We start from the raw sequence: 57,671 nt of genomic DNA, 5'->3' as shown, positions 1-57,671 counted from the left end.
TTTATTGAATATACAGAAGCATTTAAAAGATCAGAGAATTATGATGATTTTATTCATAATCTAAAAAATATCCGTTATACGCAAGATAATATCTCCTATGTGAATCGACGGCATTTTTTCACCGATTGGTTGTATCAAAACGACGGTATGGTGTTTGATATCACCCAAACCATCAGCCCTAACGCAGTTCAGGTGTATAAAAATCTTAATTTAAAAAGTAATGGGCAGCGCTTTATTCAAGGTCTACCGGTAACGAAACGCGTAGTCAGCTATATACCGACAGAGTATATCGATGAGGCTGTGTTGGATGCGCTACAGACAGGGGATTATATTGGGATTTATGCTAATCGGGCTGGGCTAGATGTAAGTCACGTTGGGATTGCTATTCGTCAGGGCGGTAAAATTTATTTTAGAAATGCTTCCTCATTAAAACTTAATTTGCAAGTTATGGATATAGAGTTAATGCGCTATTTGCGTGGTAAGGCTGGGATCATTGTCGTCAGATCCACAGTAGACTCATCGACCGGATATTAGGGGATTACTTCAAGTTCTGATATCGCCATTAGTTAAATTTACAGCTTTAAATATATCTTTATGGAGCTGACTGTATTCAATTTGAATTGGATTTAATTTAATATTTAATTCATAAATTATGATCTATCTCATATTATGGATTGTTGTTACTCATTTTTCAGGAATTCTAAATATTGTTTAAAGTGTCTAACTATTTCTAGAGTTATTTAAAGTGTAAATAGTTATTAAAATATTAAGTATAAATAATTAACTATAAAACTAATTGTAGGCGTGATAAAAATAAAAAAATGATTAAAAAGCAATGAATTGCTTTTTTAAAAAAGGAATAAATTCGTTTAATAAAATGAATGATAACTATTAACTATCAATATGTTAAATTTTGATTGCTGATAACTATTTTTAAAGAGGGGGGGAAATTCTATAATAGTTGGGCTAATAAAATAATATTATTTCCTTTTCTAGGAGAGGGATATGGCGATAAAAAAAAGAGAAGATGTGTATGCTTTATTAGGTCACCATTTGCGTCAAGCAAGAATGAAAAGAGGATTATCTGGTCACGAATTAGCAAATATTATTAATTTAAGTCAGCAACAAATCTCGCGTTATGAGCGTGGCGTAAATAAATTGAGTTTAGATAAACTTATTGAAATTATTGTATTTTTAGATATCGATGTTAAAGATATTGTGAGGATTATTACGACAGAAGTTGAACATGAGAAGCGAACTTTCTATACATCAATAGAATAGGAAATTTATTTGAGATTAGGAGGTCTGACGAGATTCTCTAATTTATTAGAGGAATTTTTAGGCTGTTCTGATAAAGACTAAAACTTTGTTAATAATTTTAATCTAATATAGTCAATGTGACTAGTTATCAACGCGTAATATGTGTTCGAGCACCTCTATGGGTAACTGGTATTAAATTATCGGTTACCCACTCAAACTGTAAAATATACTAATATAATTGGTAAATATATCACTCAAGGTATGCTTATTTACCTTAGTCATCCATGACTCTTTCGTTATACATCGGATAAATAATCGCGATTGAAGGTCAACTTATATCTGAACTATCAAGACTAGATAAATAAACATGTGGTTTATACTTAATAAAGTATTCCGATTGATTATTTTTTATCAGATTAATTATAAACTATTCTAAAATTAATCATCTATCATATCAATTTTTGATAATTTGATTTTAAAGAAACCAGACCGTTTTCGTATTTTTACCCTTTTATTAGGTTTTGGTTTTAACTATTAACCAAATAAAGGCTATATTTGATTAAAGTAAAATAGTAACTAGATTGATAATGGTAACCTAAACCAATGAATTAAACTTATGCTAAATTCTTTTGAAACAAATTAGAGATAAAATAATCAACCCATTTAAGGTAAGGATGCCGTGCAGGCTATAAAGCATTTTCCGTGTATATGATAGCCTGAATCGAACGGTTAAAATGCTCAAAATAACGGTTACGCATTTTGGCTTAAGCATGGGTAAAAAAGGTATTTCAATCGTTTTTTTTAATATGGATAATGCCCTATTTTTCTTGGCGATTTAGCTTAGATAATCGTCTATTTTTATTTTGTGTATTCTTTGTAAACAAATAAATAGGTAGAATGCCTGTCAATTTAACATAGGGGCTATAAGGACAGATTGAATGATCCGTTATTTATTAATTCTAATGGTTTTTATTATTTCAGGTTGTTCAACGCTGTCACCACGGCAGGGATACTATGTTGATAATCGCTATCCGTCACGCAATACGAGTGAAAGAGTCCAATATGTGGTTTTGCACTATACGGTGTCTGATGACAATCAATCAATCTATCTGCTCACTAAAGGTAATGTGAGCTCCCATTATCTGATCCCAAGTACTCCCTCACAGGAAAATAATAAGCCCGTGGTATTACAGCTAGTGCCGGAATCGCTAAAGGCATGGCATGCTGGTGATAGCCATTGGCTAAATAGCAGTAATTTGAATGATACTTCAATTGGTATTGAAATTGTGAATTCAGGTTTTTCCACGGATCAGAATGGCCGTAAAATATGGGCTCCTTTTAATCAGTCGCAAATTTTAGCTTTAATCCCGTTAGTGAAAGATATTATGCAGCGTTATAATATCCCTGCGCAAAATATCATCGGGCATAGTGATATTGCGCCATTACGCAAAGAGGACCCCGGTAGAGCCTTTCCATGGGAAGAATTGGCGAAACAAGGCATTGGCGCATGGCCTGATGCTGCGACAGTAAAAGGTTATTTGTCGAATAGAGGGAAAGACGAGCCGAGTAATGTGCTATTGTTGCAGAAGGCACTAAGGTTTTATGGCTATGCGGAAATTCCGCTATCAGGGGAGCTGGATGGGCAGACGCAACAGATCATTAGTGCATTCCAAATGCATTTCCGTCCACGGAACATTGATGGAAAAGCCGATGCTGAAACTGAGGCAATTGCGTTAGCGCTTATTGAAAAGTACCGTGATATGCCACGTTTCTTATCTACAAATTCATTTACGCATCCACAGGTTCAGCATATAACTAATTAATAACATTATTTTTATAGGTTAGCGGATCGCGCCATATTCACGACTGATCTCTTTGGCGGCTTTGATCACCATAGCGCCGAGTTCAGTCACCCGATCGTCGGTGATCCGTGAAAGTGGCCCTGAAATAGAGATGGCAGCAAACGCCTCTTTGTGTTCATCATAAATACATGCGCCAATGCACCTGAGTCCTAAAGCGTGCTCCTCATCATCATAAGAGAACCCTTGCTTTTTCGCTTGTTGCAGGTTTTCTTTAAGGGCAGATGGCGTCGTTAAAGTATAAGGTGTATAGGCGTGAAGCCCTTTTTTACTCAATAGTGGAATGAGTTGTTCTTCCGGTAAGTTGGCGATAAATGCTTTACCTGCACCGGAAGCATGCAGAGGAAGTTTCCCACCGATAGGGGCAGACATGCGCATTAAAGCATTACATTGCACTTGGTCGACAATGACTGCGTCGAATTCACTATGGTCAAGAATGGCAAGGTTGACGGTCTCACCGGACTCTTCCATTAAACGACGTAAAATAGGGTGAACTAAGGCCAGTAGGTTACGACTTTCAAGGAAGCTGCTCCCAATAATAAACGCATTAGAAGCAATCACCCATAAGCCGAGATCGCCAGTCTGACGGACAAAACCGTGTTGTTCGAGTGTCATGAGCAAACGGTGGGTTGTGGAGTTAGGTAGACCCGCTTGTAGAGCAAGGTCGGTCAACGCAATCCCTCCCGTTGATTCAGAAATATATTCCAAAAGGGTTAGCCCACGACTTAATGACTGGACTTGACCTGCCGCAGGTGCTCCACTTGCCGGCCCCTTTGCCTTTTTTATTTTTTTACTGATTGATGCAGTCGCCATTAAGTCTCTCCTGACTGGAATGAATTTTTGTTTCTATTATGGATGATTTCACCTCAAAATACTCATCGGATCAGTGAAAAATTAGATCTTATGCAACCTGAGAAACTCTCATCATGAGGTGGAATTCTCAACGTAAAAATTATGATAGGATGAATGTGGCACTAATTTAACTTATGACTTTGGTTGTTGTTTTTTAGGAGGCAGGGAAAGTGGTTTATAAAATCAGTATGTTAGAACAAGAATTACAAAAAAGGATCTTAGTACTGGATGGCGCAATGGGGACGATGATCCAGCGCCATAAGCTAACCGAAGAACAATTCCGTGGTGAACGCTTTGCGGATTGGCCTTGTGACCTCAAAGGAAACAACGACCTCCTTGTTTTGACTCAGCCTGAAATTATCCGCGATATTCATGATCAATACTTTGCGGCTGGGGCAGATATTGTTGAGACAAACACATTTAACTCAACAACGATTGCGATGGCAGACTACAAAATGGAATCGTTGTCTGCCGAAATAAATGAAGCCGCTGCACGTATCGCCCGTGAATGTGCCGATGAGTGGACACGTAAAACACCGGAACAGCCACGCTATGTTGCTGGTGTGTTGGGACCGACTAACCGCACAGCCTCGATCTCCCCTGATGTTAACGACCCCGCATTTCGGAATATCAATTTTGATCAATTAGTTGAAGCCTATCGTGAATCAACGCGCGCCTTGATCAAAGGGGGTGTCGATCTGATCATGATCGAAACAATTTTTGATACGTTAAATGCAAAAGCGGCGATCTTTGCGGTTGAAACAGAATTTGAAGCCTTGGGAGTGACTCTGCCGGTTATGATTTCGGGGACGATCACCGATGCGTCAGGGCGTACCCTATCGGGGCAAACTACCGAAGCTTTCTATAACTCATTGCGTCATGCTAGACCTTTATCCTTTGGTCTCAACTGTGCTTTAGGGCCAAATGAATTGCGCCAATATGTGTCTGAACTATCGCGTATTGCGGAGTGCTATGTCAGTGCACACCCTAACGCAGGCTTACCCAATGCTTTTGGCGAATATGATCTCGATGCACAAAATATGGCGGAACAAATTCGTGAATGGGCACAAGCAGGCTTTTTGAATATTGTCGGGGGATGTTGTGGTACGACACCTTTGCACATCAAAAAAATTGTTGAAGCCGTTAAAGGAATTGCGCCGCGCGCCTTACCAAAGTTACCTGTAGAGTGCCGTTTATCAGGGCTAGAACCACTTAATATTGGCAAAGACTCGTTATTTGTTAACGTCGGCGAACGTACGAATGTGACGGGATCGGCGAAGTTTAAACGTCTCATTAAGGAAGGAAACTACCAAGAGGCATTAGATATTGCTCGCCAGCAAGTGGAAAACGGCGCACAGATTATCGATATCAACATGGATGAAGGGATGTTGGATTCGGAAGCGGCGATGGTGCGTTTTCTTAATTTAATTGCTGGCGAACCTGATATTGCCCGTGTTCCCATTATGATCGACTCTTCAAAATGGGATGTTATCGAAAAAGGGCTGAAATGCATTCAAGGCAAAGGCATTGTGAACTCAATTTCGATGAAGGAGGGGGAAAGTGCCTTTATCGAACATGCCAAATTGGTGCGTAAATATGGTGCCGCAGTCATTGTGATGGCATTTGATGAGGTAGGCCAAGCCGACACCCGTGAACGAAAAATCGAAATTTGTCGTCGTGCCTATCACGTATTGACTGACACGGTTGGTTTCCCTCCAGAAGATATTATTTTTGATCCAAATATTTTTGCCGTCGCGACAGGTATTGAAGAACATAATAACTATGCTGTCGATTTTATTGAAGTTTGTCAGGATATTAAGCAGCAGCTTCCACATGCGATGATCTCTGGTGGTGTCTCTAACGTGTCGTTTTCATTCAGAGGCAATGATCCCGTTCGTGAAGCGATCCATGCTGTGTTCCTCTATTATGCTATCCGTAATGGCATGGATATGGGGATCGTCAATGCGGGGCAGTTAGCTATCTATGATGATCTGCCTAAAGAGTTAAAAGATGCGGTCGAAGATGTGATCTTAAACCGCCGTGAGGATAGCACTGAACGCCTGTTGGAATTAGCGGAAAAATATCGTGCATCAGGCAGTGAGGAGCAGCAAGTTCAACAGGCTGAATGGCGCTCTTGGGCTGTCGAAAAGCGTTTAGAATATGCGTTAGTTAAAGGGATCACCGAATTTATCATCCCAGATACGGAGGAGGCGCGCCAACTCGCAGCAAGCCCTATTGAAGTGATTGAAGGGCCATTGATGAATGGGATGAATGTCGTGGGTGACTTGTTTGGTGAAGGGAAAATGTTTTTACCACAGGTTGTTAAATCCGCTCGAGTGATGAAACAAGCAGTTGCCTACTTAGAACCTTATATTCAGGCACTTAAACAATCAGGTAGCAGCGCGGGTAAAATTTTATTAGCGACCGTTAAAGGTGATGTTCACGATATAGGTAAAAATATTGTCGGCGTCGTTTTACAGTGTAATAACTATGAGATTGTTGACTTGGGCGTGATGGTACCTTGTGAAACCATCTTAAAAACAGCCCGTGAGCAGAATGTTGATGTTATTGGCCTTTCTGGGTTAATTACGCCTTCGTTGGATGAGATGGTCCATGTGGCTAAAGAGATGGAGCGCCAAGGCTTTACAATCCCTTTGATGATTGGGGGAGCGACAACATCAAAAGCTCACACGGCAGTAAAAATAGAACCCAATTACAGCCACTCAGTGACATATGTACAAAATGCATCGCGCACTGTAGGCGTGGTTTCCGCGCTACTTTCCGCAACACAAAAAGCGGAGTTCGTTGCTCGAACTCGCCGTGAATATGAAATCGTTCGTGAGCAACATGGACGTAAAAAACCCAAAACCCCGCCAGTCTCCCTTGAAGTTGCTCGCGCTAACTCAGTGAAAATTGATTGGCAAAATTACCAGCCACCTGTGCCACGTTTCCTTGGTGTGAAAGAGGTCAAAGCATCGATTGAGACATTACGTCATTATATTGATTGGACGCCTTTCTTTATGACATGGTCGCTCGCGGGGAAATATCCACGCATCCTAGAAGATGAGGTGGTCGGTGAAGAGGCGCGTAAATTACTAAAAGACGCGAACAACATGCTAGATCAACTCGCGAAGGATAATGCCCTGACGCCAAGAGGCATATTTGGTCTATTTCCTGCAAACAGTGTAGGGGATGATATTGAAATATATCGTTCCTCGGCTCGTGATAGTGCAGATGTTATCGCTCTCAACCTACGTCAACAAACAGAGAAGAAAGAGTTTCCTAACTACTGTTTATCTGACTTTGTCGCCCCTAAAGCCAGTGGAAAAGCGGATTATATTGGTGCTTTTGCGGTTACGGGGGGGTTAGAAGAAGATGCCCTTGCAGATGGATATGAACAGCAACATGATGACTATAATAAAATTATGTTGAAGGCGTTAGCTGATAGGCTTGCGGAGGCATTTGCGGAATACTTGCACCAGCAGGTGAGAAAAGAGTATTGGGGTTATGCCCCTGACGAGGATTTGCCGAATGATGAGCTGATCCGTGAAAAATATCAGGGGATCCGACCGGCGCCGGGGTATCCAGCTTGCCCTGAACATACCGAAAAAGCCAAAATTTGGCAGTTATTAGATGTGGAAAATCAAATCGGTATGCAATTAACCAGTTCTTATGCAATGTGGCCTGGAGCGTCGGTTTCAGGTTGGTATTTCAGCCACCCTGAAAGTAAATATTTTGCCGTCGCTCAGGTGCAGCGGGATCAGGTCGAGGACTATGCTAAACGTAAGGGAATGTCAGTCAGTGAACTTGAAAGATGGCTCGCACCAAATTTAGGCTATGACCCAGAGGATTGAATTTCCGGAGGATCGGCACCATCTTATCAGTAAGACACTTAAAGAGGCTGAACGATGAGCTACGAATTTATTATTGAAGATAGGCTGCCGAACACGGCAGTTTATCCTTATAAAATCCAAAACAGTGCGGCACCTGAGACATTTTTCATGAGTGAAGATCTGGTGAGCGCCATGATGAGTATTTTGCAAATCATGGATAAGCTTGATACCGATGAGATGTTAGATGACCACTGTTTCAATCAAATTTGGCTAAAAAGTGAATTGACACCGGCTCGTGCGGAGGAGATTTATCTTTATTTAGAAGATGCACAAATGGTTGAGCCTGTTCCTTCACAAGAAGAAATTGACGCATTCCACCAAGCACAACGCGATGAAGATAAATTATTATCGAAAGAAAGCCCGAAAGAGGGAATGATCCCTGTGCATAAGTTTGCCACCAATGACGGTTGGTTGGTCACCATGAAAGAGTGTGGTTGGATAGCTGAAGTTTTCTCCCCTGAATTAATCGGGGAAAACCAATTTGTTGTGTCACAAATAGCGAACCTATGTAAGGTCAGCCATGAAATGCTGGAATCCATGCTAGTGGAATGGGGGAAATTTAATTTATTCGCAAGCAAACATGGCGGTTATCGAGTCAACTAATCCCCTTTAGGTGGTGAACGGTTTTTCACCACCTAAAATATGCCTAAATATTCTATTATTCGTTGCTGATTTTAGGAGCTGAACGCTTATGCTTTTCCATGAGGAGTGTTATGTTATAAGCATAATGCTGGCGAATGGATTGATTGAATGAATTTACGACCCTTAATATTTTTGCTTTGTTTAGGCAGTGCTGCTTTTGTGCAGGCTAATTCCAAGGAAACATTATCGGTACAAGGAAAACAGCAACCGCCAGCTTCTCTTGCCACACCCCCTGAAAACCTTCCTGTCGAGTTTACTCATAAATTAAAAGAAGCTGAGTCTGGTGATATTGATGCCATGCTCGGTATTGGCCTTGTTTATATGGATGGTACTGATTATTTATCTCCTGATGCAGATAAGGCTTTCATTTGGTTTAAAAAAGTCTCTGATCGCGGCAGTGCCGATGGTGACTATTATTTAGGGCTTTTAGCACAACAGCAGCAAAAATATGCAGAGGCAGTGCGCTGGTATCGGAAAGGGGCAGAAAAGGGTGACCCTGATTGCCAATATAGTTTAGGTTTTTTGTATGAGCGTGGCTTAGGCTTGGAGCAAGATTATAAACAAGCTAAAGCATGGTATACGAAGTCCGCCGAACAAGGGGGCGCGTATAGCCAATTGGCGTTAGGCATGTTTTATTACGATGGCTTAGACGGTGAGGTTGATTATCAAAAAGCCAAAATGTGGTATGAAAAGAGTGCACAGCAGGGAGTGGCTGCGGCAGTCAATAACTTAGCTGTCTTATATGAAAAGGGTGAAGGCGTTCAGCAGGACGAGGAAAAAGCCATTGATTTGTATCGACAAGCAGCAAATATGGGTTCAGCAATTGCCCAAATGAATATGGGGGATCTCTATTATGAAGGCCACCGTTTGATTGAAAAGAACCCGTATCAAGCGATGTATTGGTATAAGCGTGCTGCATCACAGGGGTATACAGATGCACTGTTTGTGATGGGGCGGGGCTATGAAGAGGGTGATGGTGTAGGCAAAGATCTTGGCAGTGCCTTTGAGTGGTATTTGCTAGGCGCCAATAATGGTTCTGTTCCTGCTGCAATGAAAGTCGCGGAGTTTTACGAAAAAGGGTTAGGCGGTGTCAAAGCCAATCATGGAAAAGCCATTGAATGGTATATGAGCATGGCCGAGGATGATATTGTCGAAGCACAAACAAAACTCGCTGAATTGTATATTGCAGGGCAACTCCCTGAGATAGATATTCAAAAAGTGGTGAGTTGGCTACAAGCCTCAGAGCAGGATGATATCCAATCAAAAAATCAATTGGCCATTTTTTACTTAACGGGAAATGGGGTAAAACAAGATGCGCGAAGAGCGCGGGAATTATGGCAACAATCCGCGTTTCAAGGCCTCAGCGATGCACAAAATAACCTTGCCGTCATGTATGCCAAGGGGCTTGGTGGCGATAAAAATATCTTTCGAGCCATCATGTGGTTTGAGCGGGCGAGTCAGCAGGATGATACAACAGCACAAAAAAATTTAAGGTTGTTAAAAGAGAATGCAGCGGTGACAGCAGCGATGTTGGAGTACACGGCAAATGTACAAAAGGCGATGGCTAAGATAAAGGGAGGTGATGAATGATAGCTGAATTGATGGTCGCATATGTACTCGCGGCAACATTGCTAACAATAACACCGGGTATTGATACCGCACTAATTTTAAGAACATCAACGGTTCAGGGAACACGAACGGCCTTTGCCGCCGCGGCAGGAATTGGGTTAGGGTGTTTGGCGTGGGGGGCTATGGTAGCCTTTGGTTTAGGCGCACTGATTGCCGCCTCTGAACTCGCTTACTCTATTTTAAAATGGTGTGGTGCTGCCTATTTGTGTTGGCTTGGTGTTCAAATGCTATTGAAACCGAGAAACCATTTTTCAGGTAATAACGCGACATCCACCAAGCAACAAAATTGGTTTATGCGAGGCTTTTTGGGCAATTTACTTAACCCAAAAGTAGGTATTTTCTATGTCTCATTTTTACCGCAATTTATCCCTGCCGGAAAAGATGTGGTGATGTGGACATTTTTGCTGGTGGGGATCCATGTCATTTTAGGGATTATTTGGAGTGGCTTGTTGATTGGTGCTACCCGCCCCCTATCGACATTATTTAAAAAACCGGCGGTAATTCGCTGGATGGACAGAACAACAGGGCTAATTTTTATTATGTTCGCGGCTAAATTAGCTTTCTCTCGCCGATAAAGTCAAAGGCGCCCTTTATCTAAGAGCGCCTGTCTTCTCAGTAAAGTGAGCCGTTATTCAAATAGATTTGAATGCAGAGTGCGCACTATCTCTTCCGCGTCATTACCTGGTACCAGTAGGCAGATATTATGGCTGCTGGCACCGTAGCTGATCATTCGGATATTGAAGGATTCTAGCGCCCCAAAAATTTGTTTGCCGAGGCCATTTACTTGCGACAGTTCGTTACCAATGATGGCCACTAGCGCTAAGTTTTCTTCTACTTCTACGCGGCATAGCGCTGATAGCTCTGTCATCAGTGCGTTGGTGAGTAAGCTACCATTTGTACCTGTAGAGCCAGTGGTGTCTAATGTGAGGGCTACGCTCACCTCGGATGTGGTGATCAAGTCAACGGAAATATTGTGACGTAATAAAATCGTGAATATTTCAGCCAAGAAGCCTCGAGCATGCAGCATTTTTAGGCTATGTAACGTGAGCAGTGTTTGTTTACGACGCAGTGCTAACGCTCTAAATTGAGGGGCATTCGCGGTTTTATCACACACTAAGGTTCCGCCAGCTTGTGGCTCTTTACTGGAGCCAACAAAAACAGGGATCCCAGCACGTACCGCAGGTAATAGCGTTGCTGGATGCAATATTTTAGCGCCAAACGTTGCCATTTCTGCGGCTTCGTCAAAAGCAATTTCATCGATACGCTGTGCTGCGGGTACGACGCGTGGATCTGTCGTGTAAATACCAGGAACGTCTGTCCAGATATCAACACGTGCTAAATTGAGAACTTCAGCCAATAATGCCGCGGTATAATCGCTACCGCCACGACCAAGTGTTGTCGTGCGTCCTTTGCTATCTTGCCCAATAAAACCTTGTGTAATGACTAAAGAACCCTGTAGGCGAGGGAGCAAGTGTTGTTGGGCCGACTCTTTTAATTGCAAAAGGTCGGGTTCAGCGCGACCAAAGTTTGCATTTGTTTTCATTACTTTGCGCACATCAAACCATTGTGAGTTAGCCCCACGCTGGCGGAGGACTTCAACAAACAGCAAAGTCGACATAAGTTCACCGTGACTCACCATTTCATCGGTGAGCGCATCGGAAGTTGCCAGAGAAGCGGAATCTGCCAAATGAGCAATATTATCTAATAAACGATTAATCTCTTCGCGAATTACTTCCGCATGTTGTAAATGATCAATAATCGCATATTGGATCTCTTTAACTTTTTGCAGTAGCTGATTACGTTTGTCGGCATCGCAACCTTCGGCAAGCTCTATCAACAAATTAGTGATACCCGCAGAAGCAGAAAGTACCACTACGCGGACATTATTGTTCGAAAGAACAACGTCTGCACTTTTGTTCATGGCTTCAAAATTAGCGACACTTGTCCCCCCAAATTTGGCGATAACGTACGGATTATTTTCTGGCAAAGAGGCTACTGCATTCATGGTATCAATCCCTTTTGGCAATCTATTTTTTATATAGAAATATCGGGTTAGGCCGATGCCGTCAATGAAGAATCGATGCAAATCAGTAATTCTAATGATGACTAATTTATTATCGCTTTTCCCGATGGCTGTAATAAGCTCTGGAAAAATTGCAAAAAATTGCCCAATATCATAAGGATTGCAAGAACGCAGGAAAGTGATAGGTCAAGATGACTCGGCGAGTTACAATTATTTTTATTTCAAATATTTTGGAGAGTGTTATCCATGAATAGTATTAATCCAAGCCAAACGGCAGCATGGCGGGCGCTAGAGCAACATTTTGCGCAAATGAAAGATACCCATATGCGCGACCTGTTCAAACAAGACAATGATCGCTTTACCAAATTTTCCGCGACATTTGACGACCAAATTTTGGTGGACTACTCCAAAAACCGAATTACTCAAGAAACATTGGATAAATTATTCGCATTAGCTGAAGAGACTCAGCTAAAAAGCGCAATGAATAGTATGTTCAGTGGTGAAAAAATTAACCGTACCGAAGATCGTGCTGTATTGCATATCGCACTACGTAACCGTGACAATACACCGATTTATGTTGATGGCAAAGATGTGATGCCAGATGTCAACGCGGTCTTAGAAAAGATGCATCAATTTAGTGAGCGCATTATTAATGGCGAGTGGAAAGGGTATACTGGCAAGGCTATCACGGATGTGGTGAATATCGGTATCGGTGGCTCAGATCTTGGTCCATTTATGGTCACCGAAGCGCTACGCCCTTATAAAAATCACTTAAATATGCACTTTGTTTCTAACGTTGATGGCACGCAGATAGCGGAAACGTTGAAAGTTTTAAATCCAGAAACAACTCTGTTTTTAATCGCATCAAAAACCTTCACGACGCAAGAAACCATGACGAATGCGCATTCAGCGCGTGATTGGTTGCTCGCACAAGCGAAAGATGAACAGCATATCGCAAAACATTTCGTGGCACTGTCAACCAATAGTGAGCAAGTCGCGAAGTTCGGTATTGATACGGCAAATATGTTTGAGTTTTGGGATTGGGTTGGTGGCCGTTATTCATTATGGTCAGCGATTGGCCTATCCATTATCTTGTCTGTGGGTTATGACAATTTTGTTCAGCTCCTCGAAGGGGCTCATGCAATGGATAAGCACTTTACCCAAACGGCTTTTGAAAAGAATATTCCTGTTCTCCTTGGCTTAATTGGCATTTGGTATAACAACTTTTTTGAGTCGGAAACTGAAGCGATTCTGCCATATGATCAATATATGCACCGTTTTGCCGCTTATTTCCAACAAGGAAATATGGAGTCAAATGGTAAGTATATTGACCGTAATGGCAACAAAGTTTCTTATCAAACGGGGCCAATTATTTGGGGTGAACCGGGCACAAACGGCCAACATGCCTTTTATCAATTGATCCATCAAGGAACTAAAATGATCCCTTGTGATTTTATTGCGCCAGCAGTAACGCATAATCCACTCGGTGATCATCACGATAAATTACTGTCGAATTTCTTTGCTCAAACGGAAGCGTTGGCATTTGGTAAGACGCGTGAAGTTGTTGATGCGGAATTTGCGGCTCAAGGTAAAAACCCTGCGGATATGGAGTATGTTGCTCCTTATAAAGTGTTTGAAGGTAACCGCCCAACAAACTCAATCTTGCTTAAAGAGATCACACCTTATTCATTAGGTGCACTCATTGCGATGTATGAACATAAGATCTTCACGCAAGGGGCAATTCTGAATATTTTCACCTTTGACCAATGGGGTGTAGAGCTTGGGAAGCAATTGGCGAGCCGAATTTTGCCTGAGTTAGAAAGTAAAGACGAAATCAGCAGCCATGATAGCTCAACTAATGGGCTAATTAATCGTTATAAAGCTTGGCGTTGATAAGCGTCATAGCTACCTTTCACAGCCTGCCATAATGGCAGGCTGTCGCTATTTAATCATTTCTACTTGATCATTTTGTGTGTATGACTCATTAGCGTTAAAAATTATTTTAAGAAAATTTTACAATTCATGTGGGATTTGTGATTTTTTAACTAATTTGTTAGCTAACTTTAACCTTATCGCAAGGCAACGTGATATCCTTCATGCTAAGAACCAATATGATACAAAACCACACAGTATAGTGGTGGAATGATGAGTAATGGATGAAACGCTTTTTATCTCTCACCCGATAACATGGCTATCAGAAGATGATGACCTTGTTCCTGAAAATGTTTTAGATTGGCTACATGAACTAGGGTCGATGACAAAACGCTTAGAGCAGCATTGCCAACGTGTCACGGTTGTTCCTTATACGCAACGTTATGTGACTCAAGAGGCATTGAGCGAAGAAGAAGCGGCGTGTTTACCTGTCAGTGAATATTATTGGTTACGTGAAGTCATTATGTATGGTGATAATATTCCATGGTTACTTGGACGAACGTTAATTCCACAGGAGACATTGACTGGTGAAGACCGGAAACTTATTGATATCGGTGCTGTACCGTTAGGGCGTTATCTCTTTAGCCATGATAATCTTTCCCGTGATTATATTCATATAGGGCAGCAAAATTTGCGATGGATCCGCCGCTCTCTATTAAGATTATCTGAAAAACCTTTATTATTAACCGAACTGTTTTTACCTGAATCACCTGCATATAAAAGATAAAAAATAAAAGGAGCACAACAAATGGAGGGAAGTATGGCGCTAAGTAAATGGCATGCCTACAGCCGTTTGATGCGTATTGATAGGCCGATAGGGTCGCTATTATTGTTATGGCCAACCTATTGGGCGTTGTGGATTGCCGCTCAAAGTATACCGAGTTTACATATTCTTATTGTCTTTACGGCGGGCGTTTTCTTGATGCGTGCAGCCGGATGCGTGATTAACGATTTCGCAGACCGTCACTTTGATGGCCATGTTGAGCGAACGAAACACCGCCCATTACCCAGTGGTGATGTGACAGAAAAAGAAGCAAAAATTTTATTCGCTAGCCTCGTTGGTCTCTCATTTTTATTAGTACTGACGCTAAATTCAATGACTATCTGGCTATCTGTTGCCGGATTAGCTTTGGCGTGGATTTATCCTTTTGTTAAGCGAGTCAGCCACTTACCTCAAGTTGTTTTAGGTGCCGCATTTGGTTGGTCTATCCCGATGGGCTTCTCTGCTGTCAGTGAATCGTTACCATTGGTGTGCTGGGTACTGTTTTTGGTCAATATCTTGTGGTCCGTGATTTATGATACCCAGTATGCGATGGTTGACCGCAATGATGATTTAAAAATCGGCGTTAAATCAACAGCGATACTGTTTGGCCAATATGACAAGCTGATTATTGGTATTTTACAGATCGTGATGATTGTTTTATTGGTGTTAGTGGGTTCATTGGCTGATTTAGGAGCGGTGTACTATATCGCACTATCACTATCGGCATTGCTGTTTATTTACCAACAAAAATTAATGGTAGATAGGGAACGAGCACCGTGTTTTAAAGCCTTTTTAAATAATAACTATGTTGGATTGATCTTATTTATTGGGATTTTCTTAAGTTACTTGTAAACCATTTGTGGAATAGTAAAGGGGTAATGTGAAGCACATTACCCCTTTTACGTACTGACGACCCTACGTTTTTAACGTGGGATTTTGTTTATAAGGGGGAACATGAATTGCATTCCCCCTTTTGGTTTCTTTAGACTTAAAAGTTAGTCTTCTTTTGATTTTTCTGTCTCAGTAGCGCGCTCCTCTGGTTGACTCACGCTCTCGATAGTCAAACGAATTTCTGGCGACATTAAACGCGAAATAACCGCATAGAGTTTTTTCGCATTGGCCGTGAAAATATCGTTTTCATCATTATCAATGTAGCCTTCTTCCCGTAGCGTTTCGACTAAGATTGAAAAAACTGCTTTATCGAAGAATTCAGGAGCGTTAATACCGTGCAGCACAGAAAGACGCTGAGCTAGCATGCGGCTCTCCTTTTCTAATGTATTACGGCTAATTTCTGGACTCGCATTGAGTAAAGAAAGCGTAATCGCATAGCGCTGTAAGGTTTCGCGAACACCTGCTGCGAGCAACTGTAATGGGCGTATACGACGTGGATTAAGAATGACAATATCGTCTTCTTTTAAGCACACTAATTTCTGGTTATTTAGCTCATCAATTAAGGTATCAACGACTTCAACCAAAGAGCCACTATCAAAACGCATAAACAATTCAGCTTTGAGGAAGGGGTAAATTTGCCCTACTTGATAGTGGATATCTTGGCGGCTAATACTTTCATGATGGAGCACAATGCTCGAGATCAGTGATGGCAACACCAATAAGTGATGAATGTTATTACGATAATAGGTCATGAGAACGGCATTCTCACGAGGAAGAATGATAATGTCTCCCATACTATCTTTTTCGACTTCAAACTTATCCATCTGCAAAGCATGTTCTAACAATTGCTCCGCTGTTTTATTTGGTGTTGTTGCATCAGCCGTATAAGGAACATTACGCAATAACTGTAGGTAACAATCGACTTGCTCAATAAGTTGCTCACGCGTTAATGAACGTTGGCGCGACGCAAGTAATGCCGTTGAGCACAGGTTAATAGCGTTAGCTGCCGCAGCATTATTAATATTGACCATAATGTGATCTGCTAGCCCACTGACGATTGGGTTTAACCAACTCGGGCGCTGAGGTTCGATAGGGTCAATCGAGTCGCGCCAATCAGGTACACGTTTTGTGAGATATTGAGAGAGTGAAATAGGCTGACCAAAATTCACATAGCCTTGGCCTAAGTTACGTAATTTACGTAGGCCGCGAACCATCGAAAAGAAGCCTTCTTTCTCTTTTTCAGCACCACGTAGCTCTTTGGCATAAGTTCCCACTTCCAGAACATTTTCATAGCCAATATAAACGGGCACGATCGTAATAGGACGAGAGTCGCCACGTAGCATCGCTTGTAGCGTCATCGACAAGGTACCTGTTTTTGGCTGAAGTAAACGGCCTGTACGGGAGCGGCCACCTTCAACAAAATATTCAATAGAGTAACCCCGCGCAAATAATTCACTGAGGTACTCACGGAATACGGTTGAATAGAGTTTATTACCTTTAAAGGTTCGACGAATAAAGAAAGCGCCGAGGTGACGGAAAATAGGCCCCGCTGGCCAGAAATTCAAGTTGATACCTGCCGCGATATGAGGAGGAACTAAGCCTTGATGATATAAAACGTATGACAGCAGCAAGTAATCCATGTGGCTGCGATGAGAAGGCACATAAACGATTTCATGACCATCTTGCGCCAATTGGCGAACCCGCTCGGCATGCTGAACGTTGATCCCTTGATATAAGCGGTTCCAAGTCCAACTTAACACTCGGTCAGTAAGACGTATCGCTTCATAAGAGAAGTTAGCGGCAATTTCTTCCATCATATTGACGGCATTTTGCTGAGCTTTCTTCAGTGGAATTTTTTTGCTACGGGCTTCGTCTTCAACCGCCTTTTCAATGGCTTTTGAGGTCAGCAGCTTATTGAATAGCTCTTGGCGAACAGGCAATTTAGGGCCAACAGCAGCAAGGCGTTGGCGTGAATAGTGAATACGCGCGACCCGTGCAAGTTTATTCGCAATAATAGTATCTGTGCCATGTTCTTGCGCCATCAAGCCCATCGACACTGGAGGGGAAAAGCGAACAAAGCTATCTCGCCCAAGCCAGATTATGGCAAAGAACTTTTGAATACCGTTAAGTAAACGCAATGGCGGCGCCGGTGTATGCCCTTCACGCCCAGGAGAGCGACCGAACATGACAGAAGCCGGTAGCATTTGGATATCAAGATTCGGATTACTACGATGCAAATCTAAGTAGGCATGGAATACCTTCACCGATTCTTTACGTGGATTAGGAGAATAATAACGAAATACTCTAGGGCCATCATCAATAAAGACGTAAGCCGGTAATTTAGTGCCATTAATGTCATTATCGACCAAAGGATCAGGTAGGCCGATAGATAAGCATTGGTGACGTAATGTTAAAAGGTCAGATTTAGAATGATATGGCAGCACATATAATGTGGGCCGACTGGTGTCCAATTCAAGTTCTGAAATAGGGTCCGTTGGAACGAGTTTGCTCTTTACCAGTAATTTAAGTGGTAAATTCAACGTGTTGTAATATATTTTACGCCATAGTGACATAAATGATTATAGCCTCTTGTTAACAATGCTTCGCAAGCATACCAGAAATCAACTGGCAAATCTGTTACTGACAATTAACTTTGACCGCAAAAAATGATTATTGTTTTGTAATTTTGAGGAATAAATATGGCAAACCAAACTAAGGGATTTACGCGTGTAATTAAGGCTGCGGGTTACTCCCTTAAAGGGTTGAAAGCAGCTTGGGTCAATGAGGCTGCATTTCGGCAAGAATCCGTTGCGGCAATACTTGCTGTCATTATCGCGTTATGGCTGGATGTTAGCTATATCGACCGATTATTATTGATTAGCTCTGTTGTACTGGTCGCTATCGTAGAATTAATTAACAGTGCAATAGAGGCGGTCGTGGATCGTGTAGGAAGTGAATATCATGAGTTGTCTGGACGAGCGAAAGATATTGGCTCAGCGGCTGTGTTTATCACGATTGGGTTAGCTTTAGTTATTTGGGCGACGATATTGTGGCAGCATTATTTCGTTGGCTAGTCAGAAATTATCGAAAACAGAGCGATTATCGGTGAGATTACTGGCAAATATGGCATTCGAGTGATTTAAGTGTTTCAAATCTTCATTTACCTGTATATACTCACAGTCTGACTGTATAAACAAACAGGGGAACGAAATGAAAGCACTGACCGCTAGACAACAGCAAGTTTATGATCTGGTGCGCGATCACATTTCTCAGACGGGTATGCCACCTACACGTGCTGAAATAGCAGCAAGCCTTGGTTTTCGTTCGCCTAATGCGGCAGAAGAGCATCTTAAGGCCTTAGCTCGTAAAGGGGTGATAGAGATTGTTTCAGGGGCTTCTCGTGGTATCCGTTTACTGCTTGAAGAAGAAAATGATCCTGAAATTCAGGGGCTACCTTTAATTGGGCGTGTCGCTGCCGGCGAACCTTTATTAGCGCAAGAGCATATTGAAAGTCATTATCAGGTTGATCCTGAGCTATTCAAACCACATGCTGACTTTTTATTGCGTGTTAATGGGATGTCGATGAAAGATATCGGGATTATGGATGGTGACCTGTTAGCCGTTCATAAAACACAAGATGTCCGTAATGGGCAAGTGGTTGTGGCGCGTATTGAAGATGAGGTTACGGTAAAACGCTTTAAGCAACAAGGTAACCGCGTTGAGTTAATCGCCGAAAACCCAGAGTTTGCACCTATTATTGTCGATTTACGTCAACAAAATTTCACTATTGAAGGATTAGCGGTAGGTGTGATTCGCAATGGTGATTGGTGTTAATATTGGTCTTATAACCACCCTTCAAAATATTGCTGGCAGATTTTACTGTTTTCTAATATCAACCTAGGTTTGTCACTAGGTTATTAAATTAGATAAAAAGTCTGCCACTCTATTTAAGTGCTCCCTCAGCAAGTACCTACTATCAGCAGTAATTCTACGCCACTTCTTATTTCTTCTTTGTGATAACGGGTTGCTCATGGTTGTGTTCACAATGTTCATGATCCTGGCAAGTGCTGAGTTCGTAACATTCATGACATAATCCATGATTTTCTACCACAGTGTGTCTCAGGTGAAATTGGTGGCTGTTTGCAAGAGACATAATTGCTGTTTCAATTGTTGTGCAATCACTCTCTGTGACGCTTCCGCAATGATCACAAATCAACATTACTGAGATATGACTCGGGTTATCGAAATGATGACAGATGACATAACTATTTGTTGATTCTATTTTATGAATAAACCCTTGCTCTATTAAGAACTCTAAGCCTCTATAAATCGTTGGTGGTTTTGCTTGAGGCTCTACCTCTCTTAATAAATCTAATAAGTCATAAGCACTGATTGCGCCATGTTGCTGTGCAATCAGGCGTAAAACAGTTTCTCTTTGCGGTGTGAGCCGAACGCCTCTTGATTGGCAAATTTTTTCGGCCATCACTAGCAGTTTATCTTCACTCATTTTTTTCATGGTAATTGACCTTACATCAAAACTGAAAATTGCTGTTGTAAACAAGTTTACCATAACTTCATTGCAGATAGAGATGGAAATAAGAAGAGAGCAAAAGGGCTAACATAGAGAAAAATAGTTATTTATCAAAAACAAGAATGAAAATTTTAATCCGCAATATCGGACAAAAATAGAGTCATATTACATTTTAAATGTATCGCTTGAGGTTAATTGTCATAACACAGTTTGGGCGCTTTTCTTAACCGTCAGTAATTGTAAGGCTTTAGGCTAGGCTTTTCTGTTAGACCGATGTTTATCGGTAAACGGCACAAAACTGCCGATTTTGGGATGCTATAACCGTCTACGGTCATTAACCTTATAAAATTAAGGTGTAAAATTTAAAATTATGCATTTTGTTTTTTGTATCTCAATAGTGGTTAAATATTCTATTTAAGATGTCTTATTTAATTAAAATAAAGCGATAATTTGTGACTTAAGGTACTTTGTAAGTATTTTTTCGTCAATAGAAGCAACAATCACTAGGCTATTATGGGGAGTGTCTTTTTATGAATAGTTAAAAGATCGTCTGCAATATCAATAAACTTCATTAGTGGATAATTAATTTGTAATAAAAAATTAGTAGAGGCATAAATAGAGTAGTATTTACTTAGTTATATATTCTAATGTATTTATTTAGCGAATATTGTTTCACTGCCCGTGACCCACATAATCAAAAATAAATCTTGAATTTCATATCACTTTATTTTTCTAGTTATAAACTCATACCGCGAGAAGTCTTTGAAATACTTCTATCTCTTCTTTATAGATGAATATCTTTATATTCTCTCACTTCACCCTTAGATAAAGGAATATCATCGTTCACTGCTAAGCGACTGCATATGAGGCATGTTTCCCCTATCTATATAGGAGAACAGCGTTGATATGTTTAGGATTATCATGGTTTTTTAAAGGTAACGATTAGAGATAGAACATTGCTATTGAAAAATTATTCTCTTGAGTGGAGATACATCTTTGTATCTAAGTAAAGTAATGCCGTAAGTTTAATTAAAAAATAGCCACTTGGTGAAATTCTAAATAAAACCAAAGGGTAATCATTACACTCAAAGCGGATGACATGAAAAGTAAAGAACTGTTACATTTGGGGTGAATGTCAATTAAGACTTATCTTACAACAATTCAACCACATAGATTTAATTATCTTCTTTTGTGTGTAAATTAGTGTTAAGTATTGTTAGATTATAAAATATAGAATTTTATTTCAGCATATTCCTTTTTTATAGTTTTATATGTAATGAAATTATTTCAAACAAATGGATACAAATGTAAATTTTTATAAATTATTTACCTTTTATAAATATAAATTAATCCAATTTTGATGGCTAAAAATATGGTTTTTTAGCTTTTGTGGTTGTTTGTGCTTTTGTCTTGGTGTTTGTAAATATTATATTTTGTTTGTAGTGCTTTTTTGTTGTGTTTTTGACAAAAGATATTGTTGCGGTAATATTGGAACCAGTTGATGAGGATGTTTGGAAATATTCTTCATATTGAAAAAGATAATTATGCTACTACGTTTTGCTTTTAGAGAAAACGCAATTAGATAAAGATTTTGATATCTTTCAAATATAAGAAAACTCCTAACATTAAATATGTTCCTGATGTTGGCTATTATCTTTGTCTAGTTAATAGTTAATGAAATGACTAATTAACTAGGTTGAAAATTTTATCCATATAGCTATTTCTATATTGGCCGTCACTTTCCTTTATAGGAATAGTATTTTTATTTTTTACTATAGGCGGTGCTCAGGAGTCTATTACTGGATAGCTGAAAGCTAACAATAAGTTAAATTCAAGAGTCACTAGAACCGTAAAAATACGACTACTTAATATGTGTTTTTGAGTATGTAAGTAGAAAGGGTAGTGCCTTTTTTAGAGTCAATTTTTTTGACTTGCCTTTAAAAAGGGGATTAAAAGGATTTTTTTAACCCTAATGGTGTTAGCTAAATAGGCTAATGCTGATTATTCAAGTTTATATTCAAAATTTTAGGACTGGATTTACAAGGATGTAACGAATTTAAATTTGAACATTAAATAACAATGTCTTTCACTACTACATGTTATAAATACAGAGGTATTTAAAATGTTATTCAACAAGAAACTAGTAACAATCGCAGTATTAGCAAGTTCAATGGTAGCTGGTTCAGCATTAGCTGCTGGTGAAGTAGGTAAAAAAAGCACTGAAGTACGTTTCAAAGCTCAATTACGTGCGGCTTCTTGTGATGTAGCTTCAACTGCGGAAGGTTCTGTAATTGATTGGGGTACTTTTACTCTTGACCAAACTAATGGTAAGAATGTTAAAGACCAATTAGGTTCAGATAAAAACTTCAACCTGATCCTGACTAACTGTTCTAAAGCAGCAGCAGAAGATGCAGCTATTTTCGTTCATGCAGAAGGTAAAGAATCTCCACTATTCCCAGAGTATTTTGCAAACACAGGTGCTAAATCTTTAGCAGTTGCATTATCTTCAGGTGGTAAAGATATCAAACCAAACGTAGACACAGAGCTGAAATTCTCTAACGCTGTAGATGTTAACGGTAGCACTACAATTCCTGTATTGGCTAAACTTTTACTGACTCAAGTAGGTGTTGCTCCTGATACATTAAACGTACCAGTTACTTTCTCTGTATCTTATAACTAATACTGATAAAGTTTAGATAATGGCATAAGAGGCTATTTACAGCCTCTTATTATTGAAGATGGAAAATGTAGGTTTAGATAATGCAAACAATAAAACTAAAACAAAGAAATTTGAATTTTTCGATAGATAATCTGCGATTGTTAATTTTACTGTTTGTTTTTATTTTACCATTTATTTCCGCGCAGTCATTTGCGAATGGTGGAGTAGGGTTAAATGCTACAAGATTAGTCTATTCTCAAGGAGAGGAAAGCATTTCTATTAGTGCAAGAAATAATACGAGTATTAACTATCTTGCTAAATTTGCTATAACCCAAGAGAACGGTGGTAAAAATGTTCCTTTCGCAATTTATCCACCTTTAGTTAAAGTTGATAGTAAAAAAAGCCAAGATATTAGAATATTTATACAGCCTCATAGCCTACCAGTAGATAGAGAAACAGTTTTTTACTTTACAGGCACTATGATCCCCTCAACTAATGGACCAGCAACAGGTGCGGGTATCAATATTGGCTATAATAATATTATAAAATTATTCTATCGTCCTAATAATTTACCTATATCAATAGAAGATGCATATAAGAAGTTAGTGATTAAATCCTCTCCATCAGGTGTAGTAGTTGAAAATAACTCTCCTTACTACATAAATCTAAATAGATTAGTGGTTGGTGGAAAAAAGGTTAGTTTAAGCCTACAGAAAAAGAATACCATGATTGCGCCATATAGTTCTTATAGCTATACAGTCGGTGGAGGTTTGAATAATAAGCAAGCTACATGGGTTGTAATTAATGATCTAGGTGGCGAGGAGAAATATGATGGCCAAATACTTTAAATACATCAAACTTGGTTGCCTAGCGTTACCGTTTTTATTGGGTTTTAATAGTGTTGCAAATGCAGTTAAATTTGAAGTTAAAGGTAATATCATTAAAGGCTCTTGTAAAGTTGTCTCTCCTACATTAGATGTTACTTTCAATTTACCGATACAGACCAATACAATAAAAGAAGCTGTTACAGATAAAACGCATGTGAAGCAATTTTTATTTGGTTATGAATGTGATAGCTTTGATTTTTCTAATGGAAATGCGGGTGTACCATATCTGATGAAAATAACTTCGGGCAGTGGTACTGAAGTTAATAGCATGAATAAGATCTATCCCACTAATAATATAACAAATGCAGCGTTTGTATTATGGTCTTGTAAAGACGATGAGTCCAGTTGCAAAATAGTTGAACTTTCAAAATCAGAACATGTACCTTTTACTATAAAAGGGAATGGTAAAGCAGAAAATTTATTCGAAGTTAGTGTGGTTAAATTAGATGGTGAAAGTTCTTTAAAACCTGGAGAGTTGCTTTCCTCTATAGATATTACGTTAGAGCAACCATAATAAGGAATTATTATAATGAATTTTAAGAGAAATAATCTTATATTTGCGGTTACTTTAGGCGTGTGTATGTTATTTGGAAATGCAAATGCAAATGCAAATGCAAATGCAAAGGATAAAGAAGGGGTAGACATAGAATTTAATGTGACTGTACCTAAAAATACATGTGATATCCTTGTTGAAGGTACTTCACAGAATGTCATTGATTTTGGTTCAATCGCTTTGGCAAGATTAAAGTCTGATTCCGCTGAGGGAAAAGTTAAATTACCTTTTTCGATTAAATTAGCGGAGTGTAAAAATAATGACTTTGCTAATAATTATATTACTTTAGATGGTAACTATGTTGTTGAAAATAATGGATTCTTAGATGATCCTGGTGAGAGAACTTTTGCTATAAGAATCAGTGATAAAGAAACAGCTACGCAAGCTGATGATGTCTTTTTTGATAAAAATAAAAACAAAATTTGGACCAATATTCAAGAAAATGTCATGGAAAAACAGTTTTATGCCTATTTAATGTGCAAGAATGGGGTTAAAGACTGTGCATCTGACGCAAACATTGGTCAATTCAAGTCAACGTTCACGTTAACTTATATGGTTGACTAACTAAATTGGTTTTTCTAATGTTTAAAAAAATACTGTTCTTGATAGCATTACTGATGACATCCAGCGTATTCGCGAATGGAATATCTCTAAATAAAAGTAGAATTATTTTTTCACATAAGGATGTGAGTCAAGATATTCAACTTATAAATGACTCGAATTATCCACTCATTGTTCAAACAACAATGTTGGGTGAGGATAAAAAATCTCAGAATAATAATTTTATTGTTTTACCTCCTTTATTTAGAGTCGAAGCTAATAGTGGATACTCAGTAAGAATTAGACCCAATGACTACTCTAATCTACCTAAAGATAGAGAGTCGCTCTTTTACTTTAAGGCAAGAGCTATACCGCCAACATCAAAAAATAATGAACAAGAAAATAAGCTGAGTGTTGTATTTGTAACGGCGATTGTTATCAAGGCTTTTTATCGGCCGGAAGGTATATCCGCCCCTAAAACCTCGGATTATGAAAAAATTACTATCAATAAAAGTAATGGTAAATGGGTTATTGATAATCCTACTCCATTTAATATGACTATTGTCGATTTTACTTACAATGGTAATGAGTTAAAAGAAACAATACTAATTCCACCCTTCAATAAATATGTTTTAGATAAAATAAAATTTAATGGCGAGAAAATGAGCGGTGGATGGCGTTTTATGAACGATTATGGTTCTGCTACTGATGTATATCACTATAAATACGGATCTGTTGATAATTAATAAATTTTAAAGGTGCTTTAGCTTTATATATCTAAGAGTTTCTAAATTATTAACGATTAACTTTGGGAATATAAAGGCAAATAAAGGTCAGTGAAATGGAAATGAAATTATTCAAAATAAGTATGTTATCGTCACTAATTTTTTTGTCTCTATATTCCTATGGTGACGATTATTTTGATCCAACAATGTTAGAAAGTCAGTTGGGGGTTGACGCATCTCAGATTGACTTATCTAAATTTACTGCAACGAATAGTGTGCCTCCTGGTGAGTATTTGATCACTGTTGAAGTAAACCGTAATATTCTGGGTAGTAAAAAAGTTAATTTTAAATTAAACCCTCAAGGTGAGGTTGTTCCCGAGTTTACTCCAAAACTTTTGGAGGACTGGGGCGTGGCTACTAAAACTTTACCGAGTTTCAATGGCGTTAATCCGGATACCTCTATTTTAGACCTTTCTAAATATATTCCAGATGCTACGGTGACACCTAACATCCAAAACCTAAGATTAACGTTAACTATTCCTCAAATAGCTATGGATAACAAGGTACAAGGTTATATCGATCCTAGCTTATTAGATGATGGTGTTCCTGCATTATTTTTTAATTATTTTGTCAGTGGTAACAAAAGCAGAAATGACGCAAATGAAATAATTAAAAATGAAAATATGTTTGCGAACATCCGTGCAGGGTTAAATGCAGGACCTTGGAGGTTAAGATCAAATTTAGCATATAGTAAGTCTAAGGGAGAAAAAGACCAAACGAATTTCTCTAACACTTATGTTATGCGTGCACTACATTCTATCAAATCCACTTTTTCTGTCGGGGAAATCAGCTCAGGAAGTGATGTTTTTGATGCCGTTCCATTGAAAGGGATGAAAATTGCATCTGATGAGCAAATGTTACCTAGTAGTATGAGAGGTTTTGCACCTGAAGTTAGAGGTATCGCGCAGTCAAATGCAATGGTCACTATCCGCCAGAATGGTTATATTGTTTATCAAACTTATGTTTCCCCTGGTCCGTTTGTCATCAAAGATATTTACGCTACAGGAAACGCGGGTGACTTAGATGTCACCATTAAAGAGGAGAATGGTACTGAGAAAACATCAACAGTTGCCTTCTCATCTTTACCTGTGATGCTTCGTCCTGGTGGTTATAAATATGAGGCCGTTGTAGGTCGTTATGATGGTGGATATACCAAAACCTCTAGAGAATCTGATTTCTTTTTAGGGTCATTTATTTACGGATTACCTACAAATAGCACACTATACGGTGGGCTATTGATGGCTAAAGACTATTTTTCTGCTGCGGCAGGTCTTGGAATATCTTTGGGAACATTTGGGGCGTTATCTGCAGATATCACCCATGCGACAGCAAATATGGATGGTAATCTTGGTGATCGTTCAGGGCAGTCATTCAGAATAAGATATTCAAAAAGTATGGCATCGACAGGGACATCTGTTGACTTGACAGCTTTACGTTATTCAACTCGTTCGTATTTTAGTTTTGCTGATTTTAATAACTATGACCATAAGCTAAAAGATAATGTGGCACCGTGGTTAAATCAACGTCAACGTAGTAGCTTCACGACGGCACTAAGACAGTCGTTAGGGGAGTACGGAAGTGTTTATATCTCCGGTAGTATTTATGACTATTGGGAAATAGATAGGAAAGTGAAACAATTATCCATAGGATATAATGGTTCATTTAAAAAAGTTAACTACTCAGTAAACTACAGCATTGACCGTATTAAAGATAAAGAAAGTTGGCCTGAGAACAGACAAATATCTATCAACGTAGATATTCCATTTAGTATATTCTCTAATAATGAATTAATAGAGAATATGTATAGTACATATTCTTACAGTCAAGATAATGATGGTTATATTAACCAACAGGTAGGGATCAGTGGTACTTCCAGAGATGGTAGTTTCTCTTATGGAATTTCTCAAGCATATGGAAATAAAGGAGTTGGTGGAAGCGGTACGCTAAGCTCTAGTTACTCTGCACCTAATTTTGGCATATCTGCGGGTTATAATTACTCAAAAAATAACCAGTCTGTGAATGGTAGCTTGTCCGGTGGAATGTTATTACACGAAGGCGGAGTGCTGTTTAGCCGTACAATTGGTGATAGTGGTATTATTATTGAGGCTCCAGAAGCAAAAGGAACAAAAACGAATAACCAAAATACCGTTGTTAACGGGCAAGGTTATGCGTTATATCCATATGCAACACCTTATAGCTCTAATATTGTGACCCTAGATGTGAATACTTTACCTGATGATGTCATGCTGAAGGAGACAACCAAGACTATTTATCCATCGGCAGGGGCTTTTGTTAAGGCTAAATTCGATACAAAAGTGGGTTATCAGGTGCTCTTTAATATACGTATGGCAAATGGAAGTGCAGTACCTTTTGGAGCCATCGCTACATTAGTAGAAAGTAACGTGGTAGAAGAAAATACAGGTATTGTAGGTGATAATAATAAGCTATTTATGAGTGGATTACCTAATTCAGGTACATTAAATATTAGCTGGGGAAGTGGTCAAGAACAACATTGTGTATTGAAATTCACCGGCCTAGATAAAGTTATCACAACAAGTACGCAGCCTGTTCGTACTCTTGCTGCAGAATGCCGCTAGCTTGTTATTAATACACTAAAAAGTAAATCATTTATTTTATTGATAGCGTTCAAAATGAACATGAGATGAATTAGCGCATTATAAATGATTGACTGTATATTTGTTAAGGTAGGTTCAGTTATGAGTAAAAGTATTTCTAAATGTTTGAAAGCGATTTCTTTATCAGCTATGTCGATAGGGATGCTTTTTTCTAATGCGCATGCTGAAGGTCCAATGCAGGCAGGTCAAATGATTGTACAGCTCTATGGTATGATTGACCTAGATGATGAAGTTCCTGAGGGGACACCTCATCTGCTTGATGCAAGGATGATGGGTGCGACATCGATTACGATGGGGCCTCCAAATTATGGTATTTATACCCAATATCCCGAAGCTGCCCCCCACTATTACGATTCAAGGCTTAAGGATAGAAAATGGGATACAGATTTTGCAATAGTCGGTATCTCTAGCTATTCAGGCCGCTGTAGAGCAGAGGACTTTAACCCTGCAGAACATACGGTATTAGGTCAGGGTAAAAAATTTGCTTATAAAATGAGACACTCAAACGACTCTAATTTATTCGCATGGGTTGTTCCTAGCTTTAAAGTTGATATTAATTTAGACTTACCTAAGGGCACTCAAGGGTTACATACATCATATTCGGGTTTTCTTGGTGAACCGATAGCAAACCTTATCACGGTTGACCCAAAAAATACCTCTGGTTTAAATTTATGTTATATTCCACCAGGTTACATTACCATAGGCTATGGTGGAACCAAACATGTTCAGTTTTCTATTGCTAAACCTTTAGAAGTCTATTTAAATGGAAAAGCGGTTCCTGGTGACTTTACGATGAATAATAGTACCTATAGACTTGTAAGCTTAGGAGGACATAAAGGTTTTAAAGCTGATGGGGAGATAAAGGTTCGGTTTGTTACCAATGTTAAAATAGCCCGAGTTTGTCGTATAAGTGCAGCAAGTGGTACTGTATTCCACGAAACTTTTGGCCGTGCTGATTCAATCCCACTAGAATCGCGGTTAACATTTAACTGTAGCGGGCAAGGGAATCCGTTATATATGTCTGCAATCCCGAAAATGGGTGAAGCCAAAGGTGACAATTTAACGAAGCTGGAATTAGAACAAATTGATTCAGGTGAGAAGAGTACAGTAAAACCTTGGGTTATAGGGGCACCATATTTTGATGGTGGTAATATCCCTGCGCTGAGTTGCGACGCAACGAATCAATCAAATTTAATTAAGTTTGATAATTCAGATATTCCACTAAACAAAAATGCGCAAGCTGAAAATGATAACTTAAACATACGTTGGTTAATGTGTAAGAATCGTGATGTAAAACCTGGTAAGTACAAAGGAAGAGTTGAATTACTAGTGTATACTAAGGTTTGATCAATATTAAGCATTAATAGTTTAAGAGAGTAATATGAGACAGCTAGGCAAGATAATATTTATTTTAGGTGCTCTATTCTTTTTGTCGATGACATCTGCATATAGTAACATTCCGGATAGTATTAGCTTTCAGTTAATACGGAGTACTTATGTTGAAGGTAATAAAAGTATCTCTATTTCTTTACGGAATAAAGAGAGTCTCCCTTATCTGATCCAAGGCTCTATGGAAGCATTAGATACGAATACGGGCATTACTTTATTGAATAGTAATACTGAAGAAATCCCTTTCATTATTACGCCACCATTACACAAATTAGAGGGTAAAACTCGCTATTATTGGCGAGTTATCTTTGCTGGTGATGTGTCAAAAATGCCCAAAGACAGAGAGTCTGTATATATCGCTAAATTTAGAGCAATACCAACCTCTGAAGTACCAAAGGAGGGTGATAATGTCGAGCATAATTCTGAGTTATCGGTAGTACGCGTGATGAATTTTAAAGTATATTACCGACCAAAACAGCTCGAATATTATAGAATTAAAGAAGAGTTGGATAAATTACAATTTAGGGTGGAGAATAATGAACTTATTGTTACAAATAATTCACCTATATATATGACTTTCGAAGATATTTCAGTGAATTCTATTGAGATTGATAGAAATGAAACATTTAAACCATTGATTCCTAAAGGAGAGCAAAGGTTTAAACTGAAAAATAAATCTGTTCCTAGTGGCGCGAAAGTAACTTGGAGAGTGCTGGACGAGTTTTCTATGCCTTTAGAACAGCGTACAACAACGTTATAAACGACTCATCTTAGTTATTTCCGGTCTAAAACTCAGAAAGAGTAATATTTGGTAATTAGTTTACACGGTTTTCGAATGAAAAAAATATTCTATATACATAAAATACTAGCGCTTTTTCTGAGTTTTTTTATTTTATTATTCCCATTTTCTTTTGCAATGTCTCAACAAAATAATAATTTTAGGTTATTAATTCATGGAGGAGCTGGTGATATAACAGAAAAATCACTTATACCTCAATTACAGAAAGAACATGAATTAAAGTTGAAAGAAGCTTTGCAAGCAGGGTATGAAATTTTATCAAAAGGTGGAGACAGTATTGAGGCTGTACAGGCCGCTGTGATCATCATGGAGGATTCTCCATTATATAACGCGGGTAAAGGCGCATCTTTAACTACGGATAATAAAGTAGAACTGGATGCTTCCATTATGGATGGACGTGACCATACCGCGGGGGCCGTCGTTGGGGTTTCTAACATTAAAAATCCAATTATAGCGGCTTATAAAGTTATGACCAAAAGCCCTTATGTTATGATGGGTGGTACCGGTGCAGAACAATTTGCAAAAGCTGAGGGGTTGGAACTCGTTGATCCTTCTTATTTTATTATTGAATCTAGACTTGAACAGCTAAAAAAAGTCAAAGAAATTAGCCATAAAATTGATCAAGAAAAAGGGCTAAATGCTGCCTTATTTGAAGATCCTCTGCTTTATGATTATAAATATGGCACGGTAGGTGCAGTAGCTGTAGATAGCCGTGGAAATGTTGCTGCGGCAACCTCTACAGGTGGCAGCACCAATAAGCATTACGGTCGTATTGGGGATTCGCCTATTATTGGGGCAGGAACATATGCTGATAATAATACAGTTGCAATTTCTACCACGGGGTTAGGTGAAGTTTTTATTCGTGGAGTGGCCGCTTATGATGTTGTGGCACAAATAAAATACAGTAATACACCGTTAGCAGAAGCGGTGATGAATACTTTAAACTCTGTGAAAAATATGGGTGGTACGGGTGGTATTATTGCGATAGATAGCAAAGGTAATTTTGTTATGCAATTCAATACGAAGGGAATGTTTCGTGGAACGATCGGTCAGGATGGCATTCCACAAGTAGCCATATTTGGGCCTTAGTTATTAACCCTTTTGAGTGTTTTTCTGAAATTTTCACGGCTGAGCCTACTTTTTCTAAGTAGGCTTTTTCTATTTATCAGCATGGCAAGTAAATGATGAGTAGGCTTCATCTTTGATAATGTAAATATTATCATCCATTTTAGTTAAATTAATATAATAGTGTATTTTTTCTTCTTCAAGCTGAATAAAGTTTGCAAACAGCTTTTGAGGAACGTTATCCGAACTTGTGATCGATAACGATTTAAACCGTATCGAATAATGGTTATTTTTATCAATCGCGTGGTAGCTAAAATAGAGCGCTCTATCAAGGCGATAAAAAATATTATTCTCCTTGATATAACCATACATATTCATTCTTCCGGTGTTATCATCTGCGACGAGTACACTGGTTTTTGACTTCAGCATAATCCCATCATCGGTACCGTTATCTTTTATCCATAAAATATCAGAGTTACAAATATTCACATCATTATCTTTATTATAGATAAATGTTGTTGTTGCCACAGCCGAAATAAAAACAAATAAAAACAATAAAATATATTTTTTCATTTAAATTCTCTGATCATTGATTGATACACAGTCATATTGAGCCTTTTTTTCCTTACAAATACTAAGGGATATATTTTTATCAATAGACTGAATACTATTCGGCTCTGAAAGTAAGATAACACGCTTAGGCTCTTGACAATTTACATTATATTTATCAAGTTTTTTATTCACAAAATCGATGCTATCTTTTGTTGAGCTTTCAATGAGATTAATAGGTATTTGTATCAAACATTTGTCTCGCTCACTGACTGTCATGTAGCTATTTACTTCCATGCTTGCATTAGAATTAGTGGTGTAATAGAAAACAAAAATGAACAAAAATAATGACATTGCAATCAAAGCGAACAAAATAGGGTTATTTTTAAATTTACCCTTATTCTGTATTTTGAGCAGTTGTGGCTCTTCTTGTACGGTTGATGATAATTCTGATATCGAATTATCTTGTCGTGGTTGATGAAGATGCTCTTCTATAATTGATTTCTGATCAACAAATTGAGTTGTTGCTTCCTCAGCATTTTTTTCACTATATTGTGAAGAATACGTAACGGAATGTTCATAGTCATCTAAACCTAAAGTAACATCACTGCTATTTAGTACGACTATCTCTTCTTCTGGCAAATATGGCGTATCGTTTTCATCAGTGATGGTTTCTAAGGCGTCACAATCAAAACGAAACCCTTTTTTAGGAACGGTAACAATAGATTTTGGGTCGATACCGATCAACTCAAATTTCTTTCTTATTTCACTAATATAAGTATTTAAGTTATTGTTTGAACCTACTAAGCCATACTCTTCCCAAACTTTTATCAGTAGCTCTTCTCTTGTAGCAATTTTGGATTTTTGGTTAAGTATGATGATTTCATTCAATAGTCGTGATGCAGGCTTTGATAACTCAACGAACTTATCAACTTCATTCTTTATAAAAATGAAGTTCTTACCTGTCTCAAAAATAAATTTATTATTTATGAGATAGTCTTTGCTATTTTTCATGAACACGGTTGCTCTCTCTAATTTCTAATCCTAAGACGGCGAAATCATGATAAAAACTGAATAATTTTCTAAAATCTAAAAGTATTAGTAAAAGTATATTTTTATGAATATTTATAATTCCTATAGTCTAAATACGGAATCAATTAACTTCAAGTATTGCGCTATGAGACTTTGATGAGTTTAGACTTAAATATATAGATATAGCTGATAAAACAGAGTTGTGTAATGTATAATTATGTAAAGTTAGAATTATATATCTGTATATAGCATTAAATATGTGTAAAAAACCATATATCACTAAAATATAGGTTTGGCTATGATAATGGGCTTAAGAGATTAAATATTATTAAGACGAATCCTAAGTACAAGCACCTATATTATTAAATTTTATTTGAAAATAGTGATTTAATATAAGTATTATTATCTATTTAATTATTAGGTAAGAGATGAACCTCTTACCTAAATTAATTGATGGTTAATAGTTATATTCAAATCCCAACCAGTAATTACGACCCTCTTCAATATATCCAGAGGTATATTGATATGACTTATCAAATAAATTATTCACTGACGAATTTATAGAAATTCCATGACCTAGATCATAATTAAAGCGAATGTCCGTTTTTGCAAAACCCCTAACTTTCTCATTACTATCAATATAATTAAATGCCCAACTTCTTGCTTCTTCTGTTACTGTAATGCTAAATGGTTCATTAGGCATAAACTTAATCCAAACGAACGCTTTATGTGTTGGTAATTCTGCAACATGTTTTGCGCTATCGTGTTTTGGGTCAGCATGAATATAACTATAACTTAAACCCGCAGCCATCCAGTCAGTAATTTGGCCATGACTGCCTAAATCAATCCCAGCATAATTAACCTTACCGCTATTACGGTTTTGATAAACGTCGCTGCCCGCGGCGGGGTCATAATGTATGTAGTGTGCCATGATGGCATCAGAGACATGATTATAATAAGCGCTAGCATTGTAGGACCAATCGGCGGTGATGTAGCCTTTATAAGTGAGATCAAATGTTAAAGCACGCTCTGCATCAAGATGCGGGTTGATGATAAAACTATCATTGTTTTTCATCTTATTTTTAGTGTAGCGCTCTTTTTGGGTTGGGAAACGGCTTCTATCTGACACTGAAAATTGTACCGTATCATTGTTTGCTCGATGATAACGGGCCATAAATTCCCAATTGAAGGCACGTTGGCGGTTATCTTCATAGTTTTCAATCCCAGTAACGACATTTTGTTTATTGTATAAATAACGTTTCCCATCATCACTATTGCGCCAGTCGTAGCCAAGCCCACCAATGATATCAAGCTGATCGGTTGCAACCCATTGGTATTCAGTGGCGATTGACCAAGTTTGATCTTTATAACGATCATAAGGAACGACTTTATTACTACGTGCGCGGTGGATATCTTCTTTCCAGTGGGCAGCGAACGACAGCATGTCTATTTCACGAAGGGTAAAATCGATACGCATGTCGGCACCATTACTGTAATCGTCATAGTGGCTGTAATTGTATTTGCCTGCTCGATAATCCTGAACTGATTTGTATTGATGGAGCGTATTTTTGAATTTGTCGTGATAGAGCCGACTTTGCAGCGCAATATCATTGGTAACTTGGGTCGTACCATTAAAGTAAATACTCTCTTTGTTATACTCTGGCCACTGCCAAATTTGCTGTTTTTTATTATCAGCACTGGGGGCGCTATTTTTATCGCCATCTTGTTTTAAATAAGTGACCACATACTCATCAGCGTCGCGTGGCGTCCAGCCCATCTTTAACATTAAACGCTTATCGTCTGTGGCTGAATTAGTTCGACGACCGTGACTACCGGCTAATGGGTTATTATCAGCCGAATCAGGCAACCCCATAAAACGCTGTTTGTATTGACTACCACTGAGCTGAATAAAGCCAAGATCGTTACGACCGCCTAAACGAGCGCTGATATTGCGCGCATTATCAGCGCCGCGAGCAAAGCCTTGATTTAGATTGATATTGGCCTCTAAAGGTTTTTTAGGTGTGGCGGTCGTTAAGTTTATGGCGCCACCCATCAAGTTGGGGCCTTGTAACAATGACGTATAGCCTGTCGACAACTCAACACTAGCGAGTTCGCTGGTCATAAAACGCCCAAGATCTAATGTTCCATCATAAGGAACATAAGTTGGGATACCATCAAAAAACACAGGTACTTGGCGACTATCAAAACCACGGACATTCACTTGAGTTTCATTACGATTACCTGATTTTTGGATCACTACACCAGGCATTGTACTAAGCGCTTGAGCAACATTTGTTTTATTCAGCTGCTTCATTTGCGCTTGAGTCATGATGTTTTCATCGGCTGCAAGTGGTGTACTCCAAACACTCATCACATCACGATTAGCTAATTTTTCAAAGGTGGCTGCAAAGCTGTGTGTAGTAAATAGTGCCATCCCAACTAAATAAGTGATCTGTTTTATTTTCATCATAAAATTCCAATTTGCCTAAATCGATATGTTGTTTTTTATATAACGATGTGCGTCGTTTATTGAGAAAACGAACCCTTTGCAACATAGGGTTCGTTTAAATTAGGTCTATCCTGTGAAAATGTTTACTTTGATATCTCTGGGGGGAGCGTAATAAGGAGCCGATGTGACAAACAATGTAATGCCTGTTTGCGCATACGCCTCTATTGTTTGTAAGTTGATCCCTCCGGCCGCAGATAGCCGACATAAACGATTTTGTGTTTGTATTTGTTGATGCAATTGGCGGATTTGTGCAGGGCTGAATTTATCTAATTGAACAATATCGGCGCCAGCCTCAATGGCGAGTGTCGCTTGTTGTCTATTATCTGCCTCAACAATAATCTGTTTTTCAGGGGCGGCTTCCCTAAGTGTATGAATATGCGAGTGCCAATCATCGGGGTCGGCAAGACAACGACGATGGTTGGTGAACAATAGAATGCTTTCCGCACTCCCTGCTCGGTGAATAATAGCGCCGCCAGCAATAATAGCGGTCAATGCAAGTAACTTTGTTCCCGGCACCGTTTTTCTTGTACAGGCAAGTTGGGCATCAGGTTGATAACGCTTTAAGAGACTGACCATTTGGTGGGTGTAGTGACTAACACCGCAGCACCATTCAAGGACGTTTTGTACGGCTTTCCATGCTTGATGAAGGGCTTCTACTGTTCCAGAGGCTTTTATTAAGCAGCTATTTTCTGGAACCACGTCGCCATCACGATAATTAGCTTGAAAATCAATACCGAGTTTATTTAGCATGCGTGAGGCAACATCAATACCACTGATACACCCACCCTGTTTCGAAACCAATGTCATTGTACCTGCTTGAGTATGCAGGCCTAAAGAGCGTGTTGTTAAATCGCCATATTGAATATCATCAAGAAGTAGCTGGTCGATAAAACTATCGGGTAAATAAATCATAATGTTAGACTCATTTCATCAACAACATCCCATGACACCATGGCCCAGTTGCGCGCAGGGTAGGGAATGCGCTTTCCTGACGCGAGTTGCAGGTCGTAATATTGGTGTAATTTTGCAATCTCTTCATCAGAGAGATTTTTGAGTGACCAATTGACGCTTTCGACAAAATCTTCAACCTGTTCAAATCCGCCTTTATCTGGGCTGTTAATAAAATCGACTCGCGCATTTATTCCCATTTGATGCAAAATATTCACCGCATAGATGTAAGTCGGTAAGCGAACGACTTCCCGACCAATAAATTGGATGATATTTTCATCAATAAAGGTTGGGTTTACAGTATGCGTGGTGTAAACACGTAAGTTTGCTTGGCGATTGAGCTTCAATAAGGCTGTTTTAAGGTCATCGACTAAAGTGGACCGTGAAGCGACGGCGATATCGACTTTAGGCAATTGCGCCCAGTTATCTTCCCATGCTAATTGTTCAAATCGAACATTATTGATATCCATTGCTTTCGCACGCTCTTGGGCAGCATCAAGCATACCTTGGCTGTAATCAATACCAATGACGGTGGTGAAATGCTTTGCCAGTGCCAAACAGACAGAGCCCGGCCCACATCCGACATCCAACAAGGTTTTTGCACCAGTAAAATCCATGAGTTCACGAAAACGAATTAAGTAGGGATCTTGTGGGTTTGCACAGGTTTGTGCCATTTTTTGCGCTTTTTTATCCCAATGCTCAGGCTCTTTGCGCGAACGCTGGGCTTGTTGCATATGTTGTTGGTACATCTGAGCAAAATCTAATTGGTCAATAAGCATAACTTTCACCTTAGCGAGTAAAATGAGCTGGAAGCTGAAAATGAGCGGCAATACTCTCTTCATCAATAGAATAGAGCCTTGCTAGGTTGGTAAGTGTTAACATACTTTCGGCGGAGCCTTGTCTTACGCCAGTATGTTTATCCAGTAAGATAACATTATCTGCAATGGCGGCAGCATGCTGTGGGTGATGAGTCGACATGAGAACAGTGATCCCATCTGCTTTTAATTGTTCAATTTGCTTCAATAAACGGATCTGGTTACCAAAGTCTAAACTCGCGGCGGGCTCATCCATAATTAACATGATTGGTTTTTGGATTAAGGCTCGGGCTATCAATACTAACTGTTTTTCTCCCCCACTGAGAGTGCTGTATAAACGCGAGGCAAGATGCTCAATCCCCAGCTTTTTTAGTTGTTCTAGCCCGAGTACGCGTTCTTTGGCGCCGGGAACAGAAAAGAGTGGGAGGTGAGGCGTCAGCCCCATCATGACCATATCTATGGCAGTAAAAGTGAACGGGGTATCATGAGCTTGAGGTACGTAAGCAATTACTTTCGCTATATCAGCCGGTTTATAAGAGGTGAGTGACTTTTCTTTTAATAAAATGTGACCTTCAAGAGCAGGAAGAAGCCCTAATAAAGTTTTCATTAGCGTTGTTTTGCCGCACCCATTCGCACCGAGAAGGCAGGTCATCGCGCCAGCTTGTAACGCGAAATTAATTTTTGTCATAATGGCTTGATGATGATAGCCAATCGCTACATTTTCCAGTCTGATTAGGTTCATTTGGCACTCCGTGTTTGTAAAAGGATTGCCAAAAAGAAAGGGGCACCGACCGCTGAAGTTAATATGCCGAGTGGAAGCTCAATGGAAGCAATAGTGCGAGCGAGTGTATCGGTAATGAGTAACATAATGGCTCCAATAGCCATTGAGGCAGGGAGTTGATAGCGGAAGTTAGCGCCCACTATCATTCGGGTGATATGCGGAACGATTAAGCCAATCCAACCGATGATCCCTGCAATGGATACCGCACTGGCGGTAATCAATGTTGCTGAAATAATAAATATTGTTCGCATTAAGCTGACATTGATCCCCAAACTTTTCGCTTCTTCATCAGAGAGACTCAGTAAATTCATGCGCCAGCGCAACAGTAACAGTGGCATAATGCCAACCAACATAATGGGCAACACAGACAGTAGGTCGCTTTGGGTGATGGATGAAAGCCCGCCTAATAGCCAGAAGGTGATAGAAGGCAATTGGGTATAAGGGTCTGCAAGAATTTTTATTAAAGAGATGGCTGCACCACATAAGGCGCTGATCGCAACACCAACTAAGACGAGAGATAAAATGGGGTCATGCTGGCGCGCCATTCGGGCAATTAGGCACACTAAAGATACTGCCAATAGCCCACCAACAAAGGCGGCTAGTTGAATGTAGAGCAGCGATTGACCTAAAAATATACCAATAACAGCACCTACCCCAGCCCCCGCTGAAACCCCAAGTATATCGGGTGATACTAATGGATTTCGAAACATTCCCTGATAAGCCGCTCCTGCAATCGCCAGTCCTCCTCCAATCACCATCGCGGCGAGTGTGCGAGGAAAACGTATTTGCCAAAAAACAGTGGCATTGCGTGGGTCATCGGCGAGAGTTTGTGAGGTAAATTCAGACACAACTAAATCAATGAGCTGATTAAGCGTAAGTGAATACTTACCACTAATTAATGCAATGATCAGGGCGCCGATAAAAACGATAACAAGAAGTAACGGTTTGATTGTGCGACTCATGATAATTCCATCAATCTATCAATTTGCGTATCAGTCACCGATGAGTGATAAAACAGATGGAAAAATTGTTTGATGTCATCGCGTATGGTGGATTCGATTTGTTGATCAAAATGGCTTTGTAACCGGCGCATGCCTAAGAGGCGGTTAATTCCTGGGGGGCCATCAAGCCAACCAAATGGCATTCCTCCAAAGGTCAGTAATTGGTTAGTGGCAATCGCCGTTAACCCTTTCCATAACGCGGATTGGCGAATAAATTCCTCGGCTTCTTGATATTGAGTAATAATAATATCGGGGTTCCAATCATACAGTTGTTCCATTGAAACCTCTGTTAACCCCCTAAAATTAGGAATATCGGCGACATTACGGAAACCTAATATTTCTATGGCTTCAGTATGAATAGAGCCTCGGGTGCCTGTTTGTAAACCTTTGGCGCCTCTAGCTAGGTAGAAACTGGGGGCATTCGCATGGTGTTGTATGGCGAATTGTTTCGCGTCTTGCAAATAGTGTTTGGCAAGTGTGCTGAGCGTTTGAGCTTGCTGCGGTACATTTAAGGTCTCACCGAGTTGAAGTAATTGCTGTGCTGAATCTTGTAGCCCTCCGGCTATCAGTAAATAAGCAATGCCTGTTTGTTTGGCAAGTTTCGCCGCCTGAGAGCGATAAGTGTCATCAATATTTCCAGTATCAATTATTAACTGTGGGTTATAATCGAGCAGCTTTTCCAAAGATAGCGTACTTCCTCGACCTGCTAGGCGACCATAAATAGGCAAATCTCGCCATTGTTGAGCAAATAGTTCGTCATGCTCTTTTTGCAAATGAATGGATGAGAATCCAACCATTTTTTCAGGGGCTAAAGCAAATAGCAGTAAATCTGCAGGTGGACCAGAACTCATTACACGCTGGATTTTGTTTGGTTGTGGTAATACACCAAACAACGCTTGTTCAATGCGCCCATAAGCAGGCAAATAAGCGAGTGCCGCTAACGCCGCGCAGGATTGAATAAAGAGTCTACGATTGATTCCCATAGTGCTAAAAAGAAATTTCGTTATATTTATTGATATATAGCGCGGAAGTTAACGGAGTCATACTAAGGAGTCAATAACAAAAGAGACATTAGTCGGAAAACTCCGCTATTCTGTGATGTAAATCAGTAACAAACATTGCTATCCATACAAAGATCGCTGAACATAGTCACTCGCACTTGCGTAAGTTAGAAACACGGAATATATGAAGAAAAAAAGACCCTCACTACAGGATGTTGCCGACAGAGTCGGTGTCACGAAAATGACAGTTAGTCGCTTTTTGCGAAACCCAGAGCAGGTTTCTGAAGTGTTACGCGGTAAAATTGCTCAAGCGGTGGAAGCGTTAGGGTATATTCCCAATAAGGCCCCCGATTTGCTGTCTAATGCAACCAGCCATGCGATTGGTGTTCTGTTGCCGTCGCTGACCAACCAAGTTTTTGCTGAAGTGATCCGCGGTATTGAAACAGTGACTGACCATTATGGTTATCAAACCATGCTAGCACACTATGGTTACCTTCCTGAAAAAGAAGAGGAGCGTTTAACTTTTCTACTTTCTTACAATATTGACGGTGTGATCTTAGCAGAGCGTACCCATACTGATCGCACGCTTAGAATGTTGAAGACCGCTGGGATCCCTGTGGTTGAGATCATGGATAGCGTCTCTCCGTGTTTAGATGTTGCTGTCGGTATTGATAACTTTGAAGCCTCACGGCAGATGACAGCAGCTATGTTAGCGCGTGGCTGCCAACATGTGGTGTATCTTGGCGCTCGATATGATGAACGGACCTTTATTCGGCTACAAGGCTATGAGCAAGCGATGCGTGATGCGGGATTGGAGCCTCGTAATGTGATGACGCAAGCAAGCTCTTCTTATTCATTAGGCGCTCAGTTACTTCATGAGTGCAAAGAAAAATACCCCGAGGCAGATGGTTTATTTTGTACCAACGACGACCTTGCCATCGGTGCTATTTTTGAGTGCCAGCGTCTTGGCATTAAAGTTCCTGAAGATTTGGCAATATCAGGGTTTCACGGTCATGATGTTGGGCAAGTCATGACGCCGAAATTAGCCAGTGTTTTAACCCCTCGGGATAGTATGGGGCGTAAGGCCGCCGAAGTACTGCTTGCGCGCATTAATGGTAAAAAGTTACCACAAACGTTATTTGATGTTGGTTTTGAGTTACTGCCCGGTGAAAGTATTTGAAATTAAAAAGTGATGCAGCATATTAGTGAGAGAGGCATCACAGATCTCTTTATTTCCCTATCAAGATAATTGCTAAAAATAGCCGCACTGCTGATAATGTTACTGGTAACTGTTACCGGTAACAATTCGGTTTCTATCATCGGTAAACAAAAAATAAGCGTACCTTTTTTATTTAACACCTGAGGAGTTTCCCATGAGTGATACCCAAGCACAAAATTATACATTTGTTTTTATGGGGGTATCGGGTAGCGGTAAATCGGCTGTCGCAAGCGGTGTCGCTCAAAAAACAAATGCGGCTTTTTTAGATGGTGATTTTCTGCATCCGAGAGCAAATATTCAAAAAATGGCTTTGGGCCACGCACTGAATGATGAAGATCGCCAACCTTGGCTTGCAGCATTAAATGATGCCATTTTTGCAATGCAGCGAACCAACCCTATTTCTTTGGTTGTATGCTCTGCATTGAAAAAAAGTTATCGCGATAAGTTAAGAGAAGGTAATAAGAATCTCTATTTTATCTACCTGAAAGGGGATGCTGAGCTCATTGAAAATCGCCTCAAAGCACGTAAAGGGCACTTCTTTAAGCCTGAAATGTTGGTATCACAATTTCAGGCACTGCAAGAGCCTACATCAGAAGAACAGGATGTTCATGTTGTCGATATTCGCCCATCACTTGATGAAGTGATTGAAAATACACGTACGGCTATTCATCAAATTGTTTCTGGAGGCAATTCATGAACACCCCAGTTGAAGCATTAAGCACACTGACACTCGTTCTGACTGCGGTCGGCTCTGTGGTTTTATTACTGTTTCTTGTCATGTACGCCCGTTTACATGCTTTTGTTGCATTGATGATTGTCTCTATCGGCGCTGGATTATTTTCAGGTATGCCAGTGCAAGACATCACAGAAACGATGCAAAAAGGGATGGCAGGAACACTCGGTTTCTTGGCTATCGTTGTCGCACTTGGCGCCATGTTTGGGAAAATTTTACACGAAACAGGCGCGCTCGATCAGGTTGCGACAAAACTACTCCAATTATTTGGGGAGAAAAGAGCGCATTATGCTGTAGGGATCGCCGGTTTAATCTGTGCATTACCACTATTTTTTGATGTTGCGATCGTGCTGTTGATTGGGGTGGTATTCGCTGTAGCAAACCGCACAGGTCATAATGTTGTTCGCATGGCTATTCCGTTGTTTGCTGGGGTAGCAGCTGCGGCTGCGTTCTTACTCCCAGGGCCTACACCAATGTTGGTCGCTTCACAAATGGGCGCCGACTATGGCTGGATGATCTTAATTGGTCTGTGTGCGGCAATACCCGGTATGTTATTGGCAGGTCCACTCTTTGGCAGTTTTATTAGTAAACATGTCAGTATTGATATCCCAGCGGATTACCAAGCACCAACGATGGATCACGGCAAAATGCCAAGTTTCGGGTTTAGCCTATCTTTAGTCTTGTTCCCATTGGTATTAGTAGGCCTGAAAACTATCGGAACACACTTGGTTGAAAAAGGCTCTACGCTTGAGCATTGGCTTGAGTTTATTGGTCATCCATTTACGGCTTTATTATTAGCGTGTCTGCTAGCTGTTTACGGTTTAGGTTTCCGCTATGGCATGAATAAAGAAAAAGTCATGGAGGTTTGCTCTGCGGCAATCCAACCTGCGGGGATCATTTTATTGGTAACGGGTGCTGGTGGTGTCTTTAAGCAAGTACTTGTTGATTCCGGTGTTGGCCCCGCATTAGGTGATTCATTAATCGGTGCAGGCTTGCCTATTGCCGTTGCGTGTTTTGTCCTTGCTGGCGCTGTCCGTGTGATCCAAGGCTCGGCAACGGTAGCCTGTTTAACAACGGTTGGGTTAGTCTTGCCTGTAGTTGGTGAGTTAGGTTATTCAGGGGCACAATTGGCGGCATTAGCGACTTGTATTTCTGGTGGCTCACTCATTTTAAGCCATGTGAATGACTCCGGTTTCTGGTTGTTTGGTAAGTTTACGGGGGCAACGGAAGCTCAGACATTGAAAACGTGGACCATTATGGAAACTATCCTCGGTACTACAGGGGCAATAGTCGGTATGATCTTCTTCGCTTTCTTGTAATTTAACGACTCCCCGAAAGCCAATCGCGTTCGGGGAAGAGCAAAATAGGGCAATTCCAAAGAGATTCAATAAGCGAATTTTGTATGACCACTCGATAGGATGCGTACCATACGAATATTGTTGTTTATAGGTGGCGATGGTAATAAGAGTGGCAGATAATGCGATGAATGTATTTGCTGCTAAAAAGAATGGCGAGAGCGTATCTCGCCATTTGCTTTTTAGATTAGTTTAATAACTGGCTAAGCTGTTGATAAAAGCCTTGCGCACTTCTTTTATAGCCTTCGGCAGATAAGTGAACATTATCAGGTCGTGCGAGATCCTGTGCGGCCCATGAACGAATCGAGCAAGGCCCACCCATAAAATCCTGCCAATCCCAGAATAGGGTATTTTCTTGTGCTGCTATCGCTTTTTGGACCTTGATAACATTCTTTAAATGCACAGGCATTTTGGCATCGCAGCTTGTGGCATCGTTAAATTTAATTGAGTCATTAGGACCGACTAAAACGATGACACTTTTGGGCATATATTGGCGGATTTGACGAATTTTCTCACGCAAGCTTTGCTGGTACGCAATTAAATCTAACTTGTCGTTGAATGCTTCGTTAGTGCCATAAGCTAAGATCACCATATCGGGTGACATCTGTGCCAATGTTTCAACCCATTGTGGCTGCCATTTATCAATCATATTGATTGTCGCGCCATTAATGCCGATCGCCGATAACATAACGCCCGGACGATTTGAGCGCAACAGCCACCCTCCTAGCTTGAGGTTATTGTCATTACTTACAGTAACTTCAGCCGGTAACTGAGTATTCACAGGAGAAGAGAAGCGCCAATAATTGCCTGTTGCGGGTAATGCAACGGGTGATGAAGCCGCAGGGGAGACACTCATCTGACTGCCCGCTGTGTTTTGGTAAAGAGCTTGCAGTTGATAAACCCCATTTGCCGCTTGCAATGGCATCAGTTGTACAGTGCTCGCCGATGTCATTGGTAACGCGATAAGCCCACCAAGAGGGTAATCGAAACGCTCATCCTTACGGCTACTAAACAGTTCCCATTGCTGTTTATCGCTTCTACGGTTAATTGTCGCAGTGCGCTGCCCCGGAATGGAAATCGCAGGTACAAAACCTGGCCCCGCATCACCATAGCGTTGTTGGAACAATGTTCTTAAATTACCGCTAAAGAAATCGGCAGCAGTATGAGAATCCCCAATTTGAACAATATGGACCTGTTGATGACCTTGCTTTAGTTTGCTCGCAAAGTGGCTGAGGTTTGGCTCAGCGTTATTGATGAGCTGCCCACGTACATTCACATTTGTGAGTGTACCACCTCGTGTTGAACCTTGACTCGTCCGCTCGGCATCTTGTTGACAGGACAACAAGCTTAGCGACAGCAAAGCGATGACGCTAGCTGCCGCTAACTTGGATTTGGCTTGACGCAGTTTGTTCTGCTTCATGAGGTATCTCTTTTTCCTCTTCAAAATGAATTAATGAAAATACTTTTTCAGCTATCGCTTGTTGCCCTTTGGGGCTGAAATGGATCCCATCACCACTTCTGAGCTTAATTTTGCTGCTATCGTCGCCGAAATAATCGGAGTAAGTGAGGTCTTTGTATTTAAAGACATCATTCACGGAAAAATAAATTTCACCACTGTTTTCGACTTCGGATTGATAGAGACTCCTTAGGAACCTCATACCTTCTGATAGAGTAGATTTGCGCATATTGGGAGGGCCAACCCAGATAACATCGACATTATGTTGGCGCGCAGTCGTTAATATATCATTAATGCGAGAACGATACACCTGCTCCCATATTTCGCTTTTAAACTTCACATATTTATAGCCCGTATCTGGTGGCATATCCCATGGGTCATTAGGGCCAAGGAAAACCACCAGCACTTTAATTTTAGGGTTATCATTCAACGCTTTAGAAATGGTTTGCGGCCAATTAAAAAAGCGTGGATAAGCAAGCCCCGTGCTTTGCTTACTCAGGTTAATGCTATCGATATTATAGTGTTTCAATAGCATATTCTTCACATGTGGTGCGACACCTTGCATCATCGAATCACCCGCAAACAGAACCTGATCACCTTTCTCTAATTTCGCCACCGTTTTAGGCTCAATAGGCCCGGTATGAGCGACTTTTACTGGACCGAGTTTGTTGCCCTTTAATGTCGCCCGCGCTTGTTGGCGTTTGAGTAATTCAGGGAAGGTGACAGAGAGAGATTCTGCCGGATAGAGATAGCCATTAATAAAATGTAGCCCAACTTGATAGCCTTCAGGAAAGGTGCGTTTGCTATTTTCATTTGCGATGGCAAGTGCTTCTGCGTCTTTAGTATCTTGAGCATGTTGCCCTGACACATGATAGAGGAAAGTACTACCCGCAGCGAGTGAACCCTCATTTAAATAAGCACCATAATCCCAAACAGGGTTTCCAGACAGAGACGCCCAAGGGGGATCGCGGTGATATTTTTGCTGCCAAAAACGCTCTAATGAACCTTGATTGAGCCAAATTAATAATAGCCCTACGACCAAAACAATAAAAAAGACTTGTCCGGTTTTTATTAGATTTCTTTTAAACTCAGAAGTTAGCATAAATAAATCCCGGCATTCCTGAAGGTGAAAGCATAAACATAACAGTCAAAATAAGCGCGAGTGGAATAGGGTAATAGTACCAAGCTATATTTTGGTACTTTTTCGCAATATAGTGATATGACTGTACAAAATAAGGGTACAACAGCAATAATGCCCAAAATGCGATTAATAGGCCGAGGTTGGAGCCTATCGATGCAATAAATCCAGGCGCCCCAAACTGTGAGATCATCATGAGTGCGTCATCAAAGGTTTGGCTGCGGAAGAATATCCAAGCAAAGCAGACAAAATGGAATGTCACAATGCGCGATATAAGTGTGGTCGCGGTGTGATTAAATCGATTATTGGCCCAACCTAATTTTTCCATCCATAGATTCTTAAGGTTGAGTAAGACAATCCCTAGGCCATGAATGGCTCCCCAAATAACAAAGGTCATTGCCGCACCGTGCCATAATCCAGAAATCACCATTGCCAAAAAGACATTCGTATTCATCCGACTAAAGCCTTTTCGGTTGCCTCCTAGTGGGATATAGATATAGTCACGGATAAATGTCGAGAGGCTAATGTGCCAACGCGCCCAAAATTCCTTTAAGTTGGCCGCCATATAAGGCGCATTAAAGTTAACAGGAACTCGAAAACCTAAGAGTAAGGCAATACCAGTTACTAAGTTGGTATAACCTGAGAAGTTAAAATAAATATTCCATGCATAGGCATAGGTTGCGACGAGTATTTCCCCTGCACTGAAGCCTGCTGGCGCATCAAAGACAGGGTTCACAAAGTTTTCCGATAAATAGGCACTAAATAGAAACAGTTTAACCAGCGCTAATGAAATAAGTAGGATTGCTTTTCGCGCATCCAGTATTTCGCGGCTTTCTGCTTGAATTTGTGGAATAAAATTCTTTGCTCGGTTAATTGGACCAGCGACAATACTCGGAAAAAAGCTAAGGTATAGCACGACATCGAAGAAATCGGCTTTGGGGATCTCTTTGCGGCAAACTGAAAGTGTATAGCTGACGGAATGGAAAGCATAAAAAGAGAGTCCAAGCGGCGCTAATAATTCAATAATAGGTAAACCTACATTAAGCCCCAATTTATCGAAGGTTTGCTGGAGTGTTTCTTGAAAAAATGAGTAGTATTTAAATGCAGTAAAGCAACTGATTATTCCTATCGCGAGTAATGTAAATACCCATTTATTGGAAAGCCAATTTGAAACCCAATTAGTAAGAAAATAAATAAATAGGGTATAGCCGAATAAGATATAAGCAAAATCGGGATTAAAGGAATAAACAAAAAAATAACTTGCGGTTATTAGTAGCCCATTTTGAAGCTTCGCACTAGGCTGGCAGCTCCAGTAAATAAGGAAAAATACCAAAAAAGAGCCAAGAAACTCGAATGAGAAAAAATTCATATAAGACTCAGATTGTTAATTATTGTTGCATACTCGTCATACATCAAGTTAGCTGCGCTACCGACTACATTTATTCACACGTGCCACAAAATAGGGGATCTACTTAGTGTGTGTTTCTGTATCGCTTAACGGCATCTCGAATTATTTGAAGTATAAATGTGTATTCACATCATATTAATAATCGGCCTGGTTGCAATAAGAAAAAATCCACTTTATAAAAAAGTGGATTTTAGATGAGTACTTGTACCTGGTGATACAAATTAAATTCGAGTCGATGCCGTTTTTTGAGCTTGTGTAATCAGTTCTTCATTGCTCACGTACATCTCTTGCAAATAACGGTTATAAGAGGAACCTAGTTGTGAATACCCTTTCATATCATTGATAAGCTTGGTTGTATCTAGCTCATCTTTTGATAAACGTTGTTTTGCTCTAGACGATCGTAGTGACTCGTAGGCATTGTGAGTATTCATATTCTTCATATAGGCAGACACGGTCTCTTCAACAGAGTTATAGGCGGAATAGCCTTTAATTTTCCCCTGATTGACTTGGCAACCTCTGCCGCATCTCATACCAAATAAATTACCGTTTTGCTGTGCTAGCTGTGACGTTCCCCAACCTGACTCAGTGGCTGCTTGGGTCGCAACCAAATGGGTTGGCATGATATCAACACGGCTTAACAGCTTATCCCAATTGACTCTATTTGGGCTGGTACAGGTCATACCATAGCTATTACATATTTGAGCTAGACGGCGAAGTTCTTGTGCGCTCCACTTTTTGTTTTTGCGTACAGAAAGTAACCATTTACGCTCAGCCATGATTTCTTGATTGATTTTTTCAATCACAGGGACAATCGTTTTTAAAAACGCTTTCTTACGTGGTGTACCGGATGGGTATTTTCGCAAATCAGGCAGAGGTGTATGAGCCTGATTTGAGCTCTGCACGGCCTTGTGAGAATACTCTTTCTTGAGTGTGGTACTGGTACTTGTTGAGCCAAAACTCAACCCCGAAAATAAAAATAACAGTAAGAAAGCGAAGACGGCGTTTGTCCTCATCGTTCGAGAGGGCATTTGCTTCTCCTAATTTCTCTGAACAAAAATCGAGCGAATAGTAACAGAATAATTTTTGGGTAGCTACTTTTATCCGGATGACTTTAGCTAAATTACTGCATTTTCACATTGTGATTTATTTTTTGTTTAACTTATCCTTGTTTAATAATGTTTTTATATTTATTGTGTTAATATTACACTTAAAACTAATAAATATTACTGATGTATTGATGCAAAAAACAAGTTAACTTAACTCAAATATGGGTAAATAACACACAGTTCACCTCGTTATTATAAGGTTATTTTGCTTGTTTATTAAGCGATCGATAGCCTGTTTTTTATACAAAATTGGTAATTTGCGTTTTTATCAAAGGGTGATGATATTAATATGAGCAGTTTCCGGGTGAAAAAATGAGCTAAAAAATGCGGAGGAGGGGGTGAAAAATCGGTGGAAATTTAGCCTAAGTGAGCAATCTCCACCTATTTTTGTTTAGGTTGTTTTAAAACGACAATCGCTGCTGCTGTTGATCCTGTTTTTGCGCTTTGGTGGATAAGGCTGGAAAATCAGCGACGGTCCAATAGGTTTGCGGAATAGGCAATTGGGCCATCTTTTTTGTCGGTAATAACCTAAGTTGCGCAAGCTGGTGTAAAACATAGCCTCGATACTCGTTAGGCAAACTTAAACGTAAGTGCTCAGTGGGTATCATTTGCAAAGGTATTAAAGGATAACGATTATCTGAGGTATCGTAGTCACGGGTTAACACAAGGAATTTTTCAGGAACTCGTTGGTAGCTATTCCACCATAAGCCATCGACACGGTCGAACATCTTCCGAGTTTGTGATTTACTATTCGCACCTAGCTGCTCCAATGCGATAGGCAGGGTGTTTTCCAGAGATTGAGAGAACATCGGCAATGATTGCGCTCTCCCCTGTAAAATTAATGTCATGGCTAAACGGGCGCCAAGTAGGTTGGAATAGAGGTCTTCTGGTGAAAAAGCTGAGATCCCCTCGGAAAAGCCGGGAACAGATTGGTAACCATACCATTGGGCAATTTCATGCCAAGCTGCTAGCTGGAATGCCAATTTTGCTGCTAAATAAGCGCTAAGTGTATAACGCTCCTGAGCGGAAGTCGGGGGCGCAAATGAGTGGAAGACGATTTGTCGGCTAGCCAGTTCATCACTTAATTTGAGCGTCCAGCCTTCCCCCAGTTTTGGGTAAATTTGACTAAACAAAAAGAGGGTATAGTCAGCCGTGTCCCTGACATGGGAAATATCGATAAACCCGCCTTTCTCGCTATATAACAGGCCAACTTTTTCCTTACTCACGCCCATTAAAGCGGCGGTGGCCCCGAAAAAGCTATCATTGTAATGATGTTCACCTAACTTATCGGCTTCGACGATATTATCGATCGTATAGAAAGGAACTGGGATACCCCAAAGTTGTGCGTGCAGATCATAGCCAAAAGCGCAACAGGCTCTTAGGCCTTGAGGCGGTGCTAGAGGGGATAATACTGGCCATGTCTGAGTCGCTGATTCGTGAGTATCACTACTCAGCTCAGGAAGAACGCTGGGTTGCTTGTAGGGGGTAGTGTTTTGGCATGCTGCTAATAATAAAGTGAATATAAGCATGATTAATCGCTGTAACATTAAAAAGCTTCCCCTACTTGAAAATAAAAACCAGTGCTATTGCGACCAACCCCAAAATCGAGCCGTACATTCATACGTGGTTTGAATTCAAAACGATAACCGACACCCGTGGTAGGCAACCAATGACCTTCACCTAATTCAGCCGTTTTATCGCTCATCGTGCCTGTACCTACCCAGCCGACGATACCATGACGCCAATCGAGTTTATGCCGTAACTCTAATTGTGTCGTAAAAATATTATTATCGCGATAGCGACCTTCATAGTAGCCTCGCATACGATTGGCGTTACCTAATAATGACAGCTGATCCCATGGTACTTCACCCGTGGTAAATCGTGCATAGTTATCGAGTGCTATGACTGTGTTTTCAGTGAGCTCGTGGTAATAGGCGTATTGTAATTGGGTACTTTGAAAACGTGTATCGCTGCCAAAACTCGGCGAAAAATAAGTGTAGACCGCTTCGAAAGCCTGCCCGTGATGCGCATTTGGCAAAAAGTCGCGTGTATCATAACTAAAGTAGGCACTCATGCCTGAATTAATAACAGACTGCCCGCCAATTGATTGTTGAAAATAATGTTTAGCACCATCATCAGGGTCGTTAGCATTAATAGAAGAAAAGTTCCAGCCGAGCCCAATATAAGTAGCGTCGGTGAGACGATAGAGTGCACGAGGCGTAATTTCAAATTCTTGAGAGTGATATTTTTCTTTATTATGGTCATTCTTACCGGCGGCGTAACCTTTCCCCCAATAGTAGGTTGGAATATTGTTTAACGTACCAGAAACAAATAACCGCCATTGGTCATGGTCAATAAAGTTATAGTTGGTAAAGTTAACGCCAAATGCGCCTGTAGAAGAGGCAAAGCCACTTAAACCTATTGAAGACGGTTGAGTCTCTTTATCATTTTTATCAATGCGGTATAACCCCACTAATGCAGTACCTATACCAATCCCCATTTCGGGGGTGTAGAAAGGGCCGGGCAATAACCCCCAATCAATGGTTTTACTCTCATCGAAATGGTTTGTACCACCAAGATCATTTAACCAGCCATCAATTTTTTGCCGATCAGGTAGCAGTTCCGCTTGCGTGGGGAGGGCAATAAAAAGGCTGAGCAGTGTCAGCCTTAATAAAGAAGAGTGTTGTTGCTGCAGCATTAAAAACGAAACTCACCTGAGATATAAAAACTATTGCGGTTATTAAAGCCAACTTCGGTCAGAACATTAAAATTGCGAGTCAGTTCAACGCGTGCGCCGACAATGTTATTCCATTTATGGGCAAGATGTTGTTTAACATCGAATTTTGTGTCACCGGGTGCAAATATCATCCATTTGCTTAAATCAGGAGGTAGATCAAGCTTACTGATATCCCCTTTAAAACGTTGGGTAATATCTTGGTACATAGCACCAGTCCAAACTTGAATTTTTGTATTTCCTTGACCGCTAATCAGAGGATCAAAAATAAACTCATAACCCACACGTGGGGTAATAACTAAGGCTGAGATATCGCCGTCTAAAATATCTAGATTTGTTCTAGTATAGTTAGCATCTAAGGTTGTAAAGAATTGGTTGTACCCGCCAGCAAAAGTGACACCACCGCCGTATGTTTTCCCTTCATACTCTAATTCGAAAGGTAAATTCTTCCCGATAGGGATAATCCAATCTGTGCCCCAAGGTAATTTCATTCGGGCTTCTACGTTATTTAGATTTGTTTTTGATGTTCCTTTTGTTTTTCCATAGAGCCCATACACATTCATAAAAGGGAACACCCAAGCATCAAGCTTTAAGACATGTGACTCATTTTTACTACGTGTATGCCCAGTTTCGATATGGAGTAATTTCTCTAAGTCCATATTTGAATTAGAAATAAAACCGATTTTATCCACGACAACATCTTGACGCAGGTTCATATAGCCGTAGCTCACACCAAAAGGCTCTGGGATATCGTAACCGCGGGCGCGTGCTTCATCGCCCCAAATTGGTAATACACGAGATTCGCTTGAGGATGAGCGCGTAATACCACCTTCGCTGTTATTTTGTGGAACGCCAGACTCACTCATGGTGATTGAAAAAAGTGGGCGATCACTATCAGCAAAGCTGACAGGAATAGAAAAACAACAAGAGAGTAGCAACGCTTTGCTAAGTTGAATGCGTGTCATAAATAGGCTCAACATTGAAATAAACAAGGGAAAACAAGTCTATAAAAGACGAGTGATAAGTTTAGCATAATAGGGGAATTAATAGATGGCGTTAAATGCTGTGTTTGAAGAAAACTTGAGCTTGGTCAATTACTTTTTATAGTCTATTAGATTGAGAAGGAAGTGTTCACAAACAATAAAAGAAGCGGGGAGCTTCTTTTATTGACGATCGTCTGATTATTTCTGTTTGTTTTGATGAAAATGCACACGCTCATGGAAGTAGGCTTTTAAATGATCTTCCATTTGGTGTACTTTTTGCTCTAATGCATTGATCAAAACATCATCATTGTTCATATCAAAAACACGCTCCATCGCGAGCTGATCAACGTACTGTTTTTGCTCTTTGGTGAGTTCTGCCATATCTAAAGCCCATATTTAAATGTCATAAAAGAGAGTATCCAAGAGGATAGTTGAATTAAGGTTATTGTGCCTGAGTGACTTCGGATTGAAAAGTAGAATAAGTTGTTGTCGAATAATGACTATTTCTAAATATACAGATAATCATTTTAATATGAATTCGTTAAGATTATTCACAATATAAAACGATAGACTAAGCTGCTATCCTTTGCCGAGTAAATAAATTATAGGCTTATATAATGAATAATAAACAACAATACCTCGATATTGCCGCCGGTAAAGGTGAAAAAGAAGCATCTATGATGGTGGCAATCCCTGCCTCTGAATTAACGTTATCTCTCTTAGAGCTACGTTTAGAAGAGCAAGACTATTTTACTGAAGGTGAAATTGATTATTTACCTGAAAGTGAAAGTGATTTTTTCTTTTCATGTAAACGCGGAGAAGAAGAACTGCGTTTTTATGTCTCATTAGTGGATAGTGATCCTGAGTACGTCATTAATCCCTATTTTTCAACCGATCCAATTAGCCCGGAATTGTATGCAGAGGCAAGCGCTGCACCGCAAGCGGTGATTGTTGAGTGTCTATTTCGAGACCAGCCATTGGTTAGCTATCTACAGCAACTAAAACTTATTCAAATATTAGTCCCTGATTTATTGTTGGGGCTTGATTTATCGGCGGCAGGGAAAGTCTTTACTCGTGAATGGTTAAATTTCCAACTTATCGATGACTTAATGCCAAGTATCGATTCTTTATATGTTGTTCACGCTATTTATGATCATGACGAAAGTGAAGAGCAAGAGAACGAGGAGCGTGGCCCAACCATGTATTGGTTCCACACGCATGGCCTTGCACGTTGTGGCTTATCCGAAGCGGAAATCATTATTCCACATCCGATTGCTTCTTATTACGGTATTCCAGAGCTATTTTGGAGCTTTGTTAATAACAGCATTACACATGGCAAAATTGAGTTTAATGAACCAATTTTTATCGGACAAACAGAAAGTGGTTATGAGTATTTAGTGGCGCTACCGTTTGAAGAAGGCTTAAAACATGTTGGGCAATCAACGCCAATTGATAATTTGAAACCACTCGAAGAGATGAATTATGAATTTGGCGATGCTGATTCCAACCGTTTTATGGGGGATTGGCAGGATCGTGATGAGTCTCATCAACATCCGTCTGTGATGCTCTTTAGAGTGACACAAGAAGAACCAGTTTTAGAAAGCTTTTTTAAAGGTTTTGAAGATCAAAACGCCATGATGTTTATGCGTACCGACGAAGAAACGGCGGATATGTCTCGTAAGGCTAAATTGCGTTGGGAATACTTCACCCATATGCTGGATAACTATGGTCCGAAACCTGTAGTACAGAAAAAAGGCTTCTTTTCTAAGCTACTTGGAAAATCAGACACCGAAGAAGAGAGCGAATGGCGTTTCTTGGTGAAATGTGGCATCGGTTATCGTGACGAGGAAGATGACTACGATGGCCATGAGCATATGTGGTTTGAACCCGTTTCATGGAACGGTGATCAGTTTGAGGGGCGCTTGATCAATCATCCTTTCTATGTGAAGACGATGCAGGAAGGGGAAGTATATCCTTTGGCTCGTGATGATATCACCGACTGGACCATCTATTACCAAGACGGTAATTATACTCCGGATACCATTTATAAATTACTGTCTGGGTCTCAAGTGCATTAAATCTCTGCTTAGCTGCACTCGGATAATTTAGCGTATAGAATGGGTACTTTGAGTACCCATTTTTATTACAGAGTGTCGTATATGAATGAAACTGAATTATATCAATATGCGTTATTTATGCTGTCTCGCCGTGATTACGGAACGGCGGAGTTATCAGCACGCATGAAACGGCGTATGTATGAAAAAAATGACGGTATTATTGACGACCCGTTGATTGAGCGGGTAATTGAACGTTTAGGTGAACAGCATTTCCTGAATGATACTCGCGTCATAGAGCTACAGTTACGTAGTTATATTCGTAAAGGTTATGGACCATTACGGATCAAGCAGGAATTACGCCAAAAAGGTTTTACTGCGACTTTAATTGAACAGCAGTTTGAGCAGCTTGATGTGGATTGGTTTGAGCTTGCGACGGATGTGCGTTGTAAAAAATTCGGCGATGAAATTCCTCGCGACTTTAAAGAAAAAAGCAAGCAAGTCCGTTATTTACAGTATCGAGGTTTTTCAGGTGATATGATTTTTGAACAGTTTCTATAACCCATCATTTAATTTTTTAATCACATGCCTACGCGTACACGACCCCTCAAAACAACTAGATTGGTGCGGCTAATCGGTTTTCTCCAATTCCAGATAAGTGCTATTTGCAATACGACGTGAATAGTTTTTACCCTAGGAGGCATTATTACGGCCTTGATAGTGCCTGTTTTTTTACACGCCGAACAAAAAACTTTCATACCCTCTGTTGCGATATCGATATCTTTCTGACTAGCAACATCGCTTCCTTCTAATACAGTACCGTCCGTTGATGTGGTATCTCCTTTTTGAATCACTTTACGGTTATCAATGGTGCAGCGCATTTTCTTCTTTGTGCCTAATCACTTCGTTTTCCTTGACGTACTAAGTGCCAAATGGTTGTGCCTAGATCATTTTTACCCACATCAAAAGCAAAATCCCCTTGCTCAAAATAGGCCTCTAATGGAGATCCTGTTTCATTGTGGTAATACTGTCCACTTCCCATTAATTAAGACACCCTAAACTAGCGTTTTCTAACTGTTGACTGATTGCCCTGTATTGCATGGCTAACTGACTGTCCTGTGTCGCGAATTCCCCGACACGCTGAGATAACGCGCTCTTACGCTTATCGTCCATGGTGCAGTTGGTCAATTCGATATTGTGGCTCTGCGTCTGATATCTTTTGGCTGACCGTTTTCACTCGGTCAGGTTCTGATACTCGCTCACGCTCCAATACGTGAGAAACAGACTGATCCCTGCCAATATCAACACCAGTACGTCCCCTTTAAACTCAAATTTTTCCCTCCAGTTTATCCATCGCGATCAGGAAATAGCTGTCTACGGTGAAGCAAATTCTGTGCTGTTTGATGAGGTACAAACGGCGCTGCACGTGGCGTATCGAGATAATGGTTTCTCCGCTCGGCAGTGGGCTAGTCTTTCTTTTTCCATCCTTATAAAATTATTTACCATTTAATGTATTGCTAATGTGTTTATTTGTCATAATTATCTGATATTGACATGATCCGCGTCAGTAAATCCCGTTCATATCTTGGGCAAAGTACCATCAAATAAAAAATGAAACAGGCAGGGGAAGTATATGATTGAGTTGTTAATTGGCGTCATCGTCGCGATAGGCGTTGGGCGCTATATTATCAAAGGCTATTCAGCAACGGGTGTGTTGATGACAGGCGGTATTTTACTCCTGATCATTACCGTGCTTATGGGGAAAAGTATTTTACCAGAAGCAGTAAAACCTACGGGATGGCGTGCGACCGACATTATTGAGTATATAAAATACTTATTGATGGATCGTGGTGGCAACTTAGGGATGATGATCATGGTGTTGTGTGGGTTTGCCTCTTATATGACCCACATTGGCGCAAATGATGTTGTTGTCAAAATTGCGTCAAAACCATTAAAGATGATCAACTCACCTTATATGTTGATGGTTGCCGCTTATATTGTCGCTTGTTTAATGTCATTGGCCGTTTCTTCGGCGACGGGGCTAGGGGTATTATTAATGGCGACCTTGTTCCCTGTCATGGTAAATGTGGGGATTAGTCGTGGCGCCGCAGCCGCTATCTGTGCTTCACCAGCGGCCATTATTTTAGCGCCAACTTCTGGCGATGTGATTTTAGCGGCAGAAGCTGCCGAAATGCCGCTCATTGATTTTGCTTTTAAAACGACGTTACCTATTTCAATTATTGCGATCGTAGCCATGTCTATCGCTCACTTCTTCTGGCAGCGTTTCCTCGATAAAAAAGAGCAGGTCAACACAGAAATGTTGGATGTGAGTGAAATTAAAACTCATGCTCCGACTTTTTATGCCATCTTACCGTTCACCCCGATTATTGGTGTGCTGATCTTTGATGGTAAGTGGGCGCCTGAATTACACATCATCACAATTATTGTTGCTTGTATTATTTTGGCAGCAGTTATTGAATTTTTACGTAGTTTCAATGCCAAACAGGTCTATTCGGGGTTAGATGCCTGTTATAAAGGTATGGCTGATGCATTTGCCAGTGTGGTGATGCTGTTGGTGGCCGCTGGGGTCTTTGCACAAGGCTTAAGTAGTGTTGGCTTTATCAAGGGGCTAATTGGTTTAGCGCAATCCTTCGGCTCTGGTGCAATAGTGATGATGATTGTACTGGTCATTATCACCATGTTAGCGGCGATGACAACAGGCTCAGGGAACGCGCCTTTCTATGCCTTTGTTGAACTTATTCCTCATTTAGCAAAACAGATGGGAGTGAATCCAGCCTATTTAGTGATCCCTATGTTGCAGGCTTCTAACCTAGGACGAACATTATCACCCGTTTCTGGCGTTGTCGTCGCGGTATCCGGTATGGCAAAAATATCACCATTTGAAGTGGTCAAAAGAACCTCCGTTCCTGTATTAGTGGGCCTTTTGGTGGTGATTATTGCAACGGAAATTTTGGTTCCAGTATATCGCTGATCACTTTTTAGTGTTGTGATTGGAAAAGCGGCTGAAGCGATCTTTTTTCAGCCGCTTTTTTATTTGAAGGCGGATAGTTAATCACGCTAGTAATCGAAAATTTGTTAATTTTTAGTGTGTTTCTTTAAATAAAATAAGGTTTTTTATTTTTTATTCTCCCCCATTTTTCCCTATTAAGCGCCTTTTTTGAGATCTGCACCAAAAAGACAAACAAAAGCCGGAAAATAAGCTAGGTACTCAATAGTAATTGATGCAAAATCCGCACATCT

Annotated in this window: 49 protein-coding genes (1 of these 49 cut by a window edge); 27 read left to right on the top strand and 22 right to left on the bottom strand. The window is 40.1% G+C overall.

Translation table 11 applies throughout. The annotated features are described in order from the left end of the window. From PR833_RS09720 to PR833_RS09710, 3 genes are all read left to right on the top strand, one after another. A protein-coding gene (locus PR833_RS09720; RefSeq protein ID WP_272526061.1) for an N-acetylmuramoyl-L-alanine amidase-like domain-containing protein crosses the window boundary here: on the top strand, positions 1-534 show its 3' portion. Its footprint begins 255 nt before the window's first position; the window shows 534 of its 789 coding nt (coding positions 256-789); its start codon lies beyond the left edge, outside the window; its stop codon occupies positions 532-534. A 471-nt stretch (positions 535-1,005) separates the two neighbouring features. Then, positions 1,006-1,281, top strand: coding sequence for a helix-turn-helix domain-containing protein (locus PR833_RS09715; protein ID WP_004925889.1), 276 nt, complete (start codon positions 1,006-1,008; stop codon positions 1,279-1,281). Between the two features lie 917 nt (positions 1,282-2,198). Beyond that, the gene (locus tag PR833_RS09710) at positions 2,199-3,083 is read left to right on the top strand and encodes an N-acetylmuramoyl-L-alanine amidase (RefSeq protein ID WP_014656937.1); all 885 of its coding nucleotides are present in this window, start codon (positions 2,199-2,201) and stop codon (positions 3,081-3,083) included. An 18-nt stretch (positions 3,084-3,101) separates the two neighbouring features. Here PR833_RS09710 and iclR read toward each other — a convergent pair whose 3' ends face one another. Next, complete coding sequence (gene iclR, locus PR833_RS09705) at positions 3,102-3,932, bottom strand: glyoxylate bypass operon transcriptional repressor IclR (protein ID WP_004925895.1); 831 nt, start codon at positions 3,930-3,932, stop codon at positions 3,102-3,104. Positions 3,933-4,159: 227 nt separating this feature from the next. On the opposite strand from iclR, the gene metH reads away from it, so the two are divergent. The 4 genes from metH (at position 4,160) to PR833_RS09685 (ending at position 10,710) form a co-directional block, all read left to right on the top strand. Next, positions 4,160-7,825 carry a methionine synthase gene (metH, locus tag PR833_RS09700; RefSeq protein ID WP_040133413.1) on the top strand — a complete coding sequence of 1,222 codons (3,666 nt, stop codon included), beginning with the start codon at positions 4,160-4,162 and terminating at the stop codon, positions 7,823-7,825. A gap of 54 nt (positions 7,826-7,879) precedes the next feature. Beyond that, complete coding sequence (locus PR833_RS09695) at positions 7,880-8,467, top strand: hypothetical protein (protein WP_004925899.1); 588 nt, start codon at positions 7,880-7,882, stop codon at positions 8,465-8,467. A 147-nt stretch (positions 8,468-8,614) separates the two neighbouring features. After that, a complete protein-coding gene (locus tag PR833_RS09690; RefSeq protein WP_088498912.1) occupies positions 8,615-10,096 on the top strand; it encodes a tetratricopeptide repeat protein in 1,482 nt (493 codons plus the stop codon). Beyond that, the gene (locus tag PR833_RS09685; protein WP_004925905.1) at positions 10,093-10,710 is read left to right on the top strand and encodes a LysE family translocator; all 618 of its coding nucleotides are present in this window, start codon (positions 10,093-10,095) and stop codon (positions 10,708-10,710) included. Before PR833_RS09690 ends, PR833_RS09685 begins: the two co-directional genes overlap by 4 nt. A 53-nt stretch (positions 10,711-10,763) precedes the next feature. Here the strand turns inward: PR833_RS09685 and lysC are convergent, their stop codons facing one another. Then, entirely contained in the window at positions 10,764-12,140 is a 1,377-nt protein-coding gene (lysC, locus tag PR833_RS09680) for a lysine-sensitive aspartokinase 3 (protein ID WP_004925907.1), read from the bottom strand. A gap of 264 nt (positions 12,141-12,404) precedes the next feature. On the opposite strand from lysC, the gene pgi reads away from it, so the two are divergent. From pgi to ubiA, 3 genes are all read left to right on the top strand, one after another. After that, the gene (pgi, locus tag PR833_RS09675) at positions 12,405-14,051 is read left to right on the top strand and encodes a glucose-6-phosphate isomerase (RefSeq protein ID WP_004925910.1); all 1,647 of its coding nucleotides are present in this window, start codon (positions 12,405-12,407) and stop codon (positions 14,049-14,051) included. Between the two features lie 259 nt (positions 14,052-14,310). Further along, on the top strand, positions 14,311-14,817 hold the full coding sequence (gene ubiC / locus PR833_RS09670; RefSeq protein ID WP_004925912.1) for a chorismate lyase: 507 nt from the start codon (positions 14,311-14,313) through the stop codon (positions 14,815-14,817). Positions 14,818-14,850: 33 nt separating this feature from the next. Beyond that, complete coding sequence (gene ubiA, locus PR833_RS09665; RefSeq protein ID WP_169342289.1) at positions 14,851-15,705, top strand: 4-hydroxybenzoate octaprenyltransferase; 855 nt, start codon at positions 14,851-14,853, stop codon at positions 15,703-15,705. Between the two features lie 143 nt (positions 15,706-15,848). On the opposite strand, the gene plsB is transcribed toward ubiA, so the two are convergent. Further along, a complete protein-coding gene (plsB, locus tag PR833_RS09660) occupies positions 15,849-18,317 on the bottom strand; it encodes a glycerol-3-phosphate 1-O-acyltransferase PlsB (protein ID WP_004925916.1) in 2,469 nt (822 codons plus the stop codon). A gap of 126 nt (positions 18,318-18,443) precedes the next feature. Here plsB and PR833_RS09655 point away from each other — a divergent pair, with 126 nt between their 5' ends. Further along, positions 18,444-18,818: a diacylglycerol kinase gene (locus PR833_RS09655; RefSeq protein WP_004925918.1), complete on the top strand. Its 375-nt coding sequence runs from the start codon at positions 18,444-18,446 to the stop codon at positions 18,816-18,818. 136 nt (positions 18,819-18,954) lie between these two features. Continuing rightward, a complete protein-coding gene (lexA, locus tag PR833_RS09650; protein WP_004925920.1) occupies positions 18,955-19,578 on the top strand; it encodes a transcriptional repressor LexA in 624 nt (207 codons plus the stop codon). Between the two features lie 166 nt (positions 19,579-19,744). Here the strand turns inward: lexA and zur are convergent, their stop codons facing one another. Continuing rightward, positions 19,745-20,260, bottom strand: coding sequence for a zinc uptake transcriptional repressor Zur (zur, locus tag PR833_RS09645; RefSeq protein WP_004925923.1), 516 nt, complete (start codon positions 20,258-20,260; stop codon positions 19,745-19,747). Positions 20,261-22,397: 2,137 nt separating this feature from the next. On the opposite strand from zur, the gene PR833_RS09640 reads away from it, so the two are divergent. The 9 genes from PR833_RS09640 to PR833_RS09600 all read left to right on the top strand — a co-directional run bounded on the left by PR833_RS09640 (position 22,398) and on the right by PR833_RS09600 (position 31,612). Continuing rightward, the gene (locus PR833_RS09640) at positions 22,398-22,955 is read left to right on the top strand and encodes a fimbrial protein (protein WP_004925927.1); all 558 of its coding nucleotides are present in this window, start codon (positions 22,398-22,400) and stop codon (positions 22,953-22,955) included. Between the two features lie 80 nt (positions 22,956-23,035). Beyond that, a complete protein-coding gene (locus PR833_RS09635; protein ID WP_004925930.1) occupies positions 23,036-23,782 on the top strand; it encodes a fimbrial biogenesis chaperone in 747 nt (248 codons plus the stop codon). Beyond that, complete coding sequence (locus PR833_RS09630; protein WP_004926099.1) at positions 23,763-24,335, top strand: fimbrial protein; 573 nt, start codon at positions 23,763-23,765, stop codon at positions 24,333-24,335. The genes PR833_RS09635 and PR833_RS09630 overlap by 20 nt, the downstream gene beginning before the upstream one ends. Before the next feature lie 15 nt (positions 24,336-24,350). Then, positions 24,351-24,938 carry a fimbrial protein gene (locus tag PR833_RS09625; protein ID WP_272526060.1) on the top strand — a complete coding sequence of 196 codons (588 nt, stop codon included), beginning with the start codon at positions 24,351-24,353 and terminating at the stop codon, positions 24,936-24,938. Positions 24,939-24,955: 17 nt separating this feature from the next. Then, positions 24,956-25,660: a fimbrial biogenesis chaperone gene (locus tag PR833_RS09620; RefSeq protein WP_272526059.1), complete on the top strand. Its 705-nt coding sequence runs from the start codon at positions 24,956-24,958 to the stop codon at positions 25,658-25,660. Positions 25,661-25,755: 95 nt separating this feature from the next. Beyond that, positions 25,756-28,296, top strand: coding sequence for a fimbria/pilus outer membrane usher protein (locus PR833_RS09615; RefSeq protein ID WP_163885979.1), 2,541 nt, complete (start codon positions 25,756-25,758; stop codon positions 28,294-28,296). A 120-nt stretch (positions 28,297-28,416) separates the two neighbouring features. Further along, positions 28,417-29,682 carry a hypothetical protein gene (locus PR833_RS09610; RefSeq protein ID WP_272526058.1) on the top strand — a complete coding sequence of 422 codons (1,266 nt, stop codon included), beginning with the start codon at positions 28,417-28,419 and terminating at the stop codon, positions 29,680-29,682. A 34-nt stretch (positions 29,683-29,716) separates the two neighbouring features. After that, a complete protein-coding gene (locus tag PR833_RS09605) occupies positions 29,717-30,484 on the top strand; it encodes a fimbrial biogenesis chaperone (RefSeq protein WP_004926106.1) in 768 nt (255 codons plus the stop codon). A 75-nt stretch (positions 30,485-30,559) separates the two neighbouring features. Further along, positions 30,560-31,612, top strand: coding sequence for an isoaspartyl peptidase/L-asparaginase family protein (locus PR833_RS09600; protein ID WP_004925938.1), 1,053 nt, complete (start codon positions 30,560-30,562; stop codon positions 31,610-31,612). Positions 31,613-31,681: 69 nt separating this feature from the next. Here the strand turns inward: PR833_RS09600 and PR833_RS09595 are convergent, their stop codons facing one another. The 8 genes from PR833_RS09595 to PR833_RS09560 all read right to left on the bottom strand — a co-directional run bounded on the left by PR833_RS09595 (position 31,682) and on the right by PR833_RS09560 (position 40,206). Then, on the bottom strand, positions 31,682-32,161 hold the full coding sequence (locus tag PR833_RS09595) for a FidL-like protein (protein ID WP_004925940.1): 480 nt from the start codon (positions 32,159-32,161) through the stop codon (positions 31,682-31,684). Further along, positions 32,162-33,151 (bottom strand): winged helix-turn-helix domain-containing protein, encoded by a 990-nt coding sequence (locus tag PR833_RS09590; RefSeq protein WP_014656923.1) that lies wholly within the window; start codon positions 33,149-33,151, stop codon positions 32,162-32,164. Between the two features lie 475 nt (positions 33,152-33,626). Beyond that, complete coding sequence (locus PR833_RS09585) at positions 33,627-35,636, bottom strand: TonB-dependent receptor plug domain-containing protein (protein WP_272526064.1); 2,010 nt, start codon at positions 35,634-35,636, stop codon at positions 33,627-33,629. Positions 35,637-35,744: 108 nt separating this feature from the next. Next, positions 35,745-36,590: a ModD protein gene (gene modD / locus PR833_RS09580; RefSeq protein WP_072502573.1), complete on the bottom strand. Its 846-nt coding sequence runs from the start codon at positions 36,588-36,590 to the stop codon at positions 35,745-35,747. Then, positions 36,587-37,405 (bottom strand): class I SAM-dependent methyltransferase, encoded by an 819-nt coding sequence (locus PR833_RS09575; RefSeq protein ID WP_036942078.1) that lies wholly within the window; start codon positions 37,403-37,405, stop codon positions 36,587-36,589. The genes modD and PR833_RS09575 overlap by 4 nt, the downstream gene beginning before the upstream one ends. 10 nt (positions 37,406-37,415) lie before the next feature. Next, positions 37,416-38,183: an ABC transporter ATP-binding protein gene (locus tag PR833_RS09570; protein WP_036942075.1), complete on the bottom strand. Its 768-nt coding sequence runs from the start codon at positions 38,181-38,183 to the stop codon at positions 37,416-37,418. After that, positions 38,180-39,184 (bottom strand): FecCD family ABC transporter permease, encoded by a 1,005-nt coding sequence (locus tag PR833_RS09565; RefSeq protein ID WP_014656919.1) that lies wholly within the window; start codon positions 39,182-39,184, stop codon positions 38,180-38,182. The genes PR833_RS09570 and PR833_RS09565 overlap by 4 nt, the downstream gene beginning before the upstream one ends. After that, entirely contained in the window at positions 39,181-40,206 is a 1,026-nt protein-coding gene (locus tag PR833_RS09560; protein WP_163767745.1) for an ABC transporter substrate-binding protein, read from the bottom strand. The genes PR833_RS09565 and PR833_RS09560 overlap by 4 nt, the downstream gene beginning before the upstream one ends. A 202-nt stretch (positions 40,207-40,408) precedes the next feature. On the opposite strand from PR833_RS09560, the gene gntR reads away from it, so the two are divergent. The 3 genes from gntR to gntU all read left to right on the top strand — a co-directional run bounded on the left by gntR (position 40,409) and on the right by gntU (position 43,495). Continuing rightward, positions 40,409-41,404, top strand: coding sequence for a gluconate operon transcriptional repressor GntR (gene gntR, locus PR833_RS09555; RefSeq protein ID WP_004926113.1), 996 nt, complete (start codon positions 40,409-40,411; stop codon positions 41,402-41,404). 193 nt (positions 41,405-41,597) lie between these two features. Next, complete coding sequence (gntK, locus tag PR833_RS09550) at positions 41,598-42,140, top strand: gluconokinase (protein WP_004925965.1); 543 nt, start codon at positions 41,598-41,600, stop codon at positions 42,138-42,140. Beyond that, positions 42,137-43,495 (top strand): gluconate transporter, encoded by a 1,359-nt coding sequence (gntU, locus tag PR833_RS09545; protein WP_004925967.1) that lies wholly within the window; start codon positions 42,137-42,139, stop codon positions 43,493-43,495. The genes gntK and gntU overlap by 4 nt, the downstream gene beginning before the upstream one ends. A gap of 223 nt (positions 43,496-43,718) precedes the next feature. Here the strand turns inward: gntU and PR833_RS09540 are convergent, their stop codons facing one another. From PR833_RS09540 to PR833_RS09505, 8 genes are all read right to left on the bottom strand, one after another. Next, positions 43,719-44,951 (bottom strand): SGNH/GDSL hydrolase family protein, encoded by a 1,233-nt coding sequence (locus PR833_RS09540; RefSeq protein WP_040132721.1) that lies wholly within the window; start codon positions 44,949-44,951, stop codon positions 43,719-43,721. Next, positions 44,902-46,089, bottom strand: a complete 1,188-nt coding sequence (locus PR833_RS09535) for an SGNH/GDSL hydrolase family protein (protein ID WP_041705094.1) — start codon at positions 46,087-46,089, stop codon at positions 44,902-44,904. The genes PR833_RS09540 and PR833_RS09535 overlap by 50 nt, the downstream gene beginning before the upstream one ends. After that, positions 46,076-47,494: an MBOAT family O-acyltransferase gene (locus PR833_RS09530; protein WP_004925973.1), complete on the bottom strand. Its 1,419-nt coding sequence runs from the start codon at positions 47,492-47,494 to the stop codon at positions 46,076-46,078. The genes PR833_RS09535 and PR833_RS09530 overlap by 14 nt, the downstream gene beginning before the upstream one ends. Before the next feature lie 260 nt (positions 47,495-47,754). Continuing rightward, positions 47,755-48,561 (bottom strand): protein bax, encoded by an 807-nt coding sequence (locus tag PR833_RS09525; protein ID WP_272526057.1) that lies wholly within the window; start codon positions 48,559-48,561, stop codon positions 47,755-47,757. A 479-nt stretch (positions 48,562-49,040) separates the two neighbouring features. After that, entirely contained in the window at positions 49,041-50,186 is a 1,146-nt protein-coding gene (locus PR833_RS09520; RefSeq protein ID WP_004925975.1) for a DUF4056 domain-containing protein, read from the bottom strand. Continuing rightward, positions 50,186-51,337: a BamA/TamA family outer membrane protein gene (locus PR833_RS09515; protein WP_104873033.1), complete on the bottom strand. Its 1,152-nt coding sequence runs from the start codon at positions 51,335-51,337 to the stop codon at positions 50,186-50,188. Before PR833_RS09515 ends, PR833_RS09520 begins: the two co-directional genes overlap by 1 nt. Then, positions 51,337-52,338, bottom strand: coding sequence for a hypothetical protein (locus PR833_RS09510; RefSeq protein ID WP_014656912.1), 1,002 nt, complete (start codon positions 52,336-52,338; stop codon positions 51,337-51,339). Before PR833_RS09510 ends, PR833_RS09515 begins: the two co-directional genes overlap by 1 nt. Before the next feature lie 216 nt (positions 52,339-52,554). Beyond that, a complete protein-coding gene (locus PR833_RS09505) occupies positions 52,555-52,737 on the bottom strand; it encodes a hypothetical protein (protein WP_004925981.1) in 183 nt (60 codons plus the stop codon). 236 nt (positions 52,738-52,973) lie between these two features. On the opposite strand from PR833_RS09505, the gene PR833_RS09500 reads away from it, so the two are divergent. Together PR833_RS09500 and PR833_RS09495 are read left to right on the top strand one after the other, a co-directional pair. Next, a complete protein-coding gene (locus PR833_RS09500) occupies positions 52,974-54,434 on the top strand; it encodes a DUF4026 domain-containing protein (RefSeq protein ID WP_272526056.1) in 1,461 nt (486 codons plus the stop codon). An 81-nt stretch (positions 54,435-54,515) separates the two neighbouring features. After that, complete coding sequence (locus PR833_RS09495) at positions 54,516-54,971, top strand: regulatory protein RecX (RefSeq protein WP_272526055.1); 456 nt, start codon at positions 54,516-54,518, stop codon at positions 54,969-54,971. Positions 54,972-54,991: 20 nt separating this feature from the next. On the opposite strand, the gene PR833_RS09490 is transcribed toward PR833_RS09495, so the two are convergent. Beyond that, positions 54,992-55,291, bottom strand: coding sequence for a PAAR domain-containing protein (locus tag PR833_RS09490; protein WP_272526054.1), 300 nt, complete (start codon positions 55,289-55,291; stop codon positions 54,992-54,994). Between the two features lie 14 nt (positions 55,292-55,305). Beyond that, positions 55,306-55,452: a hypothetical protein gene (locus tag PR833_RS09485; protein ID WP_272526053.1), complete on the bottom strand. Its 147-nt coding sequence runs from the start codon at positions 55,450-55,452 to the stop codon at positions 55,306-55,308. A gap of 591 nt (positions 55,453-56,043) precedes the next feature. Here PR833_RS09485 and dcuC point away from each other — a divergent pair. Further along, a complete protein-coding gene (gene dcuC / locus PR833_RS09480; protein WP_004925992.1) occupies positions 56,044-57,402 on the top strand; it encodes an anaerobic C4-dicarboxylate transporter DcuC in 1,359 nt (452 codons plus the stop codon). Positions 57,403-57,671: the final 269 nt, after the last annotated feature.

Source organism: Providencia sp. PROV189 (genome assembly GCF_028480065.1).
Lineage (GTDB): Bacteria > Pseudomonadota > Gammaproteobacteria > Enterobacterales > Enterobacteriaceae > Providencia > Providencia stuartii.
Note: the sequence above shows the minus strand (reverse complement) of the source record. Positions and strands in the feature narration are given on the sequence as shown.

Bases quoted from the DNA above. Each gene is read 5' to 3' on its own strand.
- PR833_RS09715 (WP_004925889.1), top strand. From the start codon at position 1,006: ATGGCGATAAAAAAAAGAGAAGATGTGTATGCTTTATTAGGTCACCAT.
- PR833_RS09710 (WP_014656937.1), top strand. From the start codon at position 2,199: ATGATCCGTTATTTATTAATTCTAATGGTTTTTATTATTTCAGGTTGT.
- iclR (WP_004925895.1), bottom strand. From the start codon at position 3,932: ATGGCGACTGCATCAATCAGTAAAAAAATAAAAAAGGCAAAGGGGCCG.
- metH (WP_040133413.1), top strand. From the start codon at position 4,160: ATGTTAGAACAAGAATTACAAAAAAGGATCTTAGTACTGGATGGCGCA.
- PR833_RS09695 (WP_004925899.1), top strand. From the start codon at position 7,880: ATGAGCTACGAATTTATTATTGAAGATAGGCTGCCGAACACGGCAGTT.
- PR833_RS09690 (WP_088498912.1), top strand. From the start codon at position 8,615: ATGAATTTACGACCCTTAATATTTTTGCTTTGTTTAGGCAGTGCTGCT.
- PR833_RS09685 (WP_004925905.1), top strand. From the start codon at position 10,093: ATGATAGCTGAATTGATGGTCGCATATGTACTCGCGGCAACATTGCTA.
- lysC (WP_004925907.1), bottom strand. From the start codon at position 12,140: ATGAATGCAGTAGCCTCTTTGCCAGAAAATAATCCGTACGTTATCGCC.
- pgi (WP_004925910.1), top strand. From the start codon at position 12,405: ATGAATAGTATTAATCCAAGCCAAACGGCAGCATGGCGGGCGCTAGAG.
- ubiC (WP_004925912.1), top strand. From the start codon at position 14,311: ATGGATGAAACGCTTTTTATCTCTCACCCGATAACATGGCTATCAGAA.
- ubiA (WP_169342289.1), top strand. From the start codon at position 14,851: ATGGCGCTAAGTAAATGGCATGCCTACAGCCGTTTGATGCGTATTGAT.
- plsB (WP_004925916.1), bottom strand. From the start codon at position 18,317: ATGTCACTATGGCGTAAAATATATTACAACACGTTGAATTTACCACTT.
- PR833_RS09655 (WP_004925918.1), top strand. From the start codon at position 18,444: ATGGCAAACCAAACTAAGGGATTTACGCGTGTAATTAAGGCTGCGGGT.
- lexA (WP_004925920.1), top strand. From the start codon at position 18,955: ATGAAAGCACTGACCGCTAGACAACAGCAAGTTTATGATCTGGTGCGC.
- zur (WP_004925923.1), bottom strand. From the start codon at position 20,260: ATGAAAAAAATGAGTGAAGATAAACTGCTAGTGATGGCCGAAAAAATT.
- PR833_RS09640 (WP_004925927.1), top strand. From the start codon at position 22,398: ATGTTATTCAACAAGAAACTAGTAACAATCGCAGTATTAGCAAGTTCA.
- PR833_RS09635 (WP_004925930.1), top strand. From the start codon at position 23,036: ATGCAAACAATAAAACTAAAACAAAGAAATTTGAATTTTTCGATAGAT.
- PR833_RS09630 (WP_004926099.1), top strand. From the start codon at position 23,763: ATGATGGCCAAATACTTTAAATACATCAAACTTGGTTGCCTAGCGTTA.
- PR833_RS09625 (WP_272526060.1), top strand. From the start codon at position 24,351: ATGAATTTTAAGAGAAATAATCTTATATTTGCGGTTACTTTAGGCGTG.
- PR833_RS09620 (WP_272526059.1), top strand. From the start codon at position 24,956: ATGTTTAAAAAAATACTGTTCTTGATAGCATTACTGATGACATCCAGC.
- PR833_RS09615 (WP_163885979.1), top strand. From the start codon at position 25,756: ATGGAAATGAAATTATTCAAAATAAGTATGTTATCGTCACTAATTTTT.
- PR833_RS09610 (WP_272526058.1), top strand. From the start codon at position 28,417: ATGAGTAAAAGTATTTCTAAATGTTTGAAAGCGATTTCTTTATCAGCT.
- PR833_RS09605 (WP_004926106.1), top strand. From the start codon at position 29,717: ATGAGACAGCTAGGCAAGATAATATTTATTTTAGGTGCTCTATTCTTT.
- PR833_RS09600 (WP_004925938.1), top strand. From the start codon at position 30,560: ATGAAAAAAATATTCTATATACATAAAATACTAGCGCTTTTTCTGAGT.
- PR833_RS09595 (WP_004925940.1), bottom strand. From the start codon at position 32,161: ATGAAAAAATATATTTTATTGTTTTTATTTGTTTTTATTTCGGCTGTG.
- PR833_RS09590 (WP_014656923.1), bottom strand. From the start codon at position 33,151: ATGAAAAATAGCAAAGACTATCTCATAAATAATAAATTTATTTTTGAG.
- PR833_RS09585 (WP_272526064.1), bottom strand. From the start codon at position 35,636: ATGAAAATAAAACAGATCACTTATTTAGTTGGGATGGCACTATTTACT.
- modD (WP_072502573.1), bottom strand. From the start codon at position 36,590: ATGATTTATTTACCCGATAGTTTTATCGACCAGCTACTTCTTGATGAT.
- PR833_RS09575 (WP_036942078.1), bottom strand. From the start codon at position 37,405: ATGCTTATTGACCAATTAGATTTTGCTCAGATGTACCAACAACATATG.
- PR833_RS09570 (WP_036942075.1), bottom strand. From the start codon at position 38,183: ATGAACCTAATCAGACTGGAAAATGTAGCGATTGGCTATCATCATCAA.
- PR833_RS09565 (WP_014656919.1), bottom strand. From the start codon at position 39,184: ATGAGTCGCACAATCAAACCGTTACTTCTTGTTATCGTTTTTATCGGC.
- PR833_RS09560 (WP_163767745.1), bottom strand. From the start codon at position 40,206: ATGGGAATCAATCGTAGACTCTTTATTCAATCCTGCGCGGCGTTAGCG.
- gntR (WP_004926113.1), top strand. From the start codon at position 40,409: ATGAAGAAAAAAAGACCCTCACTACAGGATGTTGCCGACAGAGTCGGT.
- gntK (WP_004925965.1), top strand. From the start codon at position 41,598: ATGAGTGATACCCAAGCACAAAATTATACATTTGTTTTTATGGGGGTA.
- gntU (WP_004925967.1), top strand. From the start codon at position 42,137: ATGAACACCCCAGTTGAAGCATTAAGCACACTGACACTCGTTCTGACT.
- PR833_RS09540 (WP_040132721.1), bottom strand. From the start codon at position 44,951: ATGAAGCAGAACAAACTGCGTCAAGCCAAATCCAAGTTAGCGGCAGCT.
- PR833_RS09535 (WP_041705094.1), bottom strand. From the start codon at position 46,089: ATGCTAACTTCTGAGTTTAAAAGAAATCTAATAAAAACCGGACAAGTC.
- PR833_RS09530 (WP_004925973.1), bottom strand. From the start codon at position 47,494: ATGAATTTTTTCTCATTCGAGTTTCTTGGCTCTTTTTTGGTATTTTTC.
- PR833_RS09525 (WP_272526057.1), bottom strand. From the start codon at position 48,561: ATGCCCTCTCGAACGATGAGGACAAACGCCGTCTTCGCTTTCTTACTG.
- PR833_RS09520 (WP_004925975.1), bottom strand. From the start codon at position 50,186: ATGTTACAGCGATTAATCATGCTTATATTCACTTTATTATTAGCAGCA.
- PR833_RS09515 (WP_104873033.1), bottom strand. From the start codon at position 51,337: ATGCTGCAGCAACAACACTCTTCTTTATTAAGGCTGACACTGCTCAGC.
- PR833_RS09510 (WP_014656912.1), bottom strand. From the start codon at position 52,338: ATGACACGCATTCAACTTAGCAAAGCGTTGCTACTCTCTTGTTGTTTT.
- PR833_RS09505 (WP_004925981.1), bottom strand. From the start codon at position 52,737: ATGGCAGAACTCACCAAAGAGCAAAAACAGTACGTTGATCAGCTCGCG.
- PR833_RS09500 (WP_272526056.1), top strand. From the start codon at position 52,974: ATGAATAATAAACAACAATACCTCGATATTGCCGCCGGTAAAGGTGAA.
- PR833_RS09495 (WP_272526055.1), top strand. From the start codon at position 54,516: ATGAATGAAACTGAATTATATCAATATGCGTTATTTATGCTGTCTCGC.
- PR833_RS09490 (WP_272526054.1), bottom strand. From the start codon at position 55,291: ATGCGCTGCACCATTGATAACCGTAAAGTGATTCAAAAAGGAGATACC.
- PR833_RS09485 (WP_272526053.1), bottom strand. From the start codon at position 55,452: ATGGGAAGTGGACAGTATTACCACAATGAAACAGGATCTCCATTAGAG.
- dcuC (WP_004925992.1), top strand. From the start codon at position 56,044: ATGATTGAGTTGTTAATTGGCGTCATCGTCGCGATAGGCGTTGGGCGC.